Here is a 47,069-nt window from a genome sequence, read left to right as displayed (position 1 = left end):
GGATGGACGGGGTATCAACATATCTGGCGTTGACTTTTGGCACGCTGTTGAGTTCTCAAGGAACGGACGCTTCCTTCAAGACCGTCTCACCGGTCCCTCCGGGCGCTTCCTTCGTTTTCTAGCTTAGCAGACCTTTTGAGTGGTCCGTTTCGCCGTTCTGCGTTCCGTCTTCGCGTTCCGTTTCCGGCCCGTTCCGACGGGTGAAACTCTAGCGGATTTCGCTCAGTCGAGCGAATTTCGCCGCATTCCCTAGAAAAGGACATGACGAACCAGAGGTCGCATGTTCAGTGCTTTCAGAGGGGATGGCTACCTCAGGACCGGCCGCGCTCAGCGCGTTCGGGGCTCCTGTTCCGGCAGCTCGACGTACATTAGGCGGCTGGTGAGACGATGTCAAACCGGTTACTGACGGACCGTCTGGCGTGTCGTGGGGAGCACGAAATCGCACCAGACGGCCTTGCCGCCGTCGGGGGTGCGACGGGTGCCCCAGCTGCTGGCGATGGTCGCGATGATGGCGATCCCGCGGCCCGACTCGTCCGCGGGTTCGGCGCGGCGGCGGCGGGGGAGGTGGTCGTCGGCGTCGGTGACCTCGACGGTGAGCCGGCGGTCGGTGCGGCGCAGTCGAAGGCGCATCGGTGGGTGGCCGTGGGTGAAGGAATTGGAGACCAATTCGCTCACGGCGAGGACGCCCAGGTCGAGAAGTTCCTCTCCCAGTCGCCAGCTGGAGAGCACTCCTGTGGTGAAGGCACGGGCGCTGGATACCGCCTCCGCTCCGCCGAGCAGGTCGAGCGATGCGCTGCGGAACAACTCGGCGGTCTCGGAGTCCCGCTCGGGGAGCTGGAAGACCAGGGCTGCGACGTCGTCGTCGTGGTCGGGGGTGACTCCCATGGCGCGGAGCAGTCGGGCGCAGATGACATCGGGGCTGCCGGTCGCGCCGGCGAAGGTCGCGGCCAGGGCGTCGAGGCCCTCGTCGATGTCCTGGCCCCGGCGTTCGACGAGGCCGTCGGTGTAGAGGACGCCGGTCGCACCGGTGCCCATGGCCACCGTGGCAGAGGTGTGCAGCCAGCCGCCGGTGCCGAGCGGCGGACCGCCGGGTTCCTCCGGACGGACGACGGAGCCGTCCGCCTCACGGATCATCAGTGGGAGGTGACCGGCCGAGGAGTAGGTGATGCGCTGTTCGCTGGGGTCGTAGACGGCGTAGACGCAGGTCGCGATGAGTGTCGCGTCGATCTCGGAGGCGAGGCCGTCGAGGAGTTGCAGGACCTCGTGCGGCGGCAGGTCGAGTCGGGCGTAGGCGCGGACCGCCGTGCGGAGCTGGCCCATGACGGCGGCGGCGCGCATTCCGCGGCCCATGACGTCGCCGATGACAAGAGCGGTTCGGCCCCCGCCGAGGGTGATGACGTCGTACCAGTCACCGCCGACGGCCGCGTCCGCTCCACCGGGTTGGTAGGTGGCGGCGACGCGGAGGTCGTCGGGCTGTTCGAGCTTCTGCGGGAGCAGGCTGCGCTGGAGCGTGACCGCGGCCTCGCGGTGGCGGCGTTCGCTCTCGCGGAGGCGTTCGGTGACCTGGACCTGGTCGGTGACCTCGGCGCCGAAGACGAGGACGCCGCACACGTCGGCGGCGTTGGTGCTGCGGCGCAGCCCGCTGAAGGGGCTGCGCGGGCTGGTGGTGACGCGTCCCGACTGGTGTTGGTGGGTCGCGGCGAGGGCGGTGATCTGCTGGCCCAGGTCCTCGTCCTCACGTACCGGGGCGCAGACGAAGGTGTAGTAGCGGGGGCGCTCGGAACTGGTGAACGAGGGGTTGGTGACCTTCCGAGCCTTGACCGTGCGGGGTCGTCCGGTGCGGAACGCCTGGTCCATCAGCGGAAGCAGGCCCAACTCCTCCAGCTCGGGCATCACCTGGTGTGCCGGGACGCCGGTGGGGCGGTATCCGAACACGTCGGTGTAGGCGCGGTTGAGGTAGCCGAGGCGGTGTCCGGGGCCGTAGCTGACGGCGACCAGGGCGGGGAGGTGGCTGAGGACATCCTGGACTGTCGGCTGGTCATGGGGGTCTGCGAGTTGCCGGGCGTCGCGCGCCTCCCTGTGCGCCGGCGTGTCCCTCGACGCGCTGGCCCTCGACGCGCCGTCCCTGGCTGCGCTGACCCTGGCTGCGCCGTCCCTGGACGCGGGGGCGTCGAGGAGCTCCCTGGCTGTGGGGACCCCGATGTCGGCGGCCCGCGCCTCAGCGGGGTGAATGCCGCTGCCGACGCCGTCGCCGGACTCCGTCAACCGTGACGGAGTGGTGGCGCGTCGCTGTCCTCCGGGGAGCCGGGCGCTCCAGCGCGTGAGATTCACAGGACCTTTCCTGGCATGTCGGTCGGCAGGCGGCGCGGCAGCGCTCCTCATGAGCAGGGCGAGCCGGTACGCCCGGACCAGTGTGGCTGATGTCTCCGGCGGGCGACATCATGCACTGCCACTCTGAGGAGATCCCCATCACGGGCACCTCCGGCATTCCCTCACTCGTGCTCTTGGCCCATGACGGTCTCGAATCCGGCGCGGGGCTGTTCCAAGGCGCCCATCGACACGATCTCGCGTTTGAGCAGCCCGGCCAGTACCCAGTCGGCGAGGACCCGTGCCTTGCGGTCCAGTGTCGGCACGCGCCGCAGATGGACCGCACGGTGCAGCAACCAGGCGGTGCGTCCGTGCAGGGCGCGCCCGCGGAGCTGGGCGACGCCCTTGTGCAGCCCGAGGGAGGTGAGCGAGCCCTTGAGCTCGTGGCGGTACTGCGTGACGGGCTCCCCGCGCAGCTCCGCGATCAGGTTGTCGGCGAGGACGCGGGCCTGGCGTACGGCGTGCTGGGCGTTGGGCGCGCAGCACTCTCCTGGGCGGGTGAGGTCGGGTACGGCCGCGCCGTCACCCGCCGCCCAGACTCCGTCCGCGCCGATGACCCGAAGCGTGGCGTCGCAGCGCAGGCGTCCCTGGGCATCGCAGGGCAGACGGGTCTCCCGCAGGACCGGGTTCGCGCGGACGCCCGCCGTCCAGACGAGAGTGCGGGCAGCGAAGCGGCTGCCGTCGGAGAGCGACACGACGCCGTCGACGACGGACTCCAGGCGGGTGCCGAGCCGTACTTCGATGTTGCGTCCGCGCAGTTCGGCAGTGGTGCGCAGGCCGACCTCGGGTTCGGTCTCGGCGAGGATCCGCTTCCCGGCCTCGACCAGGACCCAGTGCAGGTCCTCGGCCTGGACACCCGGATAGTGCCGGGTGGCGTAGCGGGCCATGTCCTCGAGTTCGGCGAGCGCGCCGGTGCCCGCGTACCCGCCGCCGACGAAGACGAAGGTCAGCGCGGCCTCGCGGAGTGCCGGGTCGCGGGTGGAGGAGGCGAGGTCGAGCTGCGCGAGCACGTGGTTGCGCAGCGAGACAGCCTCCTCCACGCTGTGGAAGCCGATGCCATGCTCGGCCAGGCCGGGCACGGGCAGCGTGCGGGCGATCGCTCCCGGGGCCAGGACCAGCAGGTCGTAAGGAAGTTGCAGGTCGCGTTCGGGGTGTCCGTGCACGGGGGCGGGGACGGTGACCGTGGCCGAGCGCGCGGTCGGGTCCAGCGCGCGCAGCCGGCCGTGGACCACCGTGGCGTGGGTCAGCACGCGCCGCAGCGGGACGATGACATGCCGCGGGTCGACCGCCCCCGCCGCCGCCTCGGCCAGTAGGGGCTGGTAGGTCATGTAGGACTTGGGGTCGACCAGCGTGAGCTCGGCCTCCCCCGGTCGCAGGCGCTGCTGCAGCCGCAGGGCGGTGTAGAGACCGACGTGGCCGCCGCCGACGAGGAGGATGCGGACGGGCGGTGCTGGCGGTGCTGGTGGGGTGGTCACCGGTGTCACCGGTCCATTTCGCACCTTCGACGGCTTCTTGTACATAGTCCACACACGATCCGATGCAGCGGATTCGGCGAGTGGGGCGAGTAGAAGGACCCGGAATGTCCGGGGCCGACTCCTCTCATCAGCGCAGATGCCCTACGCTGCGGCTCGACCATGCTGTGCGCGCGGCGGATGCGAGGGTACCCAATCATTGGGAAGGCCCCTGTTCTGTCTGATCCGCTCTCAACTATGGTCGAGGAGTCTGTGAATCGGTACTCGGTTCGCTACATCGTGTGCACGTAGGGGGGCATCGCGGAGGTCGGGGTGCCCACGGGGGGAGGAATCGTCATGGTTCAGCAGGAGCATGTGCTTTCGCATCTGACGGAGCGGCCCATTCCGGAGCAGCGGAACGGCCGCTCCGGTGCCGTCACCAGCGGTACGGGCTCCATGAACAGCGGCAACGGCCCAGGGGGCGGCCGGCTGCGGGTGGATGCGCGACGGAATCTCGAGAGCGTGCTGCGGGCGGCGCGGGAGGTCTTCGGCGAGCTCGGGTACGGGGCGCCGATGGAGGAGGTCGCGCGCCGGGCCGGGGTCGGTGTCGGCACGGTGTACCGCCGTTTCCCCAGCAAGGAGGTCCTGGTCCGGCGGATCGCGGCGGAGGAGGTCGCCTGGCTCACCGGGCAGGCGCTGGACGCTCTGAACGGGGATCCGCAGCCCTGGGACGCGCTCGCCGGATACCTCTCCCGGGCGGTCGCCACAGGTGCGGGACGACTGCTGCCGCCGGAGGCGTTCCGGTATGCGGAGCGGATGGACCGGGTTCCGACCCGGCGCGGCACCGATGACGTGCCCTCACTCGAGGTCGCGGGCACGGGCGCGGGCACGGCTACGGCCGCGGGCGCGCCCGGCGGCGAGGGTGAGGGCGATGCGGATCCGGCGCGGCTGCTGGAGTTGCTGGCGCGGCTGGTGGAGCGGGCGAGGGCGGCGGGCGAGCTGCGCGCCGGCGTGACCGTCTCCGACGTGGTGCTGGTACTCACGGCGTCGGTGCCCTCGTACACCGAGCCGAGTGCCGCCGAGGGCGGAGCGGCGGGCGGGTCGGACGCTGCGGGCGCGGTTCAGGGTTCCTCGGCGAGGCTGTTGCGGATCCTGCTCGACGGGCTTCACGCGGACGGGTGACCGCCCGTCCCTGGTCGCCGCGTAGACCGCCTGTGCGCCAGGCGTTCGGGTTTCGCGTTCCCTCTTCCCCGGAAGAGTGGTTGGCAGGCAAAGCGACCTCGCCGCAGGCGTCGTCGTGGGAGCCTTTGTCCGTGGATCGACACGGGGGCTGCCATGCGCGGTGACGGCCAGGACGAACGGCCCGCTGACGGTATGGGGGCGGACGGCTCGGGAGCCGACGACGCGCTTGCCGACGACGCGCGGGTGAACGGCCCGCGCATGCACGACGTGGGTGCGGGCGGCGCCAAGGTGCCGCCGCAGGGTCCCCGGCATCGTGCCGGGGACACCCCCGCTGCTCCCGCCGCCACCGTTCCGCCCCCCGGCGGTCCTGTCGACGAGGAGGAGCTGCCGCCCTCCGACGCGCAGCTCACGGCGGCGGTGCGGGCCGGGGACGACTCCGCGTTCGAGGAGCTGTACCGGCGGCATGCCGCTGCAGTACGCCGCTACGCCCGCACGTGCTGCCGGGACTCCTTCACCGCGGAGGACCTCGCGGGCGAGGTCTTCGCCCGTACGCTGCAGGCGCTGCGCGCGGGCAAGGGCCCCGGTGTCGCGGTGCGTGCCTATCTGCTGACGGCGGTGCGCAACATCGCCGCGACCTGGAGCAGGAGCGACCGGCGCGAACAACTGGTCGACGACTTCACCCTGTTCGCAGCGACCTCAGCGGCCGTCGCCGACGTCAGCGTCACGGATCCGGGCGCGGACGCCTGGGCGATGGCCGAGATCGACCAGGCCCTGGTGGTGCGGGCGTTCAGCCGTCTCGACCCCGACGACCGGATGGTGCTGTGGCACACCGAGGTCGAGCGGGAGCCACCGCGCGAGGTGGCCGTCCTGCTCGGGAAGAGCGCGAACGCCACGGCCGTGCAGGCACACCGGGCCAGGGACCGGCTCGCCACCGAGTTCCTGCAGGCGCACATCTCCGACACCCAGGAGTCGGCGTGCGAGGCGTACGCAAGCAGGCTGGGCGCCTTCGCCCGGGGCTCGCTCGGGAAGCGGGCCTCCGGTGACGTACGCGGGCACATGAAGGAGTGCGACCGCTGCTCGGCCGCCTATCTGGAGCTGGTCGACGTGAACCACTCCCTGCGGGAGCTCCTCCCGGTGGGCGCGCTGGTGTGGGTCGGCTCCGGGTATTTCACGGCGCTCGTGGCGGGGCTGGGCGCGGGCGCCGCGGCGACAGGCGCAGGGGCCGGGGCCGGGGCGGCCGCCGGCACCGGTGGAGGGTCGGGAACGGCGACCGCCGCGGCCTCGGAGGGGCTGGGGGTTCCGGCGAAGGCGGGAATCGCGGCGGTGGTCACCGTTGCCGCGGTCGCCGGGGTGGTCTTCGCCCTGTCGGGGAACCAGCACAAGGTGCCGCCTCCAAGACCGCAGGCGGTGCGGGTCTCGCCGAAGCCGGTCGCTCCGGTACCCCGGCCGCCTGCTCCGCCGACGCCCGTCGCGGCTGCGCCGTCAACCGGGCCGGTGCTGCCGGCGAGGGTCCAGCAGGCGCTCCGCCCGGTCGCGAAGCCGACACCGAAACCGGTGCTGCAGCCGAGTCCGAGACCGAGACCGGCCCCACAGCCGACCCCGACCCCGACGCCGACGCCCGCGCCGAGCCCGGTGCCGGCCGACTACTCCGTGGACGCCCTGCCGTTCAGCGGCTCCGGCACGACCAGCGGCCCCAGCCTGGAGGTGAATCCGGGCACCTGGGTATGGCAGCGGAGCAACGGGGTGCGGGTAGGTGGTCGCGCCTACCGGCGTGGAGTCACCGTCCACGCGCCCTTGTCGGTGACCGTCGACCTGAACCGGCCGTGCACCGAGTTCGACGCGATGGCCGGGATCGACGACATAACGCTGGGCCTGGGTGCGGTCCGGTTCTCGGTGCTCGACGCGACGACGGGGAACACGCTCTGGCAGTCCGCGGTGATCGGCGGCGGGGACCCGGCCGTGCCGGTGAGCGTCGGACTGCAGGGCATGACGGCGATTCAGCTGGTCGTGCAGCGGGCTGACGGACAGCTCATCGGGAACGTGGCGGACTGGGCCGACGCACGGTTCAGCTGCCGCTGAAGGCGCGTCAGACGGCGCAGCTCTCGTCGGTGCAGGTACCCGCCGGGTCGGCGTCGACGGCGGCTGCGCCGGTGGCCGCGGCCTGCTCCAGTGCCCGGAGGAAGGTGGAGCTCTCCTGGGCGCCCTGGACGGCCCAGGTGTCGTCGATGACGAAGGTGGGGACCGAGGTGATGCCCAACGCGCGGGCCTGCTTCAGCTCCGCCTCGACCTCGGCGGTGCCTTCGGCGGACGCAAGGAACGCGGTCACCCGGTCACGGTCCAGGCCGGCCGCCACCGCGACGTCGGTGAGTGCGCTGAAGTCACCCACGTCGACGCCCTCGCTGAAGTGCGCGGCGAGCAGCTTCTCCTTGAGCGCGTGCTGCGTGGGCAGCCCGTACTCGGCGGCCGCGAGCCACAGCAGGCGGTGGCCGTGGAAGGTGTTGACATGCAGGGCGGCGTCGAAGTCGAAGGTGATGCCCTCGGCGGCTCCGAGCGCGGTCACGCGGTCGTCCATGGCACGGGACTGGGGTCCGTAGCGGTCGGCCAGCCAGGCCCGGTGCGGGCTCGCCTCAGCGGGCGCGTCGGGCACCAGCTGGTACGGGTGGTAGACCACCTCGACCTGCTGGGGGAACGCGGCGAGGGCGCGCTCGAAGCGGTGCTTTCCGACGAAGCACCAGGGGCAGGCGATGTCGCTGTAGACGTCGATCTTCACGGGACTCCCCGGTTCGGTCCGGCTCCGCCGGTTCAACTTTTCCTGTTCAGTCAGGTAAGTGAACAGACGGCCGGGTTCCGGTATTCCGGGCGGGCACGACCAGGACCGGGCAGCCCCCGTGGTGCACCAGCGCGGTGGCCACCGAACCCAGCAGCAAACGGGCGAAGCCGCCGTTGCCGCGCGCGCCGACGACCACGGTGTGGTGCAGGTTGGACGTGGCCAGGAGGATCTCGACGGGACTGCCCAGGACGACGTGCAGGCTGGGCGCGGCAGCAGCGGGATGGCGCGCCTGAACGGTGTCGAGGGCGCGCACGGTGACCTCCGACATCCCCTGCAGTAGCCGTTCCACGCTCTCCTCGACCAGGTCGGCCATGCCCGGGGAGTAGCCGCCCGGTGCCGGGTTGACGACGGCGACCACATGGAGCGGCAGGACGAGGGCGGTGGCCTCGGTGAAGGCCCGGTCCAGTGCCCACATCGAGGCGTCCGAACCGTCGACGCCGACGACGATGCCGGGCGGCCCGGCGGGCGGCTTGCGGGAGACGGCCGGAGGGGACGCGAGCGGTGGCATGACCACCATGGTTGGGCCTGGAATCGGTGGTACTGCTACGGCACGCCGATGGGGTCGCGCCCGTCGATCACCCGGCCGCCGATCGCCCGGCGCTCGGACAGCGGCATGCCGGTCCAGCAGGAGCCCTGCCGGGCCCGCAGGCGGCGCAGCCAGAGCTCGGTCGACACGACGTCCGCCAGGCCGTCGAGGGGCACGGGTGCGTTCTGCGCCGCGGCGTGCAGCGCTGCCCGGAACGCGCCCGCGTCGAGCAGGCCGAGGTCGGCGAGCAGCGGAGCGGTGAAGAGCCGGTCGAGGGCCCCGATGGAGTGGCGCAGACCGGCGCGGACGCTCTCGGCGGCGGCGTAGGGGTCCGGCGGTGTGGCGTTCCCCCAGTCGGCGGGGAGGGTGGTGATGCCCGCTCCCGCCAGGACCGTGCGCAGGATGGCGTGCCTGGAGCCCGGCTGGATGCGGGCCGAGGCCGGGACGAGGCGGCAGGCGCGGACCACCTGGTTGTCCAGGAAGGGGGCGTGCAGCCGCTGTCCGTGCGCCTCCTCGACGATGTGGGTGAGGACGCGGAACTCGGCGGCATGGCGGTGCAGGGCGAGACGCGCGCGGCGCTCGCCGGGGCGCTCGTCCGGAGCCGTGCGACGGATCGCGAGGCGGAGGCGCACCGCGACGGCCGAGAGTGCGTCGTCGGTGAGCCAGCGGGCGGCCGGCCCGGGGGCGCACCAGGCGAGTGACTGGACCGAGGCGGCGCCCGCGGTGTCGGGCGTGCTCCGTCGACGGGCCATCAGACGGGTCGCCGCGTCCTCCAGTCCGTCCGCGTAGGAGGTTCGGGCGAGGCGGCGGGCGGCGCGAAGCACCGTGACCGGCGTGCCGAAAGCGCCCTGGAGCGGGCGTTCCGCGCTGTCCGCGCGGGCGAGCGCGGCGACCGGGCGCAGCAGGGGCAGGCGGCGGTGTTCCAGCAGCAGGTCGGCGAGGCGGGCCGGATTCCCGTCCAGGGCCTGGCGTCCGCCGTGGCCGCTGAGATGGTCCGTGCCGGCGTCGGCGAGGCGACGACGGTGCCGGAGCCCCGCGACCAGGGCCACTCCCGGTTCGTCGGTGAGCGGCCCCGCGAGGTCGGGGTCGAGCAGGTCGGCGTAGGGCAGCGCCTCCGGGCCGCCGGCGACCAGGAGGTGGTCGAGCCGCGGATGGGCGCTGGCCAGGGCCCTGGCGCGGACCAGCTCGGCGGTGTGGGCGGGGTCCGGGGCCTGCTCGGTGGCGGAGGTGCTGTCGGTGTAGGTGACGGCGAGGAGAGCGGACTCGGCGGCGGACGGTCGTGCGGAGGGCCGCGCCCAGGAGCCGCGTACGGCGCCGGTGCGGGCCGGGGTCGCCGGCTGCACAGCGCTGGGCGGCCCGTGGTGCAGGGTGCGGGAGCTGCGTGGGTCGCCCCAGCGCTCGTCGAGGGTCCGCGGGGCGGAGGCGGCTCGCGGTTGTTCCGGGCCTGGCTCCGGTCGCGGTCCACCGGTCGGTGCGAGCGGGACAGGCGGGGGGCCGACCGGCCCGGGTGCGCCGCTGGAAGGGATCGGGATGCCCGCCGCTAGGAGGGTGAGCACGGTGGAGGCGCTGCCGCCGGAGAGGTCGGCGCTGATCCGGCGAGGGTAGGGGTCGGCACTGTCCAGGTCGATGCGGACCCGGCAGCGGACGGCTTCGAGCAGGCTGCGGGTGACCTCGCCGGTCGCGGCGGCCTCGGTGATCTCGGAACTGCCGCCGACCGACTTGGCGCTGGGCTCGTACGCCTGCTCCTGCGGCCGACCGGCGCGCAGGCTGAGTGCGTGCCCCGGCGGGACCCGCTGCACGCCCGCGAAGGCGCTGCTGCCGTCGAGCGCCTCGGGCGCGTCGGGCACGGCGAGCCGGGCCGCCAGGTACAGCGGGTCGATGGGTGCGCCGACCAGGTCGGCGAGCGGAAGGGCGGCGGTGGCGAACGCGGTGCCTCCGCACCAGGGCGTGTGGAACACGGAGCGGACGCCGACCAGGTCGCCGAGCAGGGTGGTGCGGGCGCCCTGCTGGAGCACGACGGTGTAACTGCCCGGCCAGACGGTGAGGTGGCGCAGCGCGCCGCCGCTGGCCGCGAGCAGCGCCGTGCGCAGGGCCGAGTCCCCTGCGCCGCAGCGGCCGACGACGGCCAGCCGGGCTACGGCGCCGTCGGCCGCGAGTGGGTCGTCCGGGTCCTCGGGCAGGTCCGGGAAGCCGGTGCGGACCTCGTCGGCCGATCCGTGGTCGGGGGCCCGGTGGCGCCGGAAGACGCTGATGCTGCGGATCTCCTCCGCGCGCCAGTCGCCGACCGCCCACAGGGGGTCGGGTCCAGGCCAGATCAACCGGCCGCCGACGGGGCGCAGCCCGCGCAGGCCGGAGTCGCTCACAGCGGACGCGCCGTTCCACCCCACCAACCACCGCATCGACGCCTCCATGGGCTCCGAGACAGGCTCAGCGGTCTGCTGTTGCACCGTCAGGAACATGGTGCCATCTGCGAGGTGAGTCATCCGCAGCGAGGACGCGATCGATTTCCGGAAGGCGGAGGAAGATGCAGGACGATATGGGTCAGTTTCGGGCATGCAGGACGCATGGGGTGGCCCCGGAGGCAGCGGCAGGCCCGGGCCGCTCCCTCCCCGGCCCGGGCTCGGCGGTCCTCCTCGGGGAGCTCCGCACCCGACGTGTCGGTGCACCCCATACAGCCCGGGGGGTGTCCGCACACCCCCCGGACCGGCCGGCCGCCGCGCGGGGATGGCGGCGGCGTCCCCCGACCTGCCGAATCCTCGACCGCAGGCCGACCCACACTGGTCATCGAAGCGCTGCCGAAGACGCCGGGGGAGGGGGCACGGCGGGGCGCACTGCCACACACCGCGGGTGCACGGCCGCGAGCGGTGAGGAACGGTATCCCGCCATACGGAACGAAGCCTCTTAACCCTGGGAAGGCGGGGAACTACTCTGGGTGTACGCGGGGACCGGCGGGGAGGTGGCACAGGGCATGACCACCAGTGGAAGAGGACCCAACGAGAGGCTCGGCACGCTGCTGTCGCTCGCCGGCATCAGTAACGCGGGGCTCGCTCGGCGGGTCAACGACCTCGGTGCGCAACGTGGTCTGACGTACCGATACGACAAGACCTCGGTGGCGCGCTGGGTCGGCAAGGGCATGGTGCCGCAGGGCGCGGTGCCGCAGCTGATCGCGACCGCGATCGGCGGCAAGCTGGGGCGCAGCGTGCCTCTGGAGGAGATCGGCCTGGGTGGCAACGACCCCGCGCCGGAGATCGGCCTGGCCTTCCCTCGGGATGTGTCGGAGGCGGTGCGGCACGTCACGGAGCTGTGGCGGCTTGATTCCGGTGCCGCGCCGGGCGGAATGGGGGGCGCGGGCGGCGGGGCCGGGCCGGGGGGCTCGGGAGGCGTCGGTGGCGTGGGCGGCCTCGGCGCGCGGCGCGGCGGCTGGTGGGAGAACCTGGCCGGGACCTTCTCGGTGACGGCGTACGCGACGCCGGTCTCACGCTGGCTGATCACGCCCGTGGACGGCTCGGTGGCGCGGGAGGCGTCTGCGCTCGAACTGCCCCGGGATGCCGCCAGGATGCGGATGGTCGCCGGCGGCGAGGCGGAGGTCCGGCGCAGAGGGGGTCCTCCCGGGCGGGGTGCGGACGGACGTGGCTCGGACGGACGTGGCTCGGACGGACATGGTTCGGAGGAGTCACAGATTAGGGCTGCGGTGGGCGGCGTGCGCGCCTACCGGGTGGGGCACGCGGACGCGGCGAAGCTGCGGCAGGCGGCCGAGGAGGCGCGGCGCTGGGACTCGCGCTACGGCGGCGGTGACTGGCGGTCGTCCATGGTTCCGGAGTGCCTACGGCAGGACGCGGCACCGTTGCTGCTCGGCTCGTACAGCGACGAGGTGGGGCGGGCGCTGTTCGGCGCGACCGCCGAACTCACGCGGCTGGCCGGGTGGATGGCCTTCGACACCGGGCAGCACGAGGCGGCGCAGCGCTACTACATCCAGGCGCTGCGGCTGGCGCGCGCGGCAGCGGACGTACCGTTCGGCGGGTACGTACTGGCGTCGATGAGCCTGCAGGCCACCTATCGTGGCGCCGCGGAGGAGGGCGTGGACCTCGCCCAGGCCGCGATCGAGCGCAACCGGGGCTTGGCGACGGCCCGGACCATGAGCTTCTTCCACCTGGTGGAGGCGCGGGCGCACGCCCGCGCGGGGAGCTCGCACGCCTGTGCGTCCGCGCTCGCGGCGGCGGAGAGCTGGTTGGAGCGCTCCCGTTCGGGTGACGGCGACCCGGACTGGATCGACTTCTACTCCTACGACCGTCTCGCCGCCGATGCCGCCGAGTGCTACCGGGACCTCGGAGTGCCGCTCAAGGTACGGCAGTTCACCGAACACGCGCTGGCCAGGCCGACCGAGGAGTACGTGCGCTCGCACGGTCTGCGCCTGGTGGTGTCCGCGCTGGCGGAGTTGGACGACGGCGATCTGGACGCGGCGGTCGCGGCCGGGACCCGGGCGGTGGAGGTCGCCGGGCGGATCTCCTCGCAACGCACCCGGGAGTACGTCCAGGAGATGCTGCGGCGGCTGGAGCACTTCCAGGGCGAGCGGGCCGCCGTGGAACTGGCCGAGCGGGCGCGGCTGGTCCTCGCTGCCCCGGCGTGACGCTCGGGCCCGCGACGCGCGCCCGGTCCTGCCCACGTGGGACGATCCCCTGGTCGGTGCGGCGGCGGGAGGAGCGGGTTTGCGGTACGACTGCGACGTGGTGGTGGTCGGCGGCGGGATCGTCGGGCTGTCGACGGCGTATGCCATCAGCGGCACGGCGCCGGGCGCCTCCGTGATCGTGCTCGAGAAGGAGCCCGCGCTGGCCGCTCACCAGACCGGGCGCAACAGCGGGGTCATCCACAGCGGGCTGTACTACCGGCCGGGCTCGCTCAAGGCCCGCTTCGCGGTCGAGGGCGCTCGGGAGATGGTGGGGTTCTGCCGCGATCACGGGCTGCCGTACCAGGTCACCGGCAAGCTGGTGGTCGCGACCGACAGCGGCGAACTGCCCCGGCTGCACGCGCTGGCCCAGCGCGGGCGCGAGCACGGGCTCTCGGTAAGGGAGTTGGGTGCGTCGGGGATCAGCGAGTTCGAACCGCAGATCGCCGGTATCGCCGCCCTGCACGTCGGTGAGACCGGGATCTGCGACTTCCCCGCGGTGGCGCGGGCGTTCGCGAAGCTCTCCGGCGCGGAGGTGCGAACCGGCGGCGCGGTGGTGGGGATCGCGCGCCGGGCAGACGGGGTGACGGTCACCACCTCGCTGGCGGAGGTTCGGGCGAAGGTCCTGGTCAACTGCGCCGGGCTGTACAGCGACCGGATCGCGCGGCTGGCCGGGGACGAGCCGGGCGTGCGAATCGTCCCCTTCCGCGGCGAGTACTTCGAGCTGGCGCCGAGAGCCCGCGAGCTCGTCCGGGGACTGGTCTACCCGGTGCCCGACCCGGCGTTCCCCTTCCTCGGCGTGCACCTCACCCGCGACCTTCGTGGCGGCGTCCACGTCGGCCCCAACGCCGTGCCGGCGCTCGCACGGGAGGGGTACGACTGGCGGACGGTCCGCCCGCGCGAGCTCGCGGAGACGCTCGGCTGGAGCGGCACCTGGCGGCTGGCGGCCCGGCACTGGCGGGCGGAGGCCGTGGAGGTGCGCCGCTCGCTGTCCAGGCACGCGTTCGCCCGTGACGTCCGGCGGCTGCTGCCCACCGTGTCGGCGGCCGACCTGCTGCCCGCCCCGGCGGGCGTGCGGGCCCAGGCCGTCGGTCGGGACGGGGCGCTGCTGGACGACTTCGCCTTCGCCGAGGGGGCACGCACCGTCCACGTGCTCAACGCCCCCTCTCCTGCCGCGACAGCCTCACTCCCCATCGGCCGTGAGGTCGCCCACCGCACCCTGGCCGCGCTCGCGCGCGGCTGATGTTCGAGGGCGATTTCCCCGGGTCGTTAGACTGGGCCCCATTGTGACCAGCCACCCCACTCCCCCAGTCGATTCCGCGCGCCCTGGCGGGCCGGTGTCCGCCGAGCTCCACCGGGAGCAGCGCATCCGCAGCTTCCACCCCCGCAAGGGCCGCATGAGCGACGCCCAGCGCGCGGCGCTCGAGCGAATGTGGAAGGCCTACGGCATACGCGTCGACGGCCGGGACCTGCTCGACCTCGACGCCTTCTTCGACGCCACCGCTCCCGGTCTGCCGGTCGTCCTGGAGATCGGCTTCGGGATGGGCGACGCGACCGCGACGATGGCCGCGGCCGACCCGTCCACCGGCATCCTCGCCGTGGACGTGCACACCCCGGGTCACGGCAACCTGCTGCGCCGCATCGAATCCGACGGCCTGGAGAACGTCCGCCTCGCCGAAGGCGACGCGGTGGTCCTGCTCCGCGACCAACTCCCGCCCGACTCGCTGGCCGGGCTGCGCATCTACTTCCCCGACCCGTGGCCCAAGGCCAGGCACCACAAGCGGCGGCTGATCCAGCCCGGCTTCCTCGCCCTGGCCACCTCCCGGCTGCGCCCGGGCGCACTGGTGCACTGCGCGACCGACTGGGAGCCCTACGCGGAGCAGATGCTCGAGGTACTGAGCGCCTCGCCGGAACTCGAGAACCTGCACCAGGACCGGGAACCGGGGTACGCGCCGCGTCCCGACTGGCGGCCGGTGACGAAGTTCGAACGGCAGGGCATCGCCAAGGGTCATGTCGTGCACGACCTGCTGTTCCGTCGTCGCTGACCAAGCCCGTGCGGGACCAGTGGGTGACCGGTGGGCAGCCCTCGAACGAACGGGCGGAACGCCTTACCGGCAGATCCGGGCCCCCGCTACAGTCGTACGGTGAGCAGCCCGCAGCCGGACCCGTCCGCGTCCGCCGACATAGCCATGCCGCAGGCGCAGTCTGTGCAGGGGACGCCTCCTGTGCCGCAGGCCGAGGACCAGCCGCAGTTCCAGCTGACCGGCAACTTCCGCTACAAGCCCCGCCGCAACCCGTTCGACAGCAAGGTGCTGCGGCTGACCGCTCTGGTCGTGCTGCTGGTGCTGTGCGGGGTGGCGATCCTGGCCCTGGTGCAACGGCAGACCGGAACGTCCGGCCTGCTGGTCGGGGTCTGCCTGGCGGTGCTGCCGGTGCCGCTGGTACTGGGGGCCTTCTACTGGCTGGACCGGGTGGAGCCCAAGCCGCTGCGCAACCTGCTGTTCTGCTTCGCCTGGGGTGCCTGCGCGGCGACGCTGGTGGCGATCCTCGCCAACACCTGGGCGACCTCACTCCTGATCAGTCATCAGATCGGCAGCGGCGAGACGCTGGGCGCCAGCCTGGTCGCCCCGCTGGTGGAGGAGTCCGCGAAGGGCTCCGCGATCCTGCTGCTGTTCCTGTTCCGGCGGCGCGACTTCAGCGGCATCGTCGACGGCGTGGTGTACGCGGGCTTCACCGCGACGGGCTTCGCTTTCACCGAGAACATCCTGTACATCGGCCGCTCCGTGCTCGACGGGAACAAGGACGGGATGGGCTTCGCCCAGACCGTGGTCACCTTCATCCTGCGCGAGGTGATGTCGCCGTTCGCGCATCCGCTGTTCACCTCCATGACCGGGGTGGGCTTCGGCATAGCGGCGATGACCCGCAAGCGCTGGATCGCGATCCTGGCGCCGATCGGCGGCTGGATCTGCGCGATGTTCATGCACGGGACCTGGAACGGCTCGTCCGTGCTGGGGCCGCTGGGCTTCATCGGCGTGTACTTCCTGTTCATGGTGCCGGTGTTTGGCCTGATGGTGTGGCTGGTGGTGTGGTCCCGCCGGAGCGAGCTCAAGGTGGTCGAGCGGCAGCTGCCGGTGTACGCGGCGGCGGGCTGGATCGCACCGCCCGTGCCGCTGGTCCTGTCGGCGATGCGGACCCGCAGGCAGGCGCGGGACCTGGCCAAGTTCACCCAGGGGTCGGCCGGCGACAAGGCCATGCGGGAGTACCTGAACTTCGCGACCTCACTGGCGTTCCTGCGGCAGCGCGCGGAGCGGGGGCTGGCCGGGGTGGACTTCGTCGAGCGGGAGCAGGAGCTGCTGCACCATCTCTGGGAGCGGCGGGACCGGGTGGCCGAGGTCTTCGCCCGGGTGGGCGCGCAGGAGTGGTACCGGACGCACCCGCAGACGCGTCCGGCCTACGGTCATCCGGGGATGCCCCCGATGCAGGGCCCCGCGATGCAGGGCGTGTACGGCGTGCCACGGGCGTACGGCGCCCCGGGCGGCTACCCCGCGCCGGGGTACGCGACCGCCCCCGCGCCGTTCCTCCCGGCCCAGCCCGTTCCGGGGTACGGCGGGTACCCGGCACCGGGGCCGGTGCCGGGCGGGTACGGCTATCCCGCTCCCGGGCCGGTCCAGCAGGCGTACCCGCCGCAGTTCGTACTGCCGCAGCCCCAGGCGCCCCAGCCTTACGGATATCCGCAGACCCAGCCACAGCCCGTGCCGCAGACACTGACGCAACCCCAACCCCAGACTCCGCCGGAGACCCCGGCGCACTTCCCGTCCCAGGAGCGACCCGCCGTCGCGCCCGCGGACCCGCCGTCCGAGCGACCGCTCGCACCGCAGCCGATCGCGCAGCAACGGATCGCGCAGCCGTCCGATGATGTGCCGGTCGAAACCGAAGGGGTGGAACCCCAGCTGGAGTCCCCGGTGGAGCCGCAGGTGGGACCCCGCTCCGACGGCGCGCACTGACGGCGCGCACACCTGTCACTCGCGCCGTCGGCGGATCGCACCGGAACCATCGGAGGTCCTTGCCGCGTTGTCCCTCGTAACCCCCGCACGCAGCGTGCGGAGACGCCGATACAGCGTCAGGAGGCCCGCGGATGACAGACGGCATCTATCGCATGGCCGTGGCCAGTGGCCATGCACACAGAGACACGGTCTCGCTCGCGGGGCAGCAGGTCAGACACTGGCTCAAGGCGCAGCACTACGAGGATCCCGGCGCCGAGGACGGACGTCACCGGGTCGGTCCGCAGGCGGTCATGGACTGTGCGCTCAAGGACCGGGTCCGAGGCGCGGGGGGCGCGAAGGAATCGGTCGCGCGCTGGCGACTACGCGAGTTCACTCCTCAGGGCATCTGGCAGACGTCTCTGATCATCAGCACTCCGCAGGGCGGTCCCACCTGGGTACGGCTGGACGCCGAGCAACTCCCGGTTCGGGGCACCTCCGCGACCAAGGCACCCGTACCGGCACTCGCCCGGGGCCTGCTGGACGTCATCTCCGCCACCGAGGGGACGCACACCGGCGCGGCACGGCTGCACGGGATGCCCACCGTGATCGAACGGGGCGACGTGGACGAGGTCCTCGACGAGCTGTGCGATCCGGAGCGACGGATGCCCATCGTCGTGGCAAGCACCCCGCCGCGAGCCGACTTCGAGGACTGGCTCGCGGAGACTGTCGACCCGCTGCTGCGCGGCTGCGCCGGGTTGGCCGTGCTGTACGCCCTCTCCCCCGGCGCCGAGCGGGACTTCAACCGCGCGCTGGAGCACCACCGGGTCTACGGCGGTGCCGTACGCACCTACCTGCCTGGCCTGGACCCGGCCTGGGCCCCGGAGGCCCAGCGGCACCGGGTGATGGGCCGGCACACCCTGGACACCGACCTGCGGCGTGCCGCGGGCCTGCTCGCCTGGCTGCCGCGCCGCCTCGCCGTCCAGTCGCCGCTGCCGGACGCCCTCACCGGACTACCCCCGCTGCGTGCGCGTGGCCTGCGGGACAACGCGCAGAGCGCAGCCGAGATCGACGAAGTGCAGCCCGGCTCCCTGCTGGTGGACCACCACGAGGAGGAGGCACACGAGGAGCGGGCGCGCGCCGAGGAACTTCAGGAGGTACGGCGCTGGCTGCGCGACGCGGAGGAGCGGGAGTCGCAGCTCGCGGCCGAGTACGACGAGCAGTACAGCGAGCTGCGGGAGGCCCGCACCCAGGTCCGCTCGCTGCGCGGACGGCTCGCCGAGGCGGGCCGGGCGGACGAGCTGGAGACGACGACGGTCCCGGGGGGGACGCGGGACGACCCCGTCTCCTTCGCGGAGCTGGTTGACCGGATGGACGAGTTCCCCCGGCTTGCCTTCACCGGTGACCCCCGCCTCGCCAGGGAGCTGGACGACCAGACCGACCACCCCACCTGGGTCCGGATGGCCTGGGACGCGCTGCTCGCACTGGAGGACTACGCCGCGGCGGCGGTCCACGGCGCGTCCGGCGGCGACTTCCGCCGCTGGTGCGAGAACACGCCAGCCGAATGCCATGTCTTCCCGCCGCGCAAAGTGATCCGCGACGAGTCCCGCACGGTGCGCACCAACGGCAAGTGGAAGGGCGAGCGGGAGCTGCCGGTGCCGGTGGACGTGAGCCCGACGGGCAAGGTCTTCATGGGCGCCCACCTCCGCATAGGCGGTGGCGGCACCGCCCCGCGGCTGCACTACCACGACGACTGCTCGGGGACGGGGCGGATCTACATCGGCTACATCGGGCTGCACCTCCACAACACCAGGACCAACTGACCCCATGCCCGGGGGTCCGGGGGTCGCCCCCGGGGGATGGAGCATCGGCTACATCGGGCTGCACCTCCACAACACCAGGACCAACTGACCCCACGTCCCGGGGGTCCGGGGCTCGCCCCCGGGGGATGGAGCATCGGCTACATCGGGCTGCACCTCCACAACACCAGAACCAACTGACCCCACGCCCCGGGGGTCAACCGGGACCCGCTGGCGAGCCCCTCGGGTTAGGGTCGTGGTCGGACTACTGCAGGAGGTCGTACGGAGATGGCACGGATTCCCTCTTCCCTGGTCGCGGCGAGCGGACTCGTCGGCGGATTCGGGATCGCCCGGGCGACCAAGAAGCGCGAGCTGGGCGGGGTGGCGCTGCTGGCGGCGGGGGCCGTGGCCGCGACCCAGTGGAAGCGGGCCGCAGGCCCGGGCACCGCGGTCGCGCTGACCGGGCTCTACGTCGCGGCCTTCGCGGGCTCGCACCCGCTCGCGAAGAAGCTCGGCGCCTGGCCCTCCGTCGGTACCGTCGCCGCAGGCGTGGCCCTTGCGTCGTGGGCGGCCGTGGACCGCCGCGTCTGACAAGCCCACTCAACCCCAGGCAGGCTGACTCAGGCAATCCGGCCCAGGCAGGCTGACTCAGGCAGGCCGACTCAGGCAGGCTGACTCAGGCAGGCCGACTCAGGCAGGCCGACGGTCCCGGTGTCGGGGGGTGTCACCGGGACCGTCGGGGTTCAGGGGCGCGCATATGCTGGCGCGCTTCGGTTCCTGCTACGGAGTCAGAGCGAGAGGCCGTGCTCAGCCAGCCACGCCGCCGGATCGACGGGCTCCGCGCCTCCCGGCCGCACCTCCAGGTGCAGGTGGGGGGCGGTGACATTGCCCGTCGCGCCGACTCTGCCGATGGGCTGGCCCGCGGTCACCTCGCCGGAGCCGACGCCTATCGCCGACAGGTGGCAGTACCAGACCTCGGTGCCGTCGGGCAGCGTCTCCACCACGCGGTATCCGAAGGCTCCGGCCCAACCGGCGGACGTGACAGTACCGTTGCCGATGGCGACGACCGGCGCACCGCTGGGGGCGGCGAAGTCCTGTCCGGTGTGCAGGTGTGCCCAGTAGGAGTCGGACTGCCCGAACCCCGAACCGGTGACGGCGCCTGCGACCGGGGCAACCAGGTCGCCGAGCCGCAGTCCCGCATCCCTGGCGTCCTGCGCGGCCTGTGCGGCGGCCGCTGCCTCCGCCACCGCCTGCAGGGCCAGTGCCTGCTTCGCCGCCGCAACCTGCGCAGCCTGGCGCCGGGCCGCGTCGTCCGCGGTCGCTCGCTGCTGCGCGGCCTGGATCCTGATCCGCTCGGCCAGCGCCGTGCCGGGGTCGGTCGCGTGCGCGGCCGTGGAGTTCACGGTCAGCGTCCGGGCGAACGGAGAAGTCTGGGCGTGCTCCTGGGCGATCAGCGTGCCCTTCGCGCTGCTCCCGGGATCGTTCGCGGCGGCGGAAGCCGGTGCGGCCAGGCCGATCGCGCCGGTGGCACCGACAGCGGCCATCGCCGCGATACCCAGGACGGTGGACGGCGCAATGCCTGTGAGGCGCTGCGGTGTCGCGTCGGGTATCTGCTCGGACCTCTGCGGCTGCACGGGTGCCCAGGCGGGCTGGTACGACGCCACGTTCGGCGTGCTCCTTTCCTTCCCTCTCGCCGACCGGGTTAGCTGACGGGTTCGGAGAGGAAGGTCTCCTACAGCCGACTTCGGCTGATTCACCCCAGGTACGTGGTTCCCCGGTTCCAACTGGATTAGGCGACTGCGCGCGACGCCGTCCGTCGAACGGCAGAACTTCGCGTTGCGTTATAGAAAGGTAATCCCAGTGACGGTTGAATCCAAGCGATCCAGGCGGTGCAGTTGAGCAGGACCCGGACCGTTACTTGATTTGTCCGATTTCGCCCGGACTTGACCCCTCCTGACCCTCCATCAGGCCGCTCCACTCAGCGCACCAGGCAGAACTCGTTGCCCTCGGGGTCGAGCATGACCTGGAACGCACCCTCCGCGTCGTGCTGGACCTCACCGACCGCCTCCGCTCCGCGATCGATCAGCTCGGCCCGGACCGTGGGGATGTCGTCGACCTCGATGTCCAGGTGCAGTCGGTTCTTCTTGCTCTCCTTTCCCTCCGTGACGGCCTGGAAGGCCAGCCGAGGCTGTCCGCCCGGCGGGTCCAGGTAGGACCAGTCGACCGAACGGTCGACTGGGAAACCACCCATCAGCACCGCCCAGAAGCGAACCAGCCGCCCGGGATCCGAGCAGTCCACGACGATCTCGTCCAGCCGCCCGAGGCCCTTGCCGCCCTCGGTACTGCCGCCCGCGCTGCTGCCCTTGTCACTGCCCTGGCTCATATCGCCAAGCTAGCGCCGCACCAGCCGGTTCAGGGAGATGCGCGCACAAGGCGCCCCACCGAGCCGGCCAGGATCTTCTGCAGCAGGCTGTAGGCGAGGATCGGCAGCAGCACCAGTGGATGGTCCGGCATTCGTGTCGCGGCGACGACCGCGCTCGCGCTGCTGTTGTTCATCCCGGAGGCGTAGGTGAGTGCGATCGCGTCCGCTCGGGGGATCCGGAGTCGGCCCGCCATCACCCAGCCGGCAAGGAACGAGCTTCCGCACATCAGCGTCGCCGCGACGACGACCAGGACGAGGAAGTCCGGGTCTGGCCGCTCGACCACCTGCCGCAGCGCCCCGCAGGCATTGGTGTAGCTGAGGGTGATCACGACGGACAGGTTCGCCAGCCGAATCGCAGGGAGCGCCCGGTGTATCGGCACGCCGAGGCGTGCGAACAATTGCCCGGCGAGCAGGCCGAGCGCACAGGGCACGACGACGACCAGAACGGCGAAGAGACTGCTGGCCGTGCGCGCGATGGCGTGCAGGTCGGCGGCATAAGCGCCGTCGGTGAGGAAACCGCCCAGGTGCAGGCCGAGCGGGATGGTCAGCGGGCTGAGCAGGGTGGAGCCGACGACCAGGCCCAGGCTCAGTGTCGCGTTGCCCTCGCTGCCCTGCGCGAACACCGTTGCTCCCGCGGCCACCGGCATCGCCCCGATCAGGGCCAGCCCGACCAGCAGGCTCTGTGCCTCCTTCTGGTTGTGCCATCCCTGGGCCGCGACCGAGCCGGCTGCGAGCAGGACCGTGGGGAGCAGCGCGTTGGAGAGGATGCCGACGAGCAGCGGCCCGGGTCGGCGTAGCAGCCGAGGCAGTTGCTCGGCCTTCGCGGTCAGTCCGGCATTGAAGATGATGACGGCCAGCAGTCCCGCCTGGAGCGGGAAGGAGGCGGCCCCGACCCGGCCCAGCGAGACTCCCCGGATCGCCTCACCCGGCTCGGGCAGGGCTGCGGCGAGGACATAGGCCCCCACCATGATCCACAGAAGCTGCCGCTGAAGCCCCGCCCCCACGCGGGCGAGCAGCCCCCGAGCACCGTGCCCGGGCGTTGTCCCGGATACGAGCGTGTGCAGTGCTGCGCCTGGGCCTGGGCCCGGGGCCGAGCCTGGACCTGGACCTGGAGACGCGGATGCGGGTACCAGTCGACGAGTGTGTGCCATGGCGCTGTGCCCTCCGTCCTGAGATGGCAATGGCTCTGCCTGCGGCCCGGAGTGGGCGTACGCCTGTCGTTCAGTGACATGAGATCAGAGAGCCGCGTTCACAGTCCTCCCAGAACGCCCGAAGTCATTCAAACGAGCGGATTACCGACCATCCGGGAATAGGCCACTCAGCCCGAGCCGCTCTGCATCGGGTAGAGCCAGTCCACCAGCGTGTTCGCCAGCTGGTCCGAGGTGAGCGCCCTGGCGTTGGCGAACTGCCCGTCCTCGGCGGGGCGACGGATCGATCCGTCGGGCGCCAGCAGCACCAGCGCCGGGATTCCGCTGCGGCCCAGCGTCACATACGTCGCGGCGAGCTGCGTGTTGCGGTCGAAGTGCCCCACGTCCACCGTCACCAGGTGGTAGTTGCGGGAGAGGATCAGGTTGACGCCGGGGGTGTCCACCAGGGCGGAGAGCGCCCGGCAGTCCTCGCACCAGTCGGAGCCGAACTCCACCAGTACGGGGCGGCCGTCCGTCCGGGCGGTGGCGAGGGCGGCGGAGAGGGCCACCTTGGAGTCGGCGGCCGGGTCGTAGCGGTCGGGGACGGCCGCGGGGACGACGCTCGGCAGCGGCAGGAACGGCCTGGCCAGCCCCAGCGAGTCGCTCGCGCCGGCCGGTCGGGACGCGCCGCTCGGGGCGTACTGGCCTCGCGCCCCGTTCCCGGACACGGTGATGCAGCCGCTGAGGCCGAACAGGGCCGCCGCCACGACGCAGACCAGTGCCACCCGCCCGGTCAGCTCCACCACCTGACCTTCATGACACACCCTCTTCGCATGAACCCGAGGTGCGTCACGCACCCTTGAAGATCATTTGAACAGAGGAACGGGCCACTGACGGGACGACAGCGCGGAGGCCACGCCCCGATCACCCGTACGGGGGATGTGGTCGAACGAAGCTACGCCGAGTTGGCAGCCATGGCAGCCAATGGCAGCCATCCGGCGAGGCGGACCCGTCAGGCGAGCGTCAGATAGGCGAGGCTGCCGAGCCCGGCCACAAAGCAGTAGATCGCGAAAGGCGTCAGCGTCCGCGTCTCGAAGTACTTCGTCAGGAACCGCACCGCGATGTACCCGGCCACGAAGGCCGCCACGGCTCCGGCCAGCACCTGGCCCCTGATGCCGTCCCCGGCGTGCCCGAGCAGCGAGGGAACCTTGAGCAGGGCCGCCGCCCCGATCACGGGCGTCGCGAGCAGGAAGGCGAAGCGCGCGGAGTCCTCGTGCCGCAGACCCTTGAAGATGCCCGTGCTGATGGTCACTCCGGAGCGGCTGATGCCGGGCAGCAGGGCGAGGATCTGGGCGCCGCCGATGATCAGGGCCTGGCCCCAGCTGAGCTTGGTGATCCGGCGGTCGGACAACTCGTCCGGGTGCAGTTGCTCGTCGCCCGGCGCCACGACGGCATCCCCGGCGCGCCGTCGTCCGCTGCCGCCCCGGCGCAGTCGCTCCGCGACGTACAGCACCACACCGTTGAGGGTCAGGAAGATCGCGGCCGGGATCGGCTTGCCCAGCGACTCCCGGAACACCTTGTCGAGCGCGAGCCCGGCTATGCCGACGGGGATGGTCGCCACGATGAGCAGCCAGGCGAGCTTCTGGTCCACGGTCTCGATCCGCCGCTCGCGCAGCGAACTGACGAGACCGGAGATGACCCGCACCCAGTCCCGCCAGAAGTAGACGACCAGCGCCAGGGCGGTGGCCAGGTGCAGGCCGATGAGCACGTTGAGATACGGCGAGTCGGCGGCGGAGACGTTGAGGTCCCGCTTCCACGAGCCTCCGAGCAGGGCCGGCAGCAGGATGCTGTGACCGAGACTCGAGACGGGGAAGAGCTCCGTGACGCCCTGGAGCAGGCCGACGCCGATCGCTTCTGGATAAGTGAGGACGGACATCTGCGGCCTTCAGCAAGGGAGTTCGAACGGTGGGCAGTCAGAAAGTACTACAGGCTTGTAGACCCTCCACCCCCGCGCAGCGCTTGTTCACCGCTTTGCCGCCTACCGTTCATCCACCTCTGCTGTCACGCAGCGGGCTGCAGCCCCGCCGCCAGCTCCGGCGCCATCCGCGGCTCGGAGGCCGCGACCACCCGCACCCGGCGCACGGCGTTGTCCTGGACGCCCGTCAGCTGCCTCCGCAGGCGCAGCGCCAGCACCACGATCAGCACCGTGCAGCCGGCCATCACCGCGACGTACGCCGCCGACATGCCGGCTCCGACCAGCAGCACCCCGGCCGCCGGGCCCATCGCCACGGCGACCTGCTTCACCAGCGCGAATGCCGCGTTGTAGCTGCCGAGCAGGTGCGCCGGCGCGAGGTCGGCGACGATCGGCCCGAGGGTGGGCGCGAGCAGCGCCTCGCCGACACCGAACAGCATGTAGACGGAGAGCATGGAGACGGTCGCCACGGCCGCGTCGGCGCGGACCAGTCCGGCGAGGGCCGCTGCCGCCCAGGCCGCGAGCCAGACGACGCCGGTCGCGGCGATGGCCGTGCTGCGGCGACGGCGCGCGGTGATCCGGACGACGATCATCTGCAGCACCACGATGGTCAGGGTGTTCACGCCCAGAGCGAGGCCCAGGACGGACGGCGAGGTGCCGACGACGTCGGTGGCGTACGCGGCGACGCCGGACTCGAACTGGCCGTAGCAGGTGAAGAAGATCAGCCCGGCGAGCAGGCAGATCCGGACCATCGCCTTGTCGGCGAGCAACGCGCGGAGGCCGGAGCGCGGGGCGGAAGCGTCGGCAGAAGCAGCCGCAGGCAGGTCGGCGGCTGCGGCGGAGACCGCGACCGGAGCCGGACGCGGGACCCGGATCGTGCCGGTGACCGCGGCGAGCACCAGGAACATCACTGCCTCGATGCTGAAGAGCAGCGTCAGACTGGTCGGGCGGTTGACGTCCACGATCTGCCCGCCGATCATCGCCCCGATCCCCATGCCCAGGTTGACCAGCGTGAACTGCAGCCCGAAGGCGTGTGCCCTGGTCTCCGACGTGGAGCAGCGGACGATCATCGTGGCGAGGGCGGGCTGCACCGTGGCGACCCCGGCGCCGAACAGGAACGCGGACAGCAGGACGTGTCCGCTACCGGTGGCGTGGCCGAAGGCCAGCGCGCCCGCGGCAGCCGTGACAGCGCCCGCCACCAGGACCGGCCTGGCCCCGTAGCGGTCGATGCCGCGTCCGGCGAGGGGCAGCGCGACCAGCGCGGCCAGCGCGAAGACGGTGAAGACCAGCCAGGCGGTCATCGAGCCGAGGCCGCGCACCTGGTTCACGTACACGAACATGTACGGCACGGTGAAGCCGCTGCCGAACGCGCTCAGCGCGTTGCCGACCTGGACGCGGCGCAGCGTGCCCGCGGCCGTTCCGTACTGCCCGTCGTTCTGCCGCATCGTGCGCGTCATGCTGCACCGCCCCTCGAAGCCGTCGTTGTTTCTAGTGAAAGACTACACTATTAAAGTCTTCGGTGAGAAATGCTATAGCTAAGAAGCCTTTAGTGCCGACATGCGACACTGGACGGCATGACGGAGCGAAGCGGGTCGGCCGCATGAGCGACACCCCTCAGGAGCCTCCCGGCGAGCTGCAGATCGACGAGCAGGTCGCCGCGTACCAGCGCGAGTTCCCCATGGTCGACCCACAGGTCGAGACGATCGTGTCGACACTGTCCCGGCTCGCCCGGCGGATGACCGTCGCCTACGGGCGGCAGCTGAACGAGCTGGGGATCAGTTCGGCGGACTGGGAAGTGCTCAAGGCGCTGATCGTGGCCGGCAGTCCGTACCGGCTCGGCCCCGGCGAGCTCGCCAAGCGACTGGGCCTGACCCCGGCCGCGATGACCCACCGCGTGGACCGCATGGCTGCGGCGGAGCTGGTCACCCGCACCAGGGACGAGAACAACCGGGTCAGGGTGAACATCGAGCTGACCCAGCTCGGCCGGGAGAAGTGGCTGGAGTCGATGCGGATGGCGGCGGTGTTCGAGGAGGACCTGCTGCGCGACGTCTCCACCGAGGAGCGCGCGGTGCTCTCCGGGCAGCTGGGCCGAATGCTGCGCCGGGTGGAGGAGCACCAGCCGGACGCGCTGGGCCGCTGCGACGACCTCGACGCCTGACGACCTGGCGACCTGGCGACCTGGCGACCTGCCCGTGGTGGCAGCCCGCCGACGCACACAGGGCCGCCCGCCGGAGAGACCCGGCGAACGGCCCTGACGTGATGAGGCGACCGGCGCTGCCGGCGTGGTCGAGGCGACCAGCGCCGCCGGCGAGACCGGCGGGCCTCAGGAGGCGAGACCGACCGACTTCAGCCAGTCGTCGGCGACGGCCAGCGGGTCCGCGCCCTTGCTGCCGATCTTGGTGTCCAGGTCCAGCAGCGTCGCCGTGTCCAGCTTCGCCGACACCGCGTTGAGGGCGTCCACGCCGTTCTGCGGCAGCGCCGACTTCTGCGCCACCGGGATCACATTCTGGAAGCCGAAGAGGTTCTTCGGGTCCTTGAGGGTGATCCACTTCTGGGCGCTGATCGTGCTGTCCGTCGTGAAGATGTCACCCACCTGGATGTCGTTCTTCGTCAGCGCCGCCTCGGTGAGCGTGCCGCCCGCGTCCAGGGCCTTGAAGCCCTTGAAGGTCAGACCGTAGACGGACTTCAGACCGAGCACTCCCTCCTGGCGGGTCTGGAACTCGGGCGCCGCGCCCAGCGTCAGCTTGTCCGCGATCGGGGCCAGGTCCGCGATGCTGGAGTCGGCGGTCAGCTTGTAGGTGCTGGCGGTGGTCGCGTTGATCGTGAGCGAGTCCTTGTCCTCGGCCGTGGACGGGTTCAGCAGTTCGAGACCGGGGGCGAGCTTCGCACTGAGCTGGGTGTCGGTGTCCTGCTCGCTGGTCGGGACGGCCGCCTTGTCGAGGTACGCCAGCAGCGAGCCGTTGTACTCCGGCATGACGGTGAGCGTGCCGTTCTTCAGCAGGCCGTAGGTGACCTCACGGCTGCCGATGTTGGGCTTGTAGGTGACCTGCAGCCCCTTGGCCTTGAGTGCTTCACCGTAGATGTCGGCGAGCAGGATGCTCTCGGGGAAGTTGTTGGATCCGACCGTGATCGCCCCGCCCGCCGAAGCCGAGGGCGCGGCCAGCGGATTGCTGCCGGACTTCGTCGAGGAGCCACAGGCTGCGAGGGAGACGGCGGCGGCAGAGGCGATGAGGGCGGCGGCTATGCGAGTGGGACGGCCGCTGGTACCGGTAGTAGTCACTGTTCCATTCCGAAGGTGAGGAGGAGCGTGCGGTGCGCGGGCAGTACGACATAACGACCTGGGTCGTAACTCACGGACGATCAAATCCGCTCGCCGCAAGGCCAGTCAACTGACGTCCAATCGCCGATCGGTGTCAGCCGAGCCCCTGCCCCGTGCCTGACCTGCGTCCTCAACGTCCGTAGGCCAGTGATACTGAGGGGTTTCGCGGGAGCCGGGGAAGGACTTTGGCGACTTCGTATCACAATGTTCACAAGCACCCTCTACAAGGGCCCCCGGCAGCCGGTAGTCTCCGCACGGTCACGTATTCGACGAGAACGTTCCGGTTCGGGCCGAGCCACCGTCAGATACCGGCCGCCGGAGCCGATCGAGGAGATTCGCTTGTCCCGCCAGGACGCGCGCACAGCGCCATCGGACGCACCCTCGACACTCGACCTGCCGAGTTCCGGCGTCCGCAGCCGGCTCGGGAGGCGCCTCGACCGGGTGCCGTTCCGGCAGAAGCTCAACGTCCTGGTCGCCGTCCCGGTCGTGGTCATCTCCGTACTCTTCGGCGTCGTCGTCAACAGCCAGATCAGCCAGGCCCAGACGGCAGGCGACCAGGCGGACCTGATCCGTGCGAGCGCCCAGGTCGCCCAGCTGGTCGACGACGTCCAGGCGGAGCACCAGCAGGCCCTGCTGCTGTGGGCCCGCTTCGACCGGCGCAGGGACAACGAGTCGGCCCCGGCGGTCGACGCCTTCCTCGCCGCCGAACATGTCACCAACAGCCAGGCCATGCTCGTCCGGCAGACCTTCGGCGCGGCACTCCCGGCTGCCGAGGACAAGGCCCTCCAGCAACTCGACAGCCTGGTCTCGATACGCGACCAGATCAGCGCCGGGCAACTGCCCGCCGACATCATCGACTCCGCGTACGGCCCCTCCGCCGACGCCCTCATCGACGGGCTGGGACTGACCGCACGCCAGGGCGGTGACGCCCCGCTCACCGAGACCCTGGACGCACTGCTGCGCGCCGACACCGCCCACGCGGCCTACGAGACCAGCCTGCTGTCCGCGCAGACCGGCGACTCCAACGCGCTGATCGAGTTCCTCGCCGCCGTCGGCGCCCGCCACCAGTTCGACTACCAGGTGCAGCGGTTCGGCGAGCTGGCGAACCCCGCCCAGGTCCCGGTGCTCGGCGGCATGGAGCACAACGGCGACCAGGCCTACCTGGACCAGCAGTTCGCGGCGCTGGAGGTCGACCCCGGGGCGATGGAGACCGCGTCCACCGGCCAGTCGATGCGGGCAGCCGCACCGCAGGTCGACACCACCTACCCGAGGATCGTCGGGGAGGCGGCCACCCGGCTGAACATCACCCGGTCGCTGACCCTCCAGATCGCCTCCTCCGCCGACAGCGCCTCGTCGGCGGCCTGGCTGCGCGCCATCCTGCTGCTCGCTCTGGCCCTGCTGATCTTCGTCACCTGGGTGACCCTGTCCGTACTGATCAGGCACTCGGTCGTGCGGCCCGTCCAGCGGCTCACCACCGCCGCCCGCAAGGTCGCCGACGTCTCCGAGCGGGAGCTCGCCCGGGTCGCCGACGACGACTCGCTCGACGAGAGTCCGGCCCGACTGGAGGCCGTGCCGGTCCTCGCCGAGGACGAACTCGGTGCGCTGGCCGCCGCGTTCAACCAGGTCCAGGTCACCGCGGCCGGGCTGCTGGAGCGGCAGGTCACCAGCCGCCGCAACATCGCCGAGATGTTCGGCAACATAGGCCGCCGCGTCAGCAACCTGACCACGCGGCAGCTCGCCCTCATCGACGCGGTCGAGCGCGGTGAGACCGACCCCGAGCTGCTCGAACAGCTCTACCGGATCGACCACATCGCCGTCCGTATGCAGCGCAACGCCGACAGCCTGATGCTGCTCGCGGGCATCCGCGAGTCGGAACTGGACGGACGGCCCGCCGCCGTCACCCACGTCGTGCGGGCCGCGCTCGGGCAGATCGAGGGCTACCAGCGGGTCGCCCTGCACGCCGAGACGGACGCGACCGTGTCGCCGGACATCGTCGGCGACCTGGTGCTGATGCTGGCCGAACTGCTGGAGAACGCCGCCTCGTTCTCCCCGGCCCACAGCAACGTCGAAGTCACCGTGCGCAGCGCGGCCGGCGGACGGGCGGCGATCGAGATCGTCGACCACGGGCTCGGCATGGGATCGGACCGCCTCGCCGAGGAGAACGCCCGGCTGGTCCGCCGCGAGCGGCTCGACCTGGTGCCGACCAAGGTGCTCGGACTCTTCGTGGTCGGCACCCTGGCCCGGCGCTGGGGGATCACGGTCACCCTGTCCCGTACCCCGGGGGGCGGCGTGACGAGCCTGGTGACCGTCCCGTCCTCGCTGATCACCACGGCAGCTCCCACGGCGCCGGTCACCGTTCCCGCACCCCCGGCCGCACTGACCCTGCAGGCCGCCGAGCCCGCACCCGAGCCCGCTCCGGCACCGGAACCCACACCGGCCTCGACGCCGACCCCCGCCACGACTCCCATCCCCGCCCCGGCTTCGACTCCGATCCCGGCTGCGATCCCGGCTCCGGTGACCGCGACCGTGCCCGCGGCCGAGGGCGAGCTGCCCCGCCGCACGGTCCGGCGCCCGGCGGACGACCCCGTCCACGCGCACACACCCGCCGCCGATCCGGCCGCCCCGAACTCGGCCCGGCCGGCCGCCTCCGAACCCGGCGGCACCCTGCGCCGCCGGGTTCGCGGTGCCACCCTCGCGTCCGCGACCACGGCCCGGTCCGAGGTCATCCCCTCGACGCCCCGCCATGACGTCGACGCCGAGGCCGTGCGCTCCTCGCTGGAGGAGTTCGAGGCCGCGGTCGACCGCGCCGAGCGCGACAGCACGCTCACCGATCTCCGCACCATGCACCACACTGCCCAGACCCCGAGCACGAGCACAGCACCAGAAGAACTTCCGGAAGGAGTGGGACCGTGACCACGCCCACGAACGGCGCAGCCGCCGATCCCCTGGCCAGCAGCGACGCAGCGGGTACCGCCGACCCCGGCGACCTGAGAACCGCCGCGGCCGACTTCACCTGGCTGCTGAACCGTTTCGCCACGGAGACGGCCGGAGTCGTGGACGCCATCGCCGTCTCCTCTGACGGTCTGCTGATCGCCGTTTCCCGGCTGCGCGACCCTGCGGACTCCGAGCGCCTGGCGGCGATCGTCTCCGGCATCACGAGCCTCGCCGCCGGGGCGTCCGGCAACTACGGCCTGGGCGCGCTGAACAAGGTCATCATCGATCTGGAGGGCGGACACCTCCTGGTCTCCTCCATCGGCAACGGCTCCGTGCTGGGCGTGGTGGCCTCCAAGGAGGCCAAGCTCGGCAACATCGCCTACGAGATGACCCTGTTCGCGAACCGGGCCGGGGCCGCGCTCAGCCCGCAGCTGATCATCGAGTTGAAGAACGGGGTCGGCGCCACTGCGAGCGGCTGAGCCGCCGGCAGGGGAATACTGTTACCTGACGCGCCGATTGACGGCGCGTCATCACACGGGGCGAGCTGGAGAGGACGACCATGGTGGCCAGCGCAGTAACCGCCGAGGGCGGGTACGGCTCCCCGCACCCAGGGGTCATCCGTCCCCTCCGCCCTTACGTCATGGCCGACGACCCCCCGGCACCGCCAACGCCGCCCGCCGCCGCACCGATCCCGGAGCCGTTGCCGGAACCCGCGCCCACACCCGCTCCCACACCTGTTCCCGCTCCCCCTCCCGCCCCCACCGCCACGCACGACCCGGCGCCGCCGCCACCTCCGGAGCCCAGCGCCCTCACCGACCGCAGCAGCCTCGCCGTCCGCCCGTTCCTGCTCACCGCCGGGCGCGTGGCCGGAGCCGGTGCGCGCGCCGACACCACCGCTCCGCCGCTACCGCTGGAAACCCAGGTCGTCGCCACCGCCGAGGGGCTGGCGGCGCTGCAAGGACCCGGAGGGCTCACCTTCGAGCATCATGCGATCGTCGCCGCCTGTCGCACTCCGCAGTCCCTCGCCGAGCTCGCCGCCCGGCTGCGGCTGCACCTCAACGTGGTCCGGGTCATCGCCGACGACCTGCGCACAGCCCGGCAGTTGGCCGTGTACGCACCCCAGGCCAGCACCGCCCAAGACGTTTCCGTACTGCGAAGGGTTATCGATGGTCTCCGCGCCGTCCCCGACTCCCGAGGGCTTCCGCGTGACAACCGCCCTGCCTAGCCCCGCCACGGCCGGGCCCGCCGGGCCGGCCCGGCCCCCGCTCCCGGTCAAGATGGTGATCGCCGGCGGCTTCGGCGTGGGCAAGACGACCACGGTCGCCGCGATCTCCGAGATCGAGCCGCTGACCACCGAGGCCAGCATCACCGCGGTCGCCGCGGGTGTGGACGACCTGACACACACCCCGCACAAGACCACCACCACGGTCGCCATGGACTTCGGCTGCATCACCCTGGACCCGACGCTGAAGCTGTACCTCTTCGGCACCCCGGGCCAGGACCGCTTCGGCTTCATGTGGGACGACCTGGTCGAGGGCGCCCTCGGCGGCCTGGTCATCGTCGACACCCGACGCCTCGACGACTGCTTCGCCGCGGTCGACTACTTCGAGAACAAGGGCCTGCCGTTCGCGGTGGGCGTCAACGTCTTCGACGGCAGTCTGGGCCACGACCTGGACGAGGTGCGCTGGGCACTGGATATCTCGGACAGCGTGCCGCTGGTGCTCTTCGACGCCCGCGAGCGAGGCTCCGTCCGGGACGCGCTGCTGGTCGTGCTGGAACTGGCGCTGGAGCGCGCGGGGCGGTAGCCGGTCGCGAGCCTGGCGAGCCGACCGCAGACCGTCCGGCTAGCGCTGCTGGCGCCGCACGCCCGGCGAGACGAACACCCTTCCCGCCAACCAGAACAGACCCAGCGTCACCAGTGCCAGGGCCGCCACCAGAGTCGCCCCGCCGACCACCTTCACGTAGTCGACCTGGTACAGCCCGTCCACGATGTACCGGCCGAGCCCGCCGAAGGAGACATACGCGGCGATGGTCGCCGTCGAGACGATCTGGATCGCCGACGACCGGATGCCGCTGAGGATCAGCGGCAGCGCCACCGGGACCTCGACCTGCCAGAGGACGCGCAGCGGGCTCATGCCCATCCCGCGCGCCGCGTCCACCAGCGAGCGGTCCACCGTGCGTACCGCCTCGTAGGTGGTGACCAGCATCGGCGGTACGGCGAGGGCGACCAGCGGGACCATGACCGGGGTCAGTCCGAGACCCATCAGGATGGTCAGCAGCACCAGCAGGCCGAAGCTGGGCAGCGCCCGCGCCGCTGTGGCGAGCAGCGCCAGCACGTTGCCGCCGCGCCCGGTGTGCCCGGTGACCAGTCCGATCGGCAGCCCGATGGCGCCGGCGATGCCGAGCGCCATCAGCGAGTACTGGACGTGTTCCCACAGGCGCTGCGGGATGCCGTCGGCGCCGTGCCAGCGCGCGCTGTCGTTGAAGAACGCGTTGACGAAGTGGAGCAGGTTCACCGCACCGCCCAGGGAGTGAGGAGCCGGCGCAGCAGCACCAGCAGGCCGTCGATGAGTATCGCCAGGACGGCGGTGGTGACCACGGAGCTCCACGCCAGGATCGGGCGGTGGTAGAAGTTGGCGTCCGCCAGCAGGTTGCCGAGGGCGCCCTCGTTGCCGATCAGCGCGCCGACGCTGACCAGGCTGATGCTGGACACGGTGGCGACGCGCAACCCGGCGAAGATCGCGGGCACCGCGATGGGCAGGTCGACCTGCAGGTAGCGGCGTACGGGGCCGAAGCCCATGGCGGTCGCGGCCGCGTTGGTCTCCTCCGGCACGGAGCGGACGCCGTCGATGATCGCGGGGATGAGGACGACCAGGCTGTACACGGTCAGCGGGATTTCGACCGTGGTGTCGCTGAGGCCGGTGTAGTCGATCAGGACGACGAAGAAGGCCAGCGACGGCAGGGCGTAGAAGACGGTGGTGATGCCCAGCATGGGCGCGTAGAGCCAGCGGTAGCGGGCGCAGAGCTGGCCCAGCGGGAGCGCGATGAGCAGGCCGAACAGGACCGGGATCAGCGCCTCCTGCAGATGCCAGCCGACCAGGCCGAGATAGCTGTGCTGGAGGTCACTGGGGATCCGGAAGAAGCCACCCATCAGGCCTTCACTTCCTGATCGGTGGGCTCACCCGGGTTGGAAGCGAGGTTCCCGGCCGGGTCCGTGCCGCCGGGGTCGCGTACGTAAGACGGCAGTTCGGCGTGCGCGGCGCGGATCGCGGCGGCGATGGTCTCCTGGGCCGCGACGCCGACGGCCCGTCCGTCCTCGTCCACGGCGACGGCCCAACCGGTCGGCGAGAGCACCGCGGAGTCGAGCGCGGCGCGCAGCGAGTCGCGTCCGGCGACGAAGCTGTGGCCGTACGGGATGAGCGTGTTGCTGCCTGCCACGAGGTCCTTGGCGTCGGCCCAGCCGAGCGGGCGGCCCTCGGTGTCGGTCACCAGCAGGTAGGGGGTCTGCGGCACGGCGCGGGCGGCGATCTGCTCGGCGGTGCTGTCCACGGCGACGATCGGCAGCGCGGTGAGTTCGAGCCCGGCTGCGGTGAAGAAGGACAGGCGGCGGATGCCCCGGTCCAGGCCGAGGAAGTCCTCGACGAAGGCGTCGGCGGGCGCCGACAGCAGCTCGGCCGGTGGCGCGAACTGGGCGAGCCGGCCGCCTTCGCGGAGCACCGCGACCATGTCGCCGATCTTGATGGCCTCGTCGATGTCGTGCGTCACAAAGACTATGGTTTTGCCCAGTTCCGCCTGGATTCGCACCAGTTCGTCCTGGAGGCCCTTGCGGACCACGGGGTCGACGGCGGAGAAGGGCTCGTCCATGAGCATCACCGGCGGGTCCGCCGCGAGGGCGCGGGCGACGCCGACGCGCTGCTGCTGGCCGCCGGAGAGCTGGTAGGGATAGCGCTTGGCGAGGGACGGGTCGAGCCCGACGCGCTCCATCAGCTCCAGCGCGCGGCTGCGGGCCTGCCCCCGGTCCCAGCCGAGCAGGCGGGGGACGGTGGCGATGTTCTCGACGATGGTGCGGTGCGGGAACAGTCCGGCGTGCTGGATGACATAACCCATCGAGCGGCGAAGCGCGTTGACCGGTTGCTCGCGAATGTCCCTGCCGTCGAGTGTGATTTTGCCCTCACTGGGCTCGATCATCCGGTTGATCATTCGGAGGGTGGTGGTCTTGCCACAACCGGAAGGGCCGACCAGAACGGTGATGGCACCGTCCGGGATCTCCAAGGTCAGCCGGTCCACTGCGGTGGTGCCGTCCGGGTACCGCTTCGTCACAGAATCGATCAGTATCAAAGCCGTACATAACCCTTCGGCACGCCAAAGTAACGGACCCTCATTTTCCGAGACCGCTGGTACGCGCGTCAACGAGCAATAGTTCGACCCCGCGGTCGGGGGGCGGCCGATCGTCTGGCAGAGTGGACCCTTACACCTGCGGGGCACCACTCGTCGCATCGTCCTTATGTATTACTCACGAACGCTTGCTACATTGCGCAACCGTGGAACCGGTCAGCGGAGGAACGCAGTCATACCTCCTGTGCCGCGCGGCCACTGGGGGCACAGCGGTACACAGACGACGCGTTCCGACCAGGAGCCTTCGGGCTCACCTCACCGAGCGGCCGACCCAACCGTGCGGCGCACCAAGGATGTGACCATGAGCGACACCAGGATCGGCGGCCGTGCCGCAGCCCGACGTGGTGGCGGAAGTGCGTCCGGAGCGGTGAGCGACGCCGTCGGCTCGGGGGGTGGCGGCCGGGCGGCCGCGCGCAAGGGCCGCAAGCGTAAGAAACCGCTCAAGGTGATAGCGATAACCACCGCGGCCATTGTGGCCGTGACCGCAGCGGCCGGTACCTACATCTACGTGCAACTGAACGGCAACATCAAGAGCGTCCCGCTGTTCGGCGGGACAAGCGGCTCCGCCGGTGTGGAGAAGGCCGACGCCTTTGGCCGCACCCCGATAAACATGCTCGTCATCGGCTCGGACGGGCGCAACAACCCGACCGACTGCAAGATCGGCGGCGACTGCGGCCCGGGCGCCAACGCCGACGTGGAGATGCTGGTCCACGTCTCCGCCGACCGCTCCAACGCCACGGTGATGAGCATCCCCCGTGACCTGATGACCCAACTCCCCGCCTGCACGGACCCGGTCACCAAGACCCACACCGACGGCGGTCTCGGTCAGATCAACAGCGCGCTGCAGTACGGACCCGGTTGCAGCGTCGCCGCCATCCACCAGTTGACTGGCGTCCCCATCGACCACTTCGCGATGGTGGACTTCAGCGGCGTCGTGAGCATGTCCGACGCCGTGGGCGGGGTCAACGTCTGCGTGAACAACAACGTCTACGACCCGTACTCGCACCTCAAGCTGGCCAAGGGCACCCACACCCTGAAGGGCATGGCGGCGCTCGAGTTCGTCCGCACCCGGCACGGCTTCGGCGACGGCAGCGACCTGGGCCGCACCTACGCCCAGCACACCTTCCTGACCCAGATGATGAACAAGCTGAAGAACGCGGGCACGCTGACCAACCCGGTCGCGGTGCTGGGTCTGGCCCAGGCGGCGACCAAGGCACTCACGGTCGACACCGGGCTCGCCGGCATACCCCAGCTGCTCGGGCTGGCTGATGACCTGCACAAGGTGCCGACCAGCCGGATGACCTTCACCACGATGCAGAACTACCCGGACCCCAACAACAGCTCCCGGGTGCTGCTGGGGCCCGGCGCGCAGACGCTGTTCACCACCATCATCAACGACCAGTCGCTGACCACCGACAGCGGCGCCAAGACCGCCGCCGGCGCCTCCGCCTCGGCCTCGGCCGCCGCGAAGCCGGCCGCCCCGACGACGGCCGCCGCCAAGACCGTTCCGAACGGCGACCTGGCGGTTAGGGTGGAGAACGGCAGCGGCAGGACCGGGCGGGCGACCACAGTTCGTGACGGACTGGTAGCCCAGGGCTACAGCTCCAACAGCACCACCGCGAACGCTCCCAGCAGCAGCTCCACCAGCGCGCTCTACTACGGCGCGGGTCACGAGGACAACGCGAAGCAGGTCGCCGCCAGCCTGGGTCTGCCCGCCTCGGCGATCAAGCAGGGCACGAGCTCGCGACTGGTCCTGGTGATCGGGTCCGACTGGACCTCCGGCACCACCTTCTCCGCGACCTCCGGCGGCGCCTCCTCCCCCGCGCCGGTCAACACCTCGGTCGCGCTCAACAACTCGCATGCGCAGACCGGTGACCAGACCAACACCTGCGTCCCGGTCAGCACCCAGTACACGGTGCAGCTGAACGGTGTGGGCATGACGCCCATACAGGCCTTCAGCCGTAGCCCTGACGTCCCCGTCTCCGCGCCCTAGTCCTGGGCCCCTAGGGTCTGTCCGGCCGGACAGACCCTAGGAGGGTGCTGAAGATCTAGGCCGGGCACGGTCAGATCGCTTCGGCCTCGACCGCGCGCTCGACCTCGGCCAGGTCCAAGCCGTGGTCGCGGAGTACGTCCACGGCCAGGCCGCCGCCCTCACGGAGCAGGCCGAGCAGGATGTGGCCGGTACCGATGTGGTCGTCGCCACGGCCCCGCATGGCGCGCACGGAGAGCTCCATGACCTTTTTGGCCCGGCCTGTGAACCCGATCCGCTTGGTAGCGGTCCTCGTCCGTCCGCCGGCGGACCTGCCACCAGGACGGCTCAGTGCGCCGGCGCCGAAGGTGGCCTCGACGCGCTGGGTGACCGCGTCCAGATCGATGCCGATGGCCTCCAGCGCGGCCGCGTCCGGCAGACTGCGCCCGCTCAGCAGCCGCTGGACCGCGTTGCGCGCCGTGGCCAGGTCGAGCCCGGCTCGCACGAGTATCGCGACGGCAGGCTCGTCGGGCTGGTGCAGCAGGCCGAGCAGCAGGTGCTCGGTGCCGAGACAGTCGTGGTGCAGGGTTCGCGCCTCGGTCCCGGCGAACTCGACGGTCCCGCGCGCGGCATCGGTAAAGCGTTCGAACATGGCTACTCCACACCCCTTCCGAACGGTCCCGGAGCACGCCGGGAGTGCTTCTTGTGGACGGCCTGCCTGCTGACGCCGAGGCAGGCGGCGATCTCCTGCCAGGACCAGCCCTGCGCCCTCGCGTTGCCGACCTGAAGATCTTCAAGCCGCTCCGCGAGGTCGCGCAGGGCCCGCACGGCCCGGAGTCCCACAGCCGGATCTCTGCTGCCCGCATCGTCCGCGAGCTGTCTGGTCTCGCTCATGCTGTCAATGTACGTTGACAGATACCCAGCGTCAACCATCGTTGACAGTCCTAGATCGACACCAGCATCACCGGCGCGCTCGTCGGCTTGGGCGACCCGCCTGCCGGTTCCACCGTCACGCCCACGCCCGCCGCACCGTTGGAGGTCCCGACCAGCAGCTGGGCACCGGCCAGCACCTGCGCGCCGGCCGCCGGAGTCGCCGGCACCAGCCCGGCCGGGACCATCTGGCCACCCTTGCTGAACCAGAGCTCGTACACATGCGCGTCCGGCAGGAGCGGCAGCCCGTGGTAGACGAAGGCCGTCTGCCCCAGCGCCCGCGAGGTGACGACCGTGCTGCTGCCACCGCCCTTCACTGCGCCGGTGCGGAAGCTCGCGTCGGGGGCGGCGAGCAGCGCGCTCAGCGCCTCCGCCTGCTGTTCCACCTGCGCGGTACGAGACCGCTGCTGTGTCGCCTCGTGCTGCGCGTTCACCGCGATCCCGCCGGCGACCAGCGCGATCAGCAGGCAGGCAGCGACCGCGAGTTGCGGCATCCGACGCTGCCAGCGCAGCCGGCGCAGCCGCCAGGACGACAGGTCCGACGCCTCGGGCACCAGCGGGGGCAGCTGCCGTACCTCGGGCAGCGCGGCCATCACCCGGGCTCGGAACTCCGGCGTCGGCACCTCCGCCGCTGCCAGCCCCAACCGCGCGGCGGTCTCCTGGAGCTCCCGCACCTCCTGGGCGCAGGACGGGCAGACGGCGAGGTGCCGGGCGAACTCCTCCGACTCGCGATCAGACAGGGCGTGCAGTGCGTAGGCGCCGGTGAGCGTGTGCAGATCGGCACTGGTCATGAAGTCACCCCCAGGCAGTCGCGGAGCCGGATGAGTCCGTCCCTGAGTCGGGTCTTGACGGTGCCGAGGGCCGCGCCGAGCAGATCGGCCGTCTCCTGGTAGGTACAGCCGCGGTAGTAGGCCAGCAGAACGGACTCTCGCTGGAGCTCGGTGAGCGAACCCAGGCAGCGGCGCACCTGCTCGCGTTCCAGACGGCGTTCCACCTGTTCGCTGACCTCATCGTAGGCCGGCGTGTGGTCGCGGACCGCCGCGCGGTGCTCGCGGTCGGTCGCGGCCTGGGCCGAGCGGACCCGGTCCACGGCGCGTCGATGGGCCAGTGTCATGATCCACGACATCGCGCTGCCCCGGTCGGGGTCGAAGCGGGCAGCGGAACGCCAGACCTCGACCAGCACCTCCTGGGCCACCTCCTCCGACTGCGCCGGGTCCCGGAGCAGCCTGCGCACCAGGCCGAGCACAGGGCCGGCGACCGCCGAGTAAACAGTCTCGAAGGCCTGCTGGTCCCCCCTGGAGACGCGGTCGAGCAGCGTCTCCAGGGCACCGGGGCGAGGAGCCACGGGGCGGTCGCCACGTGCTGCCGCATGCATGGGTTCCTCCGGAGGGTCGAGGGCGCATCACTGATTCGTCGCCGGAACCGGAGCGGATTGGTCCGATCGTACGGAAATTCGGCCCTCTCCGGGGGTCAGCCGATCGGGGGCGTCAGCACCGTGTCGATGATCTCGACATTGGCGTTCGCCGTCTGCACATTCCCGCAGACCACGTTCACCGAATCGTTCACCTTGAACGATTCTCCGCTGCCCGAGGTCATCAGGGACTGCTTCTCCAGGGTCGTGTAGACGGCGGCCGGGGTGCGGTCGATGACCGCACCGCCCACCGCCGTGACCGGACCCGCCTGCGAGCGGATCGGCGCCGCCGCCAACTCCGCCGTCGCCAGCGCGGCGAGAGCCGCGACCAGCCCACTGAGCGCGCCGAGCACGGCCCGGAACAGGCGGGCGCAGCGCGGCCGATGCGGTCTCGCGCCGCGGGATTGGTCCGTTCTGCCTCGGTTTCCGCTCACACCTCCGATTCGGAGCTGTTGGCGTCTTGGATTGGCTCCGCCGGGACGGGGGCTGCGCCGGGCCCAGGCGTTGGGGTGCGCACGGGGGTTGCACTGGGCTCAGGCAGAGGACCAGGCGCGGGATCGGGCGCGGCGGCGGGTGCAGGCGCAGGTGGGTGGGCGAGCGCGGGCCCCGGTTCGGACGCGAGCCCCGGCCCGGACGCGGGCGCCGGTTCGGGCGCGGGTCTCGGCCCGGAGGCGGGGGCCGTGGCAGGTGCAGGTGTTGGCGCAGGGCCAGGAATCGGCGCGGACTGCGGCGCCGGGGCGGGAGTCCGCGCAGCACCCCGGTCGGGCTCCGCGCCGCTTCCTCGCGCGGGCGCGTGCGCGGGCGCGGACCCGGGAACGAGCCCGCGTCGTGGGCGATGCCTGACCACCGTCACCGCCGATGCGACCGCGACGGCCACCGCGACCGCCGCGAGCAGCAGCAGCCAGTTCCGCAGGTACGGCAGCGGCAGCAGCGTGGCGTTGCCGTTGTGGTCGTGCTCGCGGAGCACCGCCGGCAGGCCGACCGCGGTCAGCGCGGCCGCGGTGATCAGCCCGATCCGTACCGGCGTCCGCACCCGCGACGGCACCAGCCGGGCCGCCAGCACGCCCGCCAACAGCACCACCGGGATCCACACCCCGTCATGCAGCACGATCGCACCGCCCGCCCACAGCGGCACATCCAGATGATGCTGCATCAGATACGGATCGCTGAGGAACCCCTGGACTCCGAACCCGACCAACGCGAGTCCCCCGGCCAGAGCCGTCGCCCGAACCAGCGTCCGGATCATCATGCGATCACCTCCAGCCGCGAGACCCACTTGGTCTGCAGCACACCGGGCCGGTCCGGAGCGATGATCCGCGCCGGATAGCCGTGGTCGGCGGCCAGCACCTCGCCGTTGACCCGCAGTGCCAGCAAGGTCAGCGGGTCGTGGGCGTAGGACGCCTCCATCTCGGTGACCCGGTACGAGCCGTAGCGCTCCAGCGACACCACTCGCAGCCGCGCCGTCGCCGGAGCGCCGACCCGCTCCAGCAGGTCCAGCACGCGGACGCCGGTCCAGTACGCTGATGCGCTCCAGCCCTCGACGCAGGCGATCGGCAGCAATGCCGTGTACTGCGGCAGCGCGGCGAGTTCGTCCAGCGTGAGCGTGTACGTTCGCGGCCCGGCGACAGTGAGCCGCCAGTCGTTCGCCCTGGTCGGGGTGATCTCGGTCCCGGCCGCCGCTGCGGTGCGGTTGACCGGAAGCCCCTGGGGTCCGAGGTCGGGCCGCCGCGGCGCGAGCAGGTCGAGCCGCCGCAGCCAAGGCACCGACTGCCCTGCGGTGACCGCGGTGACCGTCAGCACGGACACGGCCACGCCGGTGAGGAACGCCCGCCGCTCCGGCGACGCCTCGCGGACCCGCCGCCAGTTCTCGGCGATCTCCGGCGCCTTGGCGCCGATGTGCAACAGCAGGCCGCCGATCGCGATCCAGGCCAACCAGAAGTGGGCCTGCCGGAACGGGAACGGCCAGGGGTACCACTGCAGCGTGTTGAGCAGCCCGGTGAACAGCTCCAGCAGTGCCGAGCCGAGCAGCAGCACGATGCCGAGGCGCTCCAGTGCCTGCAGCACGCTTCGGGCCGGGGGCCAGACGAAGAGCTTGGGATACACCGTCCACAACTTCGCGCCGAGCAGCGGGATCGCGGCGATGCCGCTGATCACGTGCAGACCCTGGGTGATCCGATAACCGTTCACCGGACGGCTCGGCAGATGGTCTCGCAGCCATCCCGGCGGGTCCTGGAGCCCATGACTGATCAGACCGGTGGCGAAACAGATCAGGAAGGCCGCGCCGAGCCAGCGGCCGATCACCACGGCGGTCCGCGGCTCGTGCAACTTGGAGCGGAAAGCGGACTGCAGCGCCGCCGGGTGCAACCCGGGCGGCAAGGACGGAAACGGTTGTCTGGGCACATCTCCATGAGACATTCCCAGGGGGCCCAGAACGACGTTTTGCCTGCTTACGGAAGTCCTACGGCAGTCGAGGAGGCCGGCTCAGGAGGGCGGCGGTTTGGGCATCCGGAGCTCGAACCAGACGCAGCGTCCATCGTGTCCGCCGTACGCGCCCCAGCGGTCGGCGAGCGCGTCGACCAGACCGAGTCCGCGGCCGCCCTCCCCCGAGCCCGGTCGCATCGTCGGCACCCGATGGCTGCCCTGGTCATGGACCATGATCCGCACCATCTCTCCCGGGTGGGCGAGTTCCACCACGAAGCGGCCCTCGGCGCCCCCCGAGCGGGTGTGCAGGACGGCGTTGCTCACAAGCTCGCTGACCAGCAGCACCGCATCGTCGAGGGACGCTTCGAAGGGACTGCCGCGCAGCAGCCCGGCGATGTGACGGCGCGCCTCCCGCACGCAGGGGAGTTCCCCGGGGAACTCCATCCGGATGGACGGCAGCTCGAGAGGCCCACTCACGAGGCCCCCTCCGCCCTTTCGCCCGTGGCGCGCCCGCGCTCTGGGTGAATGATCACGTTCACACGGTAGTCGGCGACGGCGGGGCGCACTGCGAGAGAACGGCCTATACCGCTCGAAGGGAGGCATGTTCTGCCGAAATGGTCCATAACGACGCCCCCTCCGCTATCAGCGCCAGGCGGGCACGATGGTGCGCGAGGTCCTCGACGACGCCGCGCGGGACCGGCTGGCGTCGAACGTGGCCGGGCACCTGTGCAACCGGGTATCCGAGCCCGTGCTGAAGCGGGCCTTCCCGTACTGGTCCACCATCGACAAGGCCCTCGGCCAACGGATCGCTGCCGACGTGAACCGGTAGCTGCCGCCCGACACGGACAACACGCCCGCCCGGTCGACAGCCTCATCGATCATCGCCGAATCGGTGACCGGGCCGACCGGGCGGGGCGGTTTTCGCTCGCTCGGTACTCGCCGGGAGGCTCCGTGCGGGTCATTTCTGCGCACCTCTTCGGCATGCCGTCGTTGAGTCTCGTAGCGGGGTTCCCCGACAACGGGTAGCTTGGGGCGCAGTAGCAGTCGTGGTTCCCGAGTCCCACTCGCCCGTGATCGCGATCACGGGCATTGTTCTGTCCGGGATCCGGTTGCGAGCAGGCAGGGTCGGTGACACGGTGCCCGCACGATGCGGGCCCGGGTGCGACTGCCCTCGCAAGGAGAACAGCATGGCCAGCGGCACCGTTAAGTGGTTCAACGCCGAAAAGGGCTTCGGGTTCATCGAGCAGGACGGCGGCGGCGCCGACGTCTTCGCCCACTACTCCAACATCAGCGCCCAGGGCTTCCGTGAGCTCCAGGAGGGCCAGAAGGTCACCTTCGACGTCACTCAGGGCCAGAAGGGCCCGCAGGCGGAGAACATCGTTCCGGCCTGATCACAGGTCTGAACGGCGAGACGCCCCGCACCTCCTGGTGCGGGGCGTCTCGCCGTTACCGGCTACCGGCTACCGGCTACCGGCTACCGGCCGGCGTAGACCTTCTCGACGAACTCGTGCAGCTGGGCATCCGTCAGATGATGCGCGAGGTCCGCCTCGCTGATCATGCCGATCAGCCGCTTGTTCTCGACCACGGGCAGGCGGCGGATCTGGTGGGACTCCATCATGTCCAGGACGTCCTTGAGGTCCGCGTCCGCCGAGATCCAGCGCGGCGTGCCCTGGGCGAGTTCGCCGCAGGTCATCTTGGCGGGGTCCATGCCCGCCGCAACGCACATGACCACGATGTCGCGGTCGGTGACGATCCCGCACATCCGGTCGTTGCTGTCGGAGATCGGGAGCGCGCCCACGTTGAGCTGGCGCATCATCATCGCGGCGCGGGTGAGCGTCTCCGTCGCGGGAATGCTCTGCGCGCCGCTGTGCATCATGTCTCGGGCGTTGGTCATTGCAATTGCCTCCTCGGCGCCGGCCGGGGCGGCGCGGCTGCCATGATTCCGGGACCGTGGGCACCGAGCCCACGGCGTGCCCAGCCTCACGGCGGTGCGAGGGCGTCGGCGACCGCAGTGGCCCGAACGGGTGACGGGGGCCGGGCGCAGGCACGTCCGGCCCAGTACCGGCTGCGGATCGGGCACAACACCACGACCCTGGTCGCATGAGCGACAGCAGCACCCACCCGCACGACGACAGCCATCACGCGCACGTAGTCGTCCACCCCGTCGTGGACGCCACTCCCCCCTTCCGACGCGTGGACATCCTGGGCGTGCAGGTCGGCAAGGCGCACTCGCTCCGGGACGTCGCGGAGTTCTGCCGCCGCGCCGGACTCGCGGACCTCGACCTCGAAGCACCGGGGAACGTGCTGTGGATCGGCGGCGACGCCCACACCTGGGCGCTGTGACCGCCTGCCGCGTAGCGTGAACGGGGAGAGGTGAGGACCATGACGGGACAGGTACTGACCGAGGTCAGCGGCGTCGTCAGGACGGAACGCGAGGCGGACTTTCTCGCGGCCTACCGCGACCTCGTCGCGCGCCCTCTGCCGGACGGACTGGTGCGGACCGAACTGCTGAGCGGACCGGACGGACGCTGGCGGATCCAGACACTGTGGCGGGACCGAGCAGCCCTCGATGCGATGCGCGCCTCCCTGGACGGCCCGGCGGCGCCCAAGCTCTTCCGCGACGCGGGCGCCGATCCCGAACTCGCCCTCTTCGACGTCGCAGCCGGCGCCGTCGCCCGCACGGGCTGAGCAGGCTCACGCCTGTCCTGGTCCAGGACGGGCGTCGCTAGGGCGAGAGGGCGATACCGAGCGAGTCCGCGGCCAATGGCTTGGGCGCACCCTTCTCGTAGAAGGCCTCGAGTTCGGTGACGGTGAAACCCGCGGTCGTGAGCATCTCGACGATCGGCCGGGTGAGGTGGCAGCCGTCGAGGAGCCGTTTCTCCATCGGCTCCAGGCGTCGTTGCCAGCGGCGCACGCTCTCGTCCTCTTCCGGGGCCAGACCGTGCTCGAGGAAGTGCAGGGCCCCTCCGGGCTTGAGAACGCGCCGCACCTCGCGGAGGGCGGCGTCCGCATCCGGAATGGTGCACAACGTCCAGGTGGAGAGGGCGGCGTCGAAGGTGTTGTCCGCGAACGGCAACGACTGGCCGTCCAGACCCACGCGCTCCACCGGTGTGCTTGCCGCGCTCACTCGCTCACCGGCCAGTCTCCATCCCAGATCGGACGGCTCGACCGCGGCCACCCGGGTGACCGTCAGCGGATAGAAGGGAACGTTGTGCCCCGAACCGAACCCGATCTCGACGACCTCGCCCGACAGCCCCTCGCAGACTCGGCGCCGTAGCGGTTCGACCGCCGCGATCCCGCAGACGGAATTGATGATCCGCGGCACGATTCGCTCGGCGTAGACGCCCATCGCGACCTCCATGGCTCGTCTCCAGAATGGCACCCCGACAGACGCGATGCCATGATCGCGGATCGGCCGCCAGACGCTGCGCGTAGCGAAGCCGAACGTACGAAGAGGAACCGCCTCTCGGGCCGGTTATCGGGTCCCGTAGCTGGTGGGGGGGACCAACGCGCAGGCCGACTGGCACGATCGCCAAGGTACGTCGGCGGAAGCACGCATTCGCAGCGCGGCGGCAACGCCCCTGTTCAGCCCTCCACCCTCGCTCGCCGCCGAGGGGACAGCCGAGGGGACAGAGGTGCATGATGTGCGGCGTGAATGACTGGATGCGCGCCCGAAGCGGCTGGACGATCTTCCTCATCGCATGGGGAGCCGCGCTCAGCGGCGGATCGCTCGGAGAAGCAACGGAGTGGATGTTCCAGACGCCCCACCCCTCGCTGACCGCCCACCTCCCCTGGCTGCTGGGCGGCAGCATGTTCATGGCCCTCGTCGGCACAGCCAGCACGCTCCGCCGCCGCCGAACCCGAGGGGAAGCAGCTTCGCGAGGCTAGCCCCAGCCGAGCACGGTTGCCGGGGTAAGGAAGCCAGGGCGTCAGGGGGTGACGTGGTCGAGTGCCCTCTCGGCGAGCCGCGGCCACCGCCCCGCGCAAATGACCGGGACGCCCACCCAGTCCTTGGCTCCTTGTGATGCACGGCGAGGGGATCAGGGCGCGGGCGTCACGACGGTGACGGCCGCAGACGACGACGCGCCGCCGTGATTCGGCGGCGGCACAGCATCATGGTGAATCCCCTGCGCAACGATCCAGGCCAGAGCGGCAGCCGCGATCAGCATGCCACCCGCGCCCGCCAGCCTGGGGTCGAGCAGGGCATTTCGCGGTGTATCTCGCCCGTCGTGCCCGTCCATCGCCCTGCCCTCCGCCTCGGAGCCGGAGCCAGACGCTACCGCGCCCACCAGCCTGGGGACAGGGTGCTTGTGACGGTCACTCACGACGGATGCCGGGGCCACCGCTCAGGAGCGGTCACCGACCGGCGCGGTGGCGTGATTCTGCGGCGCGGTGTTGGCCTGCTCCAGGGCGGCAACGGTAGCCGCCGACGGACCCAGCACGACGGCGGCAGCCACACCTACCAGGGTCCACGGGCTGCGCAGCAGACGCATCGCCAGGCTCATCCGGTCGTACCCGCTCATCGCGTCCTCCACTGCTCGCAGCCTGCGTGCTCTCGACGCGGACCACGCTAGGCAGCGGATCTGGAGATCCCCTGTGGCATCTCTTTGACACAGATGAGAACCAGTCATCGGCGCCTGACGACCCGACAACGCAGAAGCCCCCACCGGACACCAAGGTCCTGGTGGAGGCTCCATCGCAGGGTGGGCCGCGTGGGACTCGAACCCACAACCTATGGATTAAAAGTCCACAGCTCTGCCAATTGAGCTAGCGGCCCGGACAGCACCACCGTCCGAGACGGCAACCTGCCGAGTGAAGCGTACCTGGATCTACGCCCGCGCTCGCCACCGGATTACCCCGCCGCGCGGTACGGGCGGCCGCCAACGGCGGAGGGCCGCTTGTTCCACCGGTGTCCCGGTGCAGCAAGCGGCCCTCTGAGCTACCTGGCCACCTCAGTTGGTGCCCGTCGCGTTATGTGTCAGTTCTTCCAGCGCGGCTTGTTGCGGTCGCCGCCGGCGGTGGAGCCGCCGTTGTAGCTGCTGCCGCCACGGTCGTCACGGCGCTGGAAGCCACCCGGACGGCTGTCGCGGTCGCCGAAGGAGCGACTGCCACCCCCGGCCGGGCGGTGGTCGTCGCGGCGGCCGAACGCCGGACGGCTGTTGCGGTCACCGGTGGGACGGCTGCCGCCGTAGGAGGGACGGTCGCCGTGCGCCGGACGGTCGCCGAAGGAACGGCTGCCGCCGCCGGCGCTCGGGCGGTCGTCGCGGCGCTGGAAGCCACCGGAACGGTTGTCAGCGGAACGGTTGTCCCGGTCACCGAAGGAACGGCTGCCGCTGCCACCACGGTCGTCACGGCTGTAACCACCACCGGC

The 47,069-nt window shown here is 71.3% G+C and carries 44 protein-coding genes, 1 tRNA gene, 3 pseudogenes and 1 riboswitch; of the genes and pseudogenes, 19 read left to right on the top strand and 29 right to left on the bottom strand.

Translation table 11 applies throughout. From position 1 onward, the window contains the following. Positions 1-399 precede the first annotated feature (399 nt). Positions 400-2,331 (bottom strand): SpoIIE family protein phosphatase, encoded by a 1,932-nt coding sequence (locus ABIA33_RS35850; protein WP_370087962.1) that lies wholly within the window; start codon positions 2,329-2,331, stop codon positions 400-402. Positions 2,332-2,492: 161 nt separating this feature from the next. Further along, entirely contained in the window at positions 2,493-3,842 is a 1,350-nt protein-coding gene (locus tag ABIA33_RS35845; RefSeq protein ID WP_370087960.1) for an NAD(P)/FAD-dependent oxidoreductase, read from the bottom strand. A 432-nt stretch (positions 3,843-4,274) separates the two neighbouring features. Here ABIA33_RS35845 and ABIA33_RS35840 point away from each other — a divergent pair, with 432 nt between their 5' ends. Then, positions 4,275-5,000 (top strand): TetR/AcrR family transcriptional regulator, encoded by a 726-nt coding sequence (locus ABIA33_RS35840; RefSeq protein ID WP_370087968.1) that lies wholly within the window; start codon positions 4,275-4,277, stop codon positions 4,998-5,000. A gap of 153 nt (positions 5,001-5,153) precedes the next feature. Next, positions 5,154-7,079 (top strand): sigma-70 family RNA polymerase sigma factor, encoded by a 1,926-nt coding sequence (locus tag ABIA33_RS35835; protein WP_370087958.1) that lies wholly within the window; start codon positions 5,154-5,156, stop codon positions 7,077-7,079. A 7-nt stretch (positions 7,080-7,086) separates the two neighbouring features. Here ABIA33_RS35835 and ABIA33_RS35830 read toward each other — a convergent pair whose 3' ends face one another. From ABIA33_RS35830 to ABIA33_RS35820, 3 genes are read right to left on the bottom strand one after another with little or no spacing between them, the layout of a single operon-like run. After that, positions 7,087-7,770 carry a DsbA family protein gene (locus ABIA33_RS35830; protein WP_370087956.1) on the bottom strand — a complete coding sequence of 228 codons (684 nt, stop codon included), beginning with the start codon at positions 7,768-7,770 and terminating at the stop codon, positions 7,087-7,089. A gap of 46 nt (positions 7,771-7,816) precedes the next feature. Continuing rightward, on the bottom strand, positions 7,817-8,338 hold the full coding sequence (locus ABIA33_RS35825) for a universal stress protein (RefSeq protein ID WP_370087954.1): 522 nt from the start codon (positions 8,336-8,338) through the stop codon (positions 7,817-7,819). A 35-nt stretch (positions 8,339-8,373) separates the two neighbouring features. Then, complete coding sequence (locus ABIA33_RS35820; RefSeq protein ID WP_370087952.1) at positions 8,374-10,755, bottom strand: asparagine synthase-related protein; 2,382 nt, start codon at positions 10,753-10,755, stop codon at positions 8,374-8,376. A 569-nt stretch (positions 10,756-11,324) separates the two neighbouring features. Between ABIA33_RS35820 and ABIA33_RS35815 the strand changes: the two genes are divergently transcribed. The 6 genes from ABIA33_RS35815 (at position 11,325) to ABIA33_RS35790 (ending at position 19,389) form a co-directional block, all read left to right on the top strand. Next, complete coding sequence (locus ABIA33_RS35815) at positions 11,325-12,983, top strand: sporulation protein (RefSeq protein ID WP_370087950.1); 1,659 nt, start codon at positions 11,325-11,327, stop codon at positions 12,981-12,983. A 79-nt stretch (positions 12,984-13,062) separates the two neighbouring features. Next, positions 13,063-14,262 (top strand): L-2-hydroxyglutarate oxidase, encoded by a 1,200-nt coding sequence (gene lhgO / locus ABIA33_RS35810; RefSeq protein ID WP_370087948.1) that lies wholly within the window; start codon positions 13,063-13,065, stop codon positions 14,260-14,262. Continuing rightward, positions 14,219-15,064, top strand: a complete 846-nt coding sequence (trmB, locus tag ABIA33_RS35805; RefSeq protein WP_370087946.1) for a tRNA (guanosine(46)-N7)-methyltransferase TrmB — start codon at positions 14,219-14,221, stop codon at positions 15,062-15,064. Before lhgO ends, trmB begins: the two co-directional genes overlap by 44 nt. Before the next feature lie 99 nt (positions 15,065-15,163). Then, complete coding sequence (locus ABIA33_RS35800) at positions 15,164-17,023, top strand: PrsW family glutamic-type intramembrane protease (protein WP_370087944.1); 1,860 nt, start codon at positions 15,164-15,166, stop codon at positions 17,021-17,023. 131 nt (positions 17,024-17,154) lie between these two features. Next, positions 17,155-18,822 (top strand): hypothetical protein, encoded by a 1,668-nt coding sequence (locus ABIA33_RS35795; RefSeq protein WP_370087942.1) that lies wholly within the window; start codon positions 17,155-17,157, stop codon positions 18,820-18,822. A gap of 264 nt (positions 18,823-19,086) precedes the next feature. Then, positions 19,087-19,389 carry a hypothetical protein gene (locus tag ABIA33_RS35790; protein WP_370087940.1) on the top strand — a complete coding sequence of 101 codons (303 nt, stop codon included), beginning with the start codon at positions 19,087-19,089 and terminating at the stop codon, positions 19,387-19,389. A 197-nt stretch (positions 19,390-19,586) separates the two neighbouring features. Here ABIA33_RS35790 and ABIA33_RS35785 read toward each other — a convergent pair whose 3' ends face one another. The 6 genes from ABIA33_RS35785 to ABIA33_RS35760 form a co-directional block, all read right to left on the bottom strand. Continuing rightward, a complete protein-coding gene (locus ABIA33_RS35785) occupies positions 19,587-20,462 on the bottom strand; it encodes a M23 family metallopeptidase (protein ID WP_370087938.1) in 876 nt (291 codons plus the stop codon). Between the two features lie 12 nt (positions 20,463-20,474). Continuing rightward, a riboswitch (cyclic di-AMP (ydaO/yuaA leader) is annotated at positions 20,475-20,604 on the bottom strand. 172 nt (positions 20,605-20,776) lie between these two features. Beyond that, complete coding sequence (locus ABIA33_RS35780; RefSeq protein WP_370087936.1) at positions 20,777-21,181, bottom strand: VOC family protein; 405 nt, start codon at positions 21,179-21,181, stop codon at positions 20,777-20,779. Positions 21,182-21,210: 29 nt separating this feature from the next. Next, positions 21,211-22,188 (bottom strand): bile acid:sodium symporter family protein, encoded by a 978-nt coding sequence (locus ABIA33_RS35775; RefSeq protein WP_370087934.1) that lies wholly within the window; start codon positions 22,186-22,188, stop codon positions 21,211-21,213. 350 nt (positions 22,189-22,538) lie between these two features. Continuing rightward, entirely contained in the window at positions 22,539-23,153 is a 615-nt protein-coding gene (locus tag ABIA33_RS35770; RefSeq protein WP_370087932.1) for a thioredoxin family protein, read from the bottom strand. Positions 23,154-23,359: 206 nt separating this feature from the next. Further along, positions 23,360-24,283 (bottom strand): undecaprenyl-diphosphate phosphatase, encoded by a 924-nt coding sequence (locus tag ABIA33_RS35765; RefSeq protein ID WP_370087930.1) that lies wholly within the window; start codon positions 24,281-24,283, stop codon positions 23,360-23,362. Positions 24,284-24,408: 125 nt separating this feature from the next. Beyond that, on the bottom strand, positions 24,409-25,776 hold the full coding sequence (locus ABIA33_RS35760) for an MFS transporter (protein WP_370087928.1): 1,368 nt from the start codon (positions 25,774-25,776) through the stop codon (positions 24,409-24,411). 143 nt (positions 25,777-25,919) lie between these two features. Between ABIA33_RS35760 and ABIA33_RS35755 the strand changes: the two genes are divergently transcribed. Beyond that, positions 25,920-26,477 carry a MarR family winged helix-turn-helix transcriptional regulator gene (locus ABIA33_RS35755; protein WP_370087926.1) on the top strand — a complete coding sequence of 186 codons (558 nt, stop codon included), beginning with the start codon at positions 25,920-25,922 and terminating at the stop codon, positions 26,475-26,477. Positions 26,478-26,642: 165 nt separating this feature from the next. Here ABIA33_RS35755 and ABIA33_RS35750 read toward each other — a convergent pair whose 3' ends face one another. Continuing rightward, positions 26,643-27,599 carry an ABC transporter substrate-binding protein gene (locus ABIA33_RS35750; protein ID WP_370087924.1) on the bottom strand — a complete coding sequence of 319 codons (957 nt, stop codon included), beginning with the start codon at positions 27,597-27,599 and terminating at the stop codon, positions 26,643-26,645. Between the two features lie 378 nt (positions 27,600-27,977). On the opposite strand from ABIA33_RS35750, the gene ABIA33_RS35745 reads away from it, so the two are divergent. From ABIA33_RS35745 to ABIA33_RS35730, 4 genes are all read left to right on the top strand, one after another. Continuing rightward, entirely contained in the window at positions 27,978-30,551 is a 2,574-nt protein-coding gene (locus tag ABIA33_RS35745; protein ID WP_370087922.1) for an ATP-binding protein, read from the top strand. 32 nt (positions 30,552-30,583) lie between these two features. Beyond that, positions 30,584-31,051 (top strand): roadblock/LC7 domain-containing protein, encoded by a 468-nt coding sequence (locus ABIA33_RS35740; protein ID WP_370087966.1) that lies wholly within the window; start codon positions 30,584-30,586, stop codon positions 31,049-31,051. A 365-nt stretch (positions 31,052-31,416) separates the two neighbouring features. Next, a complete protein-coding gene (locus ABIA33_RS35735; protein ID WP_370087964.1) occupies positions 31,417-31,797 on the top strand; it encodes a DUF742 domain-containing protein in 381 nt (126 codons plus the stop codon). Further along, positions 31,739-32,377: an ATP/GTP-binding protein gene (locus tag ABIA33_RS35730; RefSeq protein ID WP_370087920.1), complete on the top strand. Its 639-nt coding sequence runs from the start codon at positions 31,739-31,741 to the stop codon at positions 32,375-32,377. The genes ABIA33_RS35735 and ABIA33_RS35730 overlap by 59 nt, the downstream gene beginning before the upstream one ends. A 39-nt stretch (positions 32,378-32,416) precedes the next feature. Here ABIA33_RS35730 and ABIA33_RS35725 read toward each other — a convergent pair whose 3' ends face one another. From ABIA33_RS35725 to ABIA33_RS35715, 3 genes are read right to left on the bottom strand one after another with little or no spacing between them, the layout of a single operon-like run. Further along, a complete protein-coding gene (locus tag ABIA33_RS35725; RefSeq protein ID WP_370087918.1) occupies positions 32,417-33,088 on the bottom strand; it encodes an ABC transporter permease in 672 nt (223 codons plus the stop codon). Continuing rightward, positions 33,085-33,723 (bottom strand): ABC transporter permease, encoded by a 639-nt coding sequence (locus ABIA33_RS35720; protein WP_370087916.1) that lies wholly within the window; start codon positions 33,721-33,723, stop codon positions 33,085-33,087. Before ABIA33_RS35720 ends, ABIA33_RS35725 begins: the two co-directional genes overlap by 4 nt. After that, entirely contained in the window at positions 33,723-34,910 is a 1,188-nt protein-coding gene (locus ABIA33_RS35715) for an ABC transporter ATP-binding protein (protein WP_370087914.1), read from the bottom strand. Before ABIA33_RS35715 ends, ABIA33_RS35720 begins: the two co-directional genes overlap by 1 nt. 358 nt (positions 34,911-35,268) lie before the next feature. On the opposite strand from ABIA33_RS35715, the gene ABIA33_RS35710 reads away from it, so the two are divergent. Further along, positions 35,269-36,960, top strand: coding sequence for an LCP family protein (locus ABIA33_RS35710; RefSeq protein WP_370087912.1), 1,692 nt, complete (start codon positions 35,269-35,271; stop codon positions 36,958-36,960). Between the two features lie 70 nt (positions 36,961-37,030). On the opposite strand, the gene ABIA33_RS35705 is transcribed toward ABIA33_RS35710, so the two are convergent. From ABIA33_RS35705 to ABIA33_RS35670, 8 genes and pseudogenes are all read right to left on the bottom strand, one after another. Beyond that, the gene (locus ABIA33_RS35705; protein ID WP_370087910.1) at positions 37,031-37,588 is read right to left on the bottom strand and encodes a Clp protease N-terminal domain-containing protein; all 558 of its coding nucleotides are present in this window, start codon (positions 37,586-37,588) and stop codon (positions 37,031-37,033) included. Positions 37,589-37,590: 2 nt separating this feature from the next. Next, entirely contained in the window at positions 37,591-37,830 is a 240-nt protein-coding gene (locus ABIA33_RS35700) for a helix-turn-helix domain-containing protein (RefSeq protein ID WP_370087908.1), read from the bottom strand. 50 nt (positions 37,831-37,880) lie between these two features. Beyond that, positions 37,881-38,657, bottom strand: coding sequence for an anti-sigma factor domain-containing protein (locus tag ABIA33_RS35695; RefSeq protein ID WP_370087906.1), 777 nt, complete (start codon positions 38,655-38,657; stop codon positions 37,881-37,883). Beyond that, on the bottom strand, positions 38,654-39,241 hold the full coding sequence (locus tag ABIA33_RS35690; RefSeq protein WP_370087904.1) for a sigma-70 family RNA polymerase sigma factor: 588 nt from the start codon (positions 39,239-39,241) through the stop codon (positions 38,654-38,656). The genes ABIA33_RS35695 and ABIA33_RS35690 overlap by 4 nt, the downstream gene beginning before the upstream one ends. 95 nt (positions 39,242-39,336) lie before the next feature. Continuing rightward, positions 39,337-39,489, bottom strand: a pseudogene (locus ABIA33_RS35685) (fasciclin domain-containing protein); the annotation flags it as partial. Positions 39,490-39,707: 218 nt separating this feature from the next. Further along, a complete protein-coding gene (locus tag ABIA33_RS35680; RefSeq protein ID WP_370087902.1) occupies positions 39,708-40,526 on the bottom strand; it encodes a hypothetical protein in 819 nt (272 codons plus the stop codon). After that, positions 40,523-41,602: a molybdopterin-dependent oxidoreductase gene (locus tag ABIA33_RS35675; protein ID WP_370087900.1), complete on the bottom strand. Its 1,080-nt coding sequence runs from the start codon at positions 41,600-41,602 to the stop codon at positions 40,523-40,525. The genes ABIA33_RS35680 and ABIA33_RS35675 overlap by 4 nt, the downstream gene beginning before the upstream one ends. A gap of 156 nt (positions 41,603-41,758) precedes the next feature. Continuing rightward, complete coding sequence (locus tag ABIA33_RS35670; protein ID WP_370087898.1) at positions 41,759-42,175, bottom strand: ATP-binding protein; 417 nt, start codon at positions 42,173-42,175, stop codon at positions 41,759-41,761. Positions 42,176-42,347: 172 nt separating this feature from the next. On the opposite strand from ABIA33_RS35670, the pseudogene ABIA33_RS35665 reads away from it, so the two are divergent. Further along, positions 42,348-42,527: pseudogene (locus tag ABIA33_RS35665) on the top strand (catalase-related domain-containing protein); the annotation flags it as partial. Positions 42,528-42,885: 358 nt separating this feature from the next. Then, complete coding sequence (locus ABIA33_RS35660; RefSeq protein ID WP_188282568.1) at positions 42,886-43,089, top strand: cold-shock protein; 204 nt, start codon at positions 42,886-42,888, stop codon at positions 43,087-43,089. 83 nt (positions 43,090-43,172) lie between these two features. Here ABIA33_RS35660 and ABIA33_RS35655 read toward each other — a convergent pair whose 3' ends face one another. After that, the gene (locus tag ABIA33_RS35655; RefSeq protein ID WP_370087895.1) at positions 43,173-43,592 is read right to left on the bottom strand and encodes a CBS domain-containing protein; all 420 of its coding nucleotides are present in this window, start codon (positions 43,590-43,592) and stop codon (positions 43,173-43,175) included. Between the two features lie 206 nt (positions 43,593-43,798). On the opposite strand from ABIA33_RS35655, the gene ABIA33_RS35650 reads away from it, so the two are divergent. Both ABIA33_RS35650 and ABIA33_RS35645 read left to right on the top strand, forming a co-directional pair. After that, positions 43,799-44,041, top strand: coding sequence for a hypothetical protein (locus ABIA33_RS35650; RefSeq protein ID WP_370087893.1), 243 nt, complete (start codon positions 43,799-43,801; stop codon positions 44,039-44,041). 39 nt (positions 44,042-44,080) lie between these two features. After that, positions 44,081-44,386, top strand: a complete 306-nt coding sequence (locus tag ABIA33_RS35645; RefSeq protein ID WP_370087891.1) for a hypothetical protein — start codon at positions 44,081-44,083, stop codon at positions 44,384-44,386. Between the two features lie 37 nt (positions 44,387-44,423). On the opposite strand, the gene ABIA33_RS35640 is transcribed toward ABIA33_RS35645, so the two are convergent. Then, complete coding sequence (locus ABIA33_RS35640; protein ID WP_370087889.1) at positions 44,424-45,059, bottom strand: class I SAM-dependent methyltransferase; 636 nt, start codon at positions 45,057-45,059, stop codon at positions 44,424-44,426. A 290-nt stretch (positions 45,060-45,349) separates the two neighbouring features. Here ABIA33_RS35640 and ABIA33_RS35635 point away from each other — a divergent pair, with 290 nt between their 5' ends. Next, the gene (locus ABIA33_RS35635) at positions 45,350-45,586 is read left to right on the top strand and encodes a hypothetical protein (RefSeq protein WP_370087887.1); all 237 of its coding nucleotides are present in this window, start codon (positions 45,350-45,352) and stop codon (positions 45,584-45,586) included. A 152-nt stretch (positions 45,587-45,738) separates the two neighbouring features. Here the strand turns inward: ABIA33_RS35635 and ABIA33_RS35630 are convergent, their stop codons facing one another. The 4 genes and pseudogenes from ABIA33_RS35630 to ABIA33_RS35615 form a co-directional block, all read right to left on the bottom strand. Continuing rightward, a complete protein-coding gene (locus ABIA33_RS35630; protein ID WP_370087885.1) occupies positions 45,739-45,939 on the bottom strand; it encodes a hypothetical protein in 201 nt (66 codons plus the stop codon). A gap of 105 nt (positions 45,940-46,044) precedes the next feature. Continuing rightward, positions 46,045-46,221 carry a hypothetical protein gene (locus ABIA33_RS35625; protein ID WP_370087883.1) on the bottom strand — a complete coding sequence of 59 codons (177 nt, stop codon included), beginning with the start codon at positions 46,219-46,221 and terminating at the stop codon, positions 46,045-46,047. 181 nt (positions 46,222-46,402) lie between these two features. Further along, positions 46,403-46,475: transfer RNA gene (locus ABIA33_RS35620), tRNA-Lys, on the bottom strand. Positions 46,476-46,676: 201 nt separating this feature from the next. Then, positions 46,677-47,069: pseudogene (locus ABIA33_RS35615) on the bottom strand (RNA helicase); the annotation flags it as partial.

The sequence above is a fragment of the Streptacidiphilus sp. MAP12-16 genome (genome assembly GCF_041262165.1).
Lineage (GTDB): Bacteria > Actinomycetota > Actinomycetes > Streptomycetales > Streptomycetaceae > Streptacidiphilus.
The sequence above is the reverse complement of the archived record's forward strand: the minus strand, read 5'-3'. Positions and strand labels throughout refer to the sequence as shown.

Coding starts and splice junctions, on each gene's coding strand:
- ABIA33_RS35775 (WP_370087934.1), bottom strand. CDS start 22,188: ATGGTGGGGGCCTATGTCCTCGCCGCAGCCCTGCCCGAGCCGGGTGAG.
- ABIA33_RS35660 (WP_188282568.1), top strand. CDS start 42,886: ATGGCCAGCGGCACCGTTAAGTGGTTCAACGCCGAAAAGGGCTTCGGG.
- ABIA33_RS35790 (WP_370087940.1), top strand. CDS start 19,087: ATGGCACGGATTCCCTCTTCCCTGGTCGCGGCGAGCGGACTCGTCGGC.
- ABIA33_RS35705 (WP_370087910.1), bottom strand. CDS start 37,588: ATGTTCGAACGCTTTACCGATGCCGCGCGCGGGACCGTCGAGTTCGCC.
- ABIA33_RS35710 (WP_370087912.1), top strand. CDS start 35,269: ATGAGCGACACCAGGATCGGCGGCCGTGCCGCAGCCCGACGTGGTGGC.
- ABIA33_RS35780 (WP_370087936.1), bottom strand. CDS start 21,181: ATGAGCCAGGGCAGTGACAAGGGCAGCAGCGCGGGCGGCAGTACCGAG.
- ABIA33_RS35820 (WP_370087952.1), bottom strand. CDS start 10,755: ATGCGGTGGTTGGTGGGGTGGAACGGCGCGTCCGCTGTGAGCGACTCC.
- ABIA33_RS35825 (WP_370087954.1), bottom strand. CDS start 8,338: ATGCCACCGCTCGCGTCCCCTCCGGCCGTCTCCCGCAAGCCGCCCGCC.
- ABIA33_RS35815 (WP_370087950.1), top strand. CDS start 11,325: ATGACCACCAGTGGAAGAGGACCCAACGAGAGGCTCGGCACGCTGCTG.
- ABIA33_RS35650 (WP_370087893.1), top strand. CDS start 43,799: ATGAGCGACAGCAGCACCCACCCGCACGACGACAGCCATCACGCGCAC.
- ABIA33_RS35625 (WP_370087883.1), bottom strand. CDS start 46,221: ATGAGCGGGTACGACCGGATGAGCCTGGCGATGCGTCTGCTGCGCAGC.
- ABIA33_RS35695 (WP_370087906.1), bottom strand. CDS start 38,657: ATGACCAGTGCCGATCTGCACACGCTCACCGGCGCCTACGCACTGCAC.
- ABIA33_RS35730 (WP_370087920.1), top strand. CDS start 31,739: ATGGTCTCCGCGCCGTCCCCGACTCCCGAGGGCTTCCGCGTGACAACC.
- ABIA33_RS35765 (WP_370087930.1), bottom strand. CDS start 24,283: ATGTCCGTCCTCACTTATCCAGAAGCGATCGGCGTCGGCCTGCTCCAG.
- ABIA33_RS35835 (WP_370087958.1), top strand. CDS start 5,154: ATGCGCGGTGACGGCCAGGACGAACGGCCCGCTGACGGTATGGGGGCG.
- ABIA33_RS35840 (WP_370087968.1), top strand. CDS start 4,275: ATGAACAGCGGCAACGGCCCAGGGGGCGGCCGGCTGCGGGTGGATGCG.
- ABIA33_RS35655 (WP_370087895.1), bottom strand. CDS start 43,592: ATGACCAACGCCCGAGACATGATGCACAGCGGCGCGCAGAGCATTCCC.
- ABIA33_RS35755 (WP_370087926.1), top strand. CDS start 25,920: ATGAGCGACACCCCTCAGGAGCCTCCCGGCGAGCTGCAGATCGACGAG.
- ABIA33_RS35645 (WP_370087891.1), top strand. CDS start 44,081: ATGACGGGACAGGTACTGACCGAGGTCAGCGGCGTCGTCAGGACGGAA.
- ABIA33_RS35630 (WP_370087885.1), bottom strand. CDS start 45,939: ATGGACGGGCACGACGGGCGAGATACACCGCGAAATGCCCTGCTCGAC.
- ABIA33_RS35680 (WP_370087902.1), bottom strand. CDS start 40,526: ATGATGATCCGGACGCTGGTTCGGGCGACGGCTCTGGCCGGGGGACTC.
- ABIA33_RS35700 (WP_370087908.1), bottom strand. CDS start 37,830: ATGAGCGAGACCAGACAGCTCGCGGACGATGCGGGCAGCAGAGATCCG.
- ABIA33_RS35640 (WP_370087889.1), bottom strand. CDS start 45,059: ATGGAGGTCGCGATGGGCGTCTACGCCGAGCGAATCGTGCCGCGGATC.
- ABIA33_RS35795 (WP_370087942.1), top strand. CDS start 17,155: ATGACAGACGGCATCTATCGCATGGCCGTGGCCAGTGGCCATGCACAC.
- ABIA33_RS35720 (WP_370087916.1), bottom strand. CDS start 33,723: ATGGGTGGCTTCTTCCGGATCCCCAGTGACCTCCAGCACAGCTATCTC.
- ABIA33_RS35690 (WP_370087904.1), bottom strand. CDS start 39,241: ATGCATGCGGCAGCACGTGGCGACCGCCCCGTGGCTCCTCGCCCCGGT.
- ABIA33_RS35760 (WP_370087928.1), bottom strand. CDS start 25,776: ATGACGCGCACGATGCGGCAGAACGACGGGCAGTACGGAACGGCCGCG.